General features: G+C 70.9%; 48 protein-coding genes and 2 pseudogenes (2 of these 50 running past the window's edge). 16 read left to right on the forward strand and 34 right to left on the reverse strand.

Going from position 1 to position 57,347, the window contains the following annotated elements; genetic code table 11:
- Positions 1-838, forward strand: partial view of an acetate--CoA ligase family protein gene (locus OG878_RS07140; protein WP_328885981.1) — the end only. It extends 1,310 nt beyond the left edge of the window; only the last 838 of its 2,148 coding nucleotides appear in the window; the start codon falls outside the window, past its left edge; it ends in the stop codon at positions 836-838.
- Between the two features lie 128 nt (positions 839-966).
- Positions 967-2,355, forward strand: a complete 1,389-nt coding sequence (locus OG878_RS07145) for an OFA family MFS transporter (RefSeq protein ID WP_328885982.1) — start codon at positions 967-969, stop codon at positions 2,353-2,355.
- Positions 2,356-2,640: 285 nt separating this feature from the next.
- Here the strand turns inward: OG878_RS07145 and OG878_RS07150 are convergent, their stop codons facing one another.
- The 17 genes from OG878_RS07150 to OG878_RS07230 form a co-directional block, all read right to left on the reverse strand.
- A complete protein-coding gene (locus OG878_RS07150; protein ID WP_328885983.1) occupies positions 2,641-3,798 on the reverse strand; it encodes a sugar phosphate isomerase/epimerase family protein in 1,158 nt (385 codons plus the stop codon).
- Positions 3,799-3,847: 49 nt separating this feature from the next.
- Positions 3,848-5,257 (reverse strand): nucleotide pyrophosphatase/phosphodiesterase family protein, encoded by a 1,410-nt coding sequence (locus OG878_RS07155; RefSeq protein ID WP_328885984.1) that lies wholly within the window; start codon positions 5,255-5,257, stop codon positions 3,848-3,850.
- Positions 5,254-6,429: a metabolite traffic protein EboE gene (gene eboE, locus OG878_RS07160; protein WP_328885985.1), complete on the reverse strand. Its 1,176-nt coding sequence runs from the start codon at positions 6,427-6,429 to the stop codon at positions 5,254-5,256. The genes OG878_RS07155 and eboE overlap by 4 nt, the downstream gene beginning before the upstream one ends.
- 4 nt (positions 6,430-6,433) lie before the next feature.
- A complete protein-coding gene (locus OG878_RS07165; protein WP_328885986.1) occupies positions 6,434-7,282 on the reverse strand; it encodes a TatD family hydrolase in 849 nt (282 codons plus the stop codon).
- Complete coding sequence (locus tag OG878_RS07170; RefSeq protein ID WP_328885987.1) at positions 7,282-7,968, reverse strand: EboA domain-containing protein; 687 nt, start codon at positions 7,966-7,968, stop codon at positions 7,282-7,284. The genes OG878_RS07165 and OG878_RS07170 overlap by 1 nt, the downstream gene beginning before the upstream one ends.
- Positions 7,959-8,840: a sugar phosphate isomerase/epimerase family protein gene (locus OG878_RS07175; RefSeq protein ID WP_328885988.1), complete on the reverse strand. Its 882-nt coding sequence runs from the start codon at positions 8,838-8,840 to the stop codon at positions 7,959-7,961. Before OG878_RS07175 ends, OG878_RS07170 begins: the two co-directional genes overlap by 10 nt.
- The gene (locus OG878_RS07180; RefSeq protein ID WP_328885989.1) at positions 8,837-10,138 is read right to left on the reverse strand and encodes a UbiA family prenyltransferase; all 1,302 of its coding nucleotides are present in this window, start codon (positions 10,136-10,138) and stop codon (positions 8,837-8,839) included. The genes OG878_RS07175 and OG878_RS07180 overlap by 4 nt, the downstream gene beginning before the upstream one ends.
- Entirely contained in the window at positions 10,135-11,253 is a 1,119-nt protein-coding gene (locus OG878_RS07185) for an inositol-3-phosphate synthase (RefSeq protein WP_328885990.1), read from the reverse strand. Before OG878_RS07185 ends, OG878_RS07180 begins: the two co-directional genes overlap by 4 nt.
- A 141-nt stretch (positions 11,254-11,394) precedes the next feature.
- Positions 11,395-15,114 carry a ThuA domain-containing protein gene (locus OG878_RS07190; RefSeq protein ID WP_328885991.1) on the reverse strand — a complete coding sequence of 1,240 codons (3,720 nt, stop codon included), beginning with the start codon at positions 15,112-15,114 and terminating at the stop codon, positions 11,395-11,397.
- A 456-nt stretch (positions 15,115-15,570) separates the two neighbouring features.
- Positions 15,571-16,575, reverse strand: a complete 1,005-nt coding sequence (locus tag OG878_RS07195) for a sugar phosphate isomerase/epimerase family protein (RefSeq protein WP_328885992.1) — start codon at positions 16,573-16,575, stop codon at positions 15,571-15,573.
- 12 nt (positions 16,576-16,587) lie between these two features.
- On the reverse strand, positions 16,588-17,820 hold the full coding sequence (locus OG878_RS07200) for a Gfo/Idh/MocA family protein (protein ID WP_328885993.1): 1,233 nt from the start codon (positions 17,818-17,820) through the stop codon (positions 16,588-16,590).
- Between the two features lie 68 nt (positions 17,821-17,888).
- Positions 17,889-18,926: a substrate-binding domain-containing protein gene (locus OG878_RS07205; RefSeq protein ID WP_328885994.1), complete on the reverse strand. Its 1,038-nt coding sequence runs from the start codon at positions 18,924-18,926 to the stop codon at positions 17,889-17,891.
- A gap of 98 nt (positions 18,927-19,024) precedes the next feature.
- Positions 19,025-20,074 (reverse strand): ABC transporter permease, encoded by a 1,050-nt coding sequence (locus tag OG878_RS07210; protein ID WP_328885995.1) that lies wholly within the window; start codon positions 20,072-20,074, stop codon positions 19,025-19,027.
- Positions 20,071-21,606 (reverse strand): sugar ABC transporter ATP-binding protein, encoded by a 1,536-nt coding sequence (locus OG878_RS07215; protein WP_328885996.1) that lies wholly within the window; start codon positions 21,604-21,606, stop codon positions 20,071-20,073. Before OG878_RS07215 ends, OG878_RS07210 begins: the two co-directional genes overlap by 4 nt.
- Positions 21,607-21,751: 145 nt before the next feature.
- Positions 21,752-22,933 (reverse strand): ROK family transcriptional regulator, encoded by a 1,182-nt coding sequence (locus tag OG878_RS07220; RefSeq protein WP_328891160.1) that lies wholly within the window; start codon positions 22,931-22,933, stop codon positions 21,752-21,754.
- A 243-nt stretch (positions 22,934-23,176) separates the two neighbouring features.
- Positions 23,177-23,854, reverse strand: coding sequence for a GntR family transcriptional regulator (locus tag OG878_RS07225; protein WP_328885997.1), 678 nt, complete (start codon positions 23,852-23,854; stop codon positions 23,177-23,179).
- Positions 23,855-23,918: 64 nt separating this feature from the next.
- Positions 23,919-24,872 carry a beta-ketoacyl-ACP synthase III gene (locus OG878_RS07230; RefSeq protein ID WP_328885998.1) on the reverse strand — a complete coding sequence of 318 codons (954 nt, stop codon included), beginning with the start codon at positions 24,870-24,872 and terminating at the stop codon, positions 23,919-23,921.
- 212 nt (positions 24,873-25,084) lie between these two features.
- Here OG878_RS07230 and OG878_RS07235 point away from each other — a divergent pair.
- The 3 genes and pseudogenes from OG878_RS07235 to fdhD all read left to right on the forward strand — a co-directional run.
- Positions 25,085-25,247: pseudogene (locus tag OG878_RS07235) on the forward strand (ketopantoate reductase family protein); the annotation flags it as partial.
- Between the two features lie 14 nt (positions 25,248-25,261).
- Positions 25,262-25,516: pseudogene (locus OG878_RS07240) on the forward strand (2Fe-2S iron-sulfur cluster-binding protein); the annotation flags it as partial.
- A 5-nt stretch (positions 25,517-25,521) separates the two neighbouring features.
- Entirely contained in the window at positions 25,522-26,370 is an 849-nt protein-coding gene (gene fdhD / locus OG878_RS07245; RefSeq protein ID WP_328885999.1) for a formate dehydrogenase accessory sulfurtransferase FdhD, read from the forward strand.
- 100 nt (positions 26,371-26,470) lie between these two features.
- On the opposite strand, the gene OG878_RS07250 is transcribed toward fdhD, so the two are convergent.
- Positions 26,471-27,517 carry a bile acid:sodium symporter family protein gene (locus OG878_RS07250; protein WP_328886000.1) on the reverse strand — a complete coding sequence of 349 codons (1,047 nt, stop codon included), beginning with the start codon at positions 27,515-27,517 and terminating at the stop codon, positions 26,471-26,473.
- 118 nt (positions 27,518-27,635) lie between these two features.
- On the opposite strand from OG878_RS07250, the gene OG878_RS07255 reads away from it, so the two are divergent.
- The 4 genes from OG878_RS07255 to OG878_RS07270 all read left to right on the forward strand — a co-directional run bounded on the left by OG878_RS07255 (position 27,636) and on the right by OG878_RS07270 (position 32,079).
- Positions 27,636-28,538: a LysR family transcriptional regulator gene (locus OG878_RS07255; RefSeq protein ID WP_443049068.1), complete on the forward strand. Its 903-nt coding sequence runs from the start codon at positions 27,636-27,638 to the stop codon at positions 28,536-28,538.
- 228 nt (positions 28,539-28,766) lie between these two features.
- Complete coding sequence (locus OG878_RS07260; RefSeq protein WP_328891162.1) at positions 28,767-30,566, forward strand: AMP-dependent synthetase/ligase; 1,800 nt, start codon at positions 28,767-28,769, stop codon at positions 30,564-30,566.
- 110 nt (positions 30,567-30,676) lie between these two features.
- A complete protein-coding gene (locus tag OG878_RS07265) occupies positions 30,677-31,513 on the forward strand; it encodes an aldo/keto reductase (RefSeq protein WP_328886001.1) in 837 nt (278 codons plus the stop codon).
- Positions 31,514-31,602: 89 nt separating this feature from the next.
- Positions 31,603-32,079, forward strand: a complete 477-nt coding sequence (locus OG878_RS07270) for an RICIN domain-containing protein (protein WP_328886002.1) — start codon at positions 31,603-31,605, stop codon at positions 32,077-32,079.
- A 1,091-nt stretch (positions 32,080-33,170) separates the two neighbouring features.
- On the opposite strand, the gene OG878_RS07275 is transcribed toward OG878_RS07270, so the two are convergent.
- The 3 genes from OG878_RS07275 to OG878_RS07285 form a co-directional block, all read right to left on the reverse strand.
- Entirely contained in the window at positions 33,171-34,100 is a 930-nt protein-coding gene (locus OG878_RS07275; protein ID WP_328886003.1) for a class I SAM-dependent methyltransferase, read from the reverse strand.
- A gap of 457 nt (positions 34,101-34,557) precedes the next feature.
- Positions 34,558-35,301 carry a class I SAM-dependent methyltransferase gene (locus OG878_RS07280; protein WP_328886004.1) on the reverse strand — a complete coding sequence of 248 codons (744 nt, stop codon included), beginning with the start codon at positions 35,299-35,301 and terminating at the stop codon, positions 34,558-34,560.
- A 76-nt stretch (positions 35,302-35,377) separates the two neighbouring features.
- Positions 35,378-36,151, reverse strand: coding sequence for a LysR family substrate-binding domain-containing protein (locus tag OG878_RS07285; RefSeq protein ID WP_328886005.1), 774 nt, complete (start codon positions 36,149-36,151; stop codon positions 35,378-35,380).
- A 58-nt stretch (positions 36,152-36,209) separates the two neighbouring features.
- Between OG878_RS07285 and OG878_RS07290 the strand changes: the two genes are divergently transcribed.
- Positions 36,210-36,614, forward strand: a complete 405-nt coding sequence (locus tag OG878_RS07290) for a DUF5997 family protein (protein WP_277324480.1) — start codon at positions 36,210-36,212, stop codon at positions 36,612-36,614.
- A 162-nt stretch (positions 36,615-36,776) separates the two neighbouring features.
- Here the strand turns inward: OG878_RS07290 and OG878_RS07295 are convergent, their stop codons facing one another.
- Both OG878_RS07295 and OG878_RS07300 read right to left on the reverse strand, forming a co-directional pair.
- Positions 36,777-37,373 carry an MBL fold metallo-hydrolase gene (locus OG878_RS07295; RefSeq protein WP_328886006.1) on the reverse strand — a complete coding sequence of 199 codons (597 nt, stop codon included), beginning with the start codon at positions 37,371-37,373 and terminating at the stop codon, positions 36,777-36,779.
- A gap of 151 nt (positions 37,374-37,524) precedes the next feature.
- Positions 37,525-37,830 carry a 4a-hydroxytetrahydrobiopterin dehydratase gene (locus tag OG878_RS07300; protein ID WP_328886007.1) on the reverse strand — a complete coding sequence of 102 codons (306 nt, stop codon included), beginning with the start codon at positions 37,828-37,830 and terminating at the stop codon, positions 37,525-37,527.
- A 62-nt stretch (positions 37,831-37,892) separates the two neighbouring features.
- Here OG878_RS07300 and OG878_RS07305 point away from each other — a divergent pair, with 62 nt between their 5' ends.
- A complete protein-coding gene (locus OG878_RS07305; RefSeq protein WP_328886008.1) occupies positions 37,893-38,705 on the forward strand; it encodes a helix-turn-helix domain-containing protein in 813 nt (270 codons plus the stop codon).
- A gap of 42 nt (positions 38,706-38,747) precedes the next feature.
- Here the strand turns inward: OG878_RS07305 and OG878_RS07310 are convergent, their stop codons facing one another.
- The 7 genes from OG878_RS07310 to OG878_RS07340 form a co-directional block, all read right to left on the reverse strand.
- Positions 38,748-39,488 (reverse strand): YoaK family protein, encoded by a 741-nt coding sequence (locus OG878_RS07310; RefSeq protein ID WP_328886009.1) that lies wholly within the window; start codon positions 39,486-39,488, stop codon positions 38,748-38,750.
- Positions 39,489-39,654: 166 nt separating this feature from the next.
- On the reverse strand, positions 39,655-41,763 hold the full coding sequence (ligA, locus tag OG878_RS07315) for an NAD-dependent DNA ligase LigA (protein ID WP_328886010.1): 2,109 nt from the start codon (positions 41,761-41,763) through the stop codon (positions 39,655-39,657).
- Positions 41,764-41,798: 35 nt separating this feature from the next.
- Positions 41,799-43,928, reverse strand: a complete 2,130-nt coding sequence (locus tag OG878_RS07320; protein ID WP_328886011.1) for a phage holin family protein — start codon at positions 43,926-43,928, stop codon at positions 41,799-41,801.
- A 98-nt stretch (positions 43,929-44,026) separates the two neighbouring features.
- Positions 44,027-44,440, reverse strand: coding sequence for a hypothetical protein (locus OG878_RS07325; protein ID WP_328886012.1), 414 nt, complete (start codon positions 44,438-44,440; stop codon positions 44,027-44,029).
- A gap of 156 nt (positions 44,441-44,596) precedes the next feature.
- Complete coding sequence (locus OG878_RS07330; protein ID WP_328886013.1) at positions 44,597-46,036, reverse strand: gamma-aminobutyraldehyde dehydrogenase; 1,440 nt, start codon at positions 46,034-46,036, stop codon at positions 44,597-44,599.
- A gap of 78 nt (positions 46,037-46,114) precedes the next feature.
- A complete protein-coding gene (locus OG878_RS07335; protein ID WP_328886014.1) occupies positions 46,115-46,525 on the reverse strand; it encodes a YybH family protein in 411 nt (136 codons plus the stop codon).
- Positions 46,526-46,557: 32 nt separating this feature from the next.
- Entirely contained in the window at positions 46,558-48,096 is a 1,539-nt protein-coding gene (locus OG878_RS07340) for a purine-cytosine permease family protein (protein WP_328886015.1), read from the reverse strand.
- Positions 48,097-48,193: 97 nt separating this feature from the next.
- Here OG878_RS07340 and OG878_RS07345 point away from each other — a divergent pair, with 97 nt between their 5' ends.
- From OG878_RS07345 to OG878_RS07355, 3 genes are all read left to right on the forward strand, one after another.
- Positions 48,194-49,651, forward strand: coding sequence for a PucR family transcriptional regulator (locus tag OG878_RS07345; protein WP_328886016.1), 1,458 nt, complete (start codon positions 48,194-48,196; stop codon positions 49,649-49,651).
- A 115-nt stretch (positions 49,652-49,766) separates the two neighbouring features.
- On the forward strand, positions 49,767-50,549 hold the full coding sequence (locus tag OG878_RS07350) for an MBL fold metallo-hydrolase (RefSeq protein ID WP_328886017.1): 783 nt from the start codon (positions 49,767-49,769) through the stop codon (positions 50,547-50,549).
- The gene (locus OG878_RS07355; RefSeq protein WP_328886018.1) at positions 50,546-51,166 is read left to right on the forward strand and encodes a DedA family protein; all 621 of its coding nucleotides are present in this window, start codon (positions 50,546-50,548) and stop codon (positions 51,164-51,166) included. The genes OG878_RS07350 and OG878_RS07355 overlap by 4 nt, the downstream gene beginning before the upstream one ends.
- On the opposite strand, the gene OG878_RS07360 is transcribed toward OG878_RS07355, so the two are convergent.
- From OG878_RS07360 to OG878_RS07375, 4 genes are all read right to left on the reverse strand, one after another.
- Positions 51,156-52,244 carry an MBL fold metallo-hydrolase gene (locus tag OG878_RS07360; RefSeq protein WP_328886019.1) on the reverse strand — a complete coding sequence of 363 codons (1,089 nt, stop codon included), beginning with the start codon at positions 52,242-52,244 and terminating at the stop codon, positions 51,156-51,158. The two genes, OG878_RS07355 and OG878_RS07360, sit on opposite strands and share 11 nt — an antisense overlap.
- A gap of 90 nt (positions 52,245-52,334) precedes the next feature.
- Positions 52,335-53,612: an aminotransferase class I/II-fold pyridoxal phosphate-dependent enzyme gene (locus tag OG878_RS07365; protein WP_328886020.1), complete on the reverse strand. Its 1,278-nt coding sequence runs from the start codon at positions 53,610-53,612 to the stop codon at positions 52,335-52,337.
- Between the two features lie 252 nt (positions 53,613-53,864).
- Positions 53,865-54,470, reverse strand: coding sequence for a GOLPH3/VPS74 family protein (locus tag OG878_RS07370; RefSeq protein ID WP_328886021.1), 606 nt, complete (start codon positions 54,468-54,470; stop codon positions 53,865-53,867).
- 308 nt (positions 54,471-54,778) lie between these two features.
- Positions 54,779-55,366, reverse strand: a complete 588-nt coding sequence (locus OG878_RS07375) for a TIGR03086 family metal-binding protein (RefSeq protein ID WP_328886022.1) — start codon at positions 55,364-55,366, stop codon at positions 54,779-54,781.
- An 81-nt stretch (positions 55,367-55,447) separates the two neighbouring features.
- On the opposite strand from OG878_RS07375, the gene OG878_RS07380 reads away from it, so the two are divergent.
- Together OG878_RS07380 and OG878_RS07385 are read left to right on the forward strand one after the other, a co-directional pair.
- The gene (locus OG878_RS07380; protein WP_328886023.1) at positions 55,448-56,953 is read left to right on the forward strand and encodes a bifunctional phosphatase PAP2/diacylglycerol kinase family protein; all 1,506 of its coding nucleotides are present in this window, start codon (positions 55,448-55,450) and stop codon (positions 56,951-56,953) included.
- A gap of 105 nt (positions 56,954-57,058) precedes the next feature.
- Positions 57,059-57,347, forward strand: partial view of a class I SAM-dependent methyltransferase gene (locus OG878_RS07385; protein ID WP_328886024.1) — the 5' end (the start) only. The gene runs 521 nt beyond the window's last position; 289 of the gene's 810 nt are visible here — the first part of the coding sequence; the start codon lies at positions 57,059-57,061; the stop codon falls past the right edge of the window.

The raw sequence follows: 57,347 nt of genomic DNA on the forward strand, positions 1-57,347 counted from the left end.
CAACAAGTCCGACATCGACGAGGACGATCTGCTGACCTGGTTCGGTGAGGATCCGAACACCCAGTGCATCGCGATGCACCTGGAGGACCTCAAGGACGGGCGCGCGTTCGTCGAGGCGGCACGGGCGACCGTACCGAAGAAGCCGATCGTGGTGCTGAAGGCCGGCCGTACCAGTGCCGGTGCGAAGGCGGCGGGTTCGCACACCGGTGCGCTGGCGGGCGACGACGCCGTGTACGACGACATTCTCCGCCAGGCCGGGGTGATCAGGGCCCCGGGGCTGAACGACATGCTGGAGTACGCGCGGGCGCTGCCGGTGCTGCCGACGCCGAAGGGCGACAACGTCGTGATCATCACAGGGGCCGGCGGCTCGGGCGTGCTGCTCTCGGACGCCATCGTCGACAACGGTCTGACACTGATGGAGATCCCGGAGGACCTGGACGCCGCATTCCGGAGGTTCATTCCGCCGTTCGGTGCTGCGGGAAACCCCGTGGACATAACGGGCGGCGAGCCGCCGTCGACGTACGAGGCAACGATCCGGCTCGGCCTGGAGGACCCGCGGATCCACTCGCTGGTCCTGGGCTACTGGCACACGATCGTCACTCCCCCGATGGTCTTCGCGGAGCTGACGGCCCGTGTGGTCGCGGAGTTCCGCGAGCGCGGGATCGAGAAGCCGGTCGTTGCCTCGCTGGCCGGCGACACCGAGGTGGAGGAGGCGTGCCAGTACCTCTTCGAGCACGGCGTCGTCGCCTATCCGTACACCACGGAAAAGCCGGTCGCCGCTCTGGGCGCCAAGTACCGATGGGCCCGTGCGGCAGGACTGCTGGACGGTGATCGATGAGCTGAGTGCGAGAGCTCGAACCACGGGGTCTGCGGCGAACCGCTCGGCCGCAGACCCCGGGCGACGCGAAGTGGGAACGGACAGGGGGCGCTGGCCAGACTTCTTCCACGCAAGGGGTTCGATCGATCATGACAACGACAGACATCTCCACATCCGTCCCCTTCAGGGAGGCGACGGACCGCAACGGCCGCGTGTACCGGATGGGTGAGTCCGACCGGGACATCATGGGCCGCCCGCGCTGGACCATGGTGCTCTTCCCCTGGATGGGCATGCTGGGGATCAGCTCGTCGGAGTACGCGTTCACGTCCGCGGAGGACACGCTGCATGAGGCCCACTTGTGGGCCAGTGGCCATATCTTCTGGCTGATGGGTGTCTGGATCTTCTTCCAGGCGGCCGTGGCCTTTCCGGCGGGGCAGCTGCGTGAGAGCGGTCGGCTGCCGGCCAGGAGCGCGATGCTTCTCGGAGCGCTGGGCACCCTGCTCGGCTATCTCTCGCTGGCGTACGCACCGCATGTCGTGGTCGCCTACTTCGGCTTCGGCATGTTCAGCGGTATCGGCGCCGGTCTCGTCTACGCGACCTGCGTGAACATGGTCGGTAAGTGGTACCCGGAGCGCAAGGGCGGCAAGACCGGCATGGTCAACGGCGGTTTCGCCTATGGCTCGGTGCCGTTCGTGTTCCTCTTCACCTCGTACATGGACCTGTCCAACTACCAGGGTGTACTGGTCTCGGTCGGGGTCATCTGCTGTGCGGTCGTCGCGGTCGCCGGCTGGTTCTTCAAGGACCCGCCGAAGAACTGGTGGCCGTCGCACGTCGATCCGCTGAAGGTCTCCGACGACCCGCGGATCGTGCGGTCGCTGGCCAAGAACCCGCCGGCGGTCAAGCAGTACACCCCGCGCGAGGCGGCCCGGACCCCGGTGCTGTGGATGATGTGGTTCTGTCTGCTGTGCACGGCAGGCATCAACATCTTCGGTATCGCCATGCAGGTGCCGTTCGGCAAGGAAATGGGATTCGCCGGCGGCATCGTGGCCACGGCCATGTCACTCAAGGCGATCGTGAACGGGACCGGCCGGGGAGTCATCGGCTGGATCTCCGACCGGTACGGACGCCGCAACACACTGATCATCGTCTGTCTGGTCCTGGGATCCGCACAGTTCGGGGTGTTCTTCTCCGGCGACATCGGGTCGATGCCGTTCTTCCTGTTCTGCTCGATGGTCTCCGGCTTCGGTGGCGGCGCCATCTTCCCGCTGTTCGCGGCGATGACCGCGGACTACTTCGGTGAGAACAACAACGCCTCCAACTACGGAATGGTCTACAGCTCCAAGCTGATCTCCGGCCTGGTCGGCTCCGGTGTCGGCGCGGTCGTGGTCGGCGCCTGGGGCTACGGCGGTGCCTTCGCCCTGGCAGGCAGCATCGGACTCGCCTCCGCGGTACTCGCGGTGTTCCTGCGGGCACCGGGCCGGCCGAGCACCAAGCACATCGAACCCAATCCGTATCCGATCAGCCGGGAGATCTCCTGACATGACCGCGGACCACACCTGACCCGCTCCGCGCCGGCCACCCGGGCCGGCGCGGACATCCGCGAAATCACGAACCCGCGCCACCGCGTCCACCACACCGGCAACACCGACCAGCAGGTCCCCGGCCGCCCGCGCGGTTCCGGAAGCTGGTCAGGCACCGTGTGCTCCTGGTGACAACCATGGAGCGCACGGTGCCTGACGTCACCGGGCGGGCGTTCGCGCTGTTCCCCGGATGTCAGGAATCCGGGGTGAGGCGCGGACCGCCCCTCCGGTGCCGCCTTGGTCCTACTTGCGCAGCGCCGCCAGGTTGTCGTAGCCGATCCGCGCATGCTTCAGGGACTGCGCGAGGTCGGTGGAGCTCGGTGCGTTGTCCTGCTCGACCATCGGGTTGCGGTAGTTCTTCTCCCCGACCCGGCTGAAGAACGTCCGGTAGTCGATGACCCCGGTACCGAAGGGGACCATGTCGTAGCCCTGTCCGCTGGTCGTGTTGACGACGCCGTCCTTGGCGTGGAACAGCGGGTAGCGCTTGTTGTTGCGGCGGACCAGTGCCGCGGGGTCGAATATGTTCTCCTGCTGCGATCCGTCGTGGGCGGTGTAGGTGTGGAACTTGTACTGGGCGACGTGCGCCCAGAAGATGTCCATCTCCAGCCATACGGTCTTCGGGTCGGTGACCTTGAGGAAGTACTCGAGCTTGCGGATGCCGGAGCTGCGGGTGGGCCGGCCCTGTGCGTCCAGCGGACCTCCGTCGAGCAGGAAGCCGTAGGCCGCGTCGTGGTTGTGGGTGTACAGCTTGATGCCCGCACGATGAGCGATCTGCCCCAGGGCGTTCCACTTGTCGGCGGCCACGTCCCAGTCGGCACGGTAGGCGCTGCCGGTGGGGTCGCCACCGGTGCCCATGTGGTCCATGCCGAGGATGTTCGCTATTTCGAGGGTCCGCTTGAACTGGTCCAGGTCGCTCTGGTTCAGCGGCCAGGACGACGGGATGAAGCCGTGGTTGCCCTGGGCGCGCAGACCGTAGTCGTCCAGCCACGAGCGCAGCAGCTTCGCACCCTCCACCGTTTCGAGGTTGCTTCCGCCGGGTGCGTTGGCGTGCTGGCCGTACCCGGCGAACTCGACCTGCTTGTAGCCGTAGCGGGCCAGCTCCTTGAAGACCTCGCGGAAGCCCGAGGGAAGGTCGGTGCTGAGCGGATCCCGGCCCGTGGCGTCGCGCACGGTGTACAAGATGATTCCGCGCTTCGACGCCGGGACCAGATCCTGGCCGTGGCCCTGGCCGTTCCCCTTGTGGGAAGCGGGCTGGGCGAAGGCCGGCGACGCGCCGAAGGCGGGCGCGGCGATCGCCGTGGCCGCAGCGGCGGTGCAGGTGCTGAGAAAGCGGCGGCGACTGACGCCGAGGCTGCGGCGCAGGGCGCCGTCCGTTCCGGATTCGTCGTTGTACACGGTCACGGTCTCTCTCTTTCTCGAAGATGCTCGCAACGCTGTGCACGGACCGATCTCATGCGAGGCCGGCAAGCGCGAGGAGCAGGGACTTCACTTCGGTGGCCCGGACAGGTCCGGTGAACGCGTGGGGGGTGGAGCAGAGGATGAGCGGACCTTCTTCGTCGCTCATGGGGAGGCGGCCGTGGCTGCCACGGATAGGTGACGGGTCGAGGGGCACGACCGCCATGCGGTAGCGCATGCCGAGCTTCTTGCGGGCCACGGCGGTGGCCGCCTTGACCCGTACGTACGGGTCCTGGGGGTCCAGGAAGAGTTCGACCGGGTCGTAGCCGGGTTTGCGGTGGATCTCGACGAGCTGCGCGAAGTCGGGGGCGCGCGCGTCGTCGAGCCAGTAGTAGTACGTGAACCAGGCGTCCGGGTCGGCGACGGCCACGAGTTCGCCGGAGCGCGGGTGGTCGAGGCCGTGTGCCTTCTTGCCCTCGTCGTCGAGGAGCTGCTCGATGCCCTGGACGTCCTGGAGAGCTTCACGAGTGGCATCGAGGTCCTCGGGGCGGCGTACGTAGATGTGGGCGAGCTGGTGGTCGGCGACGGCGAAGGCCCGGGACGCCATCGGGTCCAGGTACTCCATGCCGTCCTGGGTGTGGACCTCCAGCAGTCCGGCGCGGCGCAGGGCCCGGTTGATGTCGACCGGACGGTCGACGCGGGTGATGCCGTATTCGGAGAGCGCCACGACGGTGCGGCCCTCGCGGCGGGCGTCCTCCAGGAGCGGGGCCATGGCCCGGTCGAGGTCGGCGGCGGCGCGGTAGGAGCGGGGGTCGTCGGGGCCGTAGCGCTGGAGGTCGTAGTCGAGGTGCGGGAGGTAGCACAGGGCCAGGTCGGGGTGGCGGGTGTCGAGGATGTGCCGGGTCGCGTCGATGATCCACTGCGAGGAGACCAGGTCGGCGCCGGGGCCCCAGAAGTGGAAGAGGGGGAACGTGCCGAGCTTCTCGGTGAGTTCGTCGTGGAGGGCGGGCGGCCGGGTGTAGCAGTCGGGTTCCTTGCGCCCGTCGGCGTAGTAGACGGGGCGCGGGGTGACGGTGATGTCGGTGTCGGCGCCCATGGCGTACCACCAGCAGATGTTGGCGACGGTGTAGCCGGGGTGGACGCGGCGGGCGGCGTCCCAGAGCTTGTCGCCGGCGACCAGGCCGTTGTGCTGACGCCACAGGAGGACGTCGCCGAGCTCGCGGAAGTACCAGCCGTTGGCGACGATGCCGTGCTCGGCGGGGGTGGTGCCGGTGAGGAAGGTGGACTGGGCGGCGCAGGTGACGGCGGGCAGCACGGTGCCCAGAGGGGCGTGGGTGCCGGACCGCCCGAGGTTCTTGAGGTGCGGCATGTGGTCGAGGAGCCGGGGGGTGAGCCCGACGACGTCGAGGACGAGCAGCGGGGTGGGGGCGGAGCCCGGGGACGTACCCGTTTCGGCTGCGGTCATGGGAGCTCCTTGAGGCCGAGGTCGACCAGGAGGTCGCGGGCGAGGGTGAGTTCGGCGGCGATGCCGTCGGCGAGCTGGGCGCGGGTACGGGGGCGCAGCTCGGCGGGGAGCGCCTGCCAGGTGTAGGTCTCGACCTCCAGGTGACGGGTCACCGGGCGGGCGCCGCCGACCAGGCGGGTGAGCGCGGCCCCGAGCACCGGGAGGGTGGAGGTGAGCGGTGGGGCGGGCGGGGCGTGCAGCGGTACGTGGAAGTGGGCTCGCCACGGGGTGCCGTCGGGCAGAGCCCGGCCGCTGACGGCTTCCTCGAGGTCGTCGGTGCCGCGCAGTCCGTGGGTGGTGAGCGTGCGGGTCTGGTGGAGGAAGCGCGGTTCGGCGAAGGCGGCGAGTGCGGTGCGCACCTCGGGCAGGTGCGGGTGTTCGGCGTGGAGCGCAGCGGAGAGCTGGGTCTTGGCGACGGGGATGCCCGCTGCGGCGAGTGCGTCGAGGGCGGGGCCGGGGTCCTCGAAGGAGGTGGCGAGGTGACAGGTGTCGACGCAGATGCCGATGCGGTGGTGACCGACGGCGGCGAGCGGGGCGATCGCGTCGGCGGTCGTCTCGATCGTGCAGCCCGGTTCGGGTTCGAGGCCGATCCGGATGGACTTGCCGGTCAGCTCGGCCAGGGCGTCGAGGCGTTCGGCGAGGGTGACGAGGGCGGTGCGCGCGGTGCGGGCGGCCTCGGGGTCGTCGGCGTACGGGGTGCGCCAGGCGATCGGGAGGGTGGAGACGGTGCCTTCGGTGACGTCCTCGGGGAGCAGGGTGGCGAGCAGCCGGGCGAGATCGGTGGTGTGGGCGAGCCGTTCGGGGTCCGTCCAGTCCGGCTTGTACACCCGGTACTTGACCTCCTCGGCCCCGAAGCCCTCGTACGGGAAGCCGTTGAGGGTGACGACCTCCAGACCGCGCCGGTCGAGTTCCCCACGCAGGGAACGCAGCTGGGCAGGGTCGTTGATCAGGGTGTTCGCGGCGTCCTTGGCGAGCCAGAGGCCGATGCCGAGGCGGTCGCGGCCAAGGCGCTTGCGGACGGGCTCGCAGTGGTCGCGCAGCTGGGCGCGGATACCGTCCAGCGTCTCGGCGGGGTGCACGTTGGTGCAGTACGCGAGGTGGACGGTCGATCCGTCGGGGTGGCGGAAGCGCATCGGATCACTCCCCGCCGCGGAGGATGGAGTTCCCCTCGTGGAGCGGGTCGGGGGTGGTGAGGTCGAGTCGGAGCCGGCCGCTCTGGCCGTAGAAGGCGACGGGGTTGCGCCAGAGCACCTGGTCGACGTCGTCGTCGCCGAACCCGGCGGCGAGCATGGCGTCGCCGACCCTGCGGGTCTTGAGGGGATCGCTCCTGCCCCAGTCCGCGGCCGAGTTGACCAGGATCTTCTCGGTACCGTAGGTCCTCAGGATCGCGACCATGCGGTCCTCGTCCATCTTGGTGTCGGGATAGATGGAGAAGCCGGCCCAGCAGCCGCTGTCCATGGCGTCCTTGACGGTCGTCTCGTTGAGGTGATCGAGCACGACACGTTCCGGGGGGAGCTGGGACTCGCGGATGACGTCGATGGTGCGGTGCAGGCCGGCGAGCTTGTCGCGGTGCGGGGTGTGGACGAGGGCGGGCAGCCCGTGCTCTGCGGCGAGCTGGAGCTGGGCGGCCAGGGCTGTGTCCTCGGCGGGGGTCATGGAGTCGTAGCCGATCTCGCCGACGGCGACGACCGAGTCCTTGACGAGATAGCGGGGCAGGGCGTCCAGCACGGGCGTGCAGCGGGGGTCGTTCGCCTCCTTGGGATTGAGGGCGAGCGTGCAGTGGTGGGCGATGCCGTACTGGGCGGCGCGGAAGGGTTCCCAGCCGAGCAGGGCGTCGAAGTAGTCGATGAAGCTGGCGGGCGAGGTGCGGGGCTGGCCGAGCCAGAAGGAGGGTTCGACGAGGGCGCGGACACCTGCGTCGTACATCGCCTGGTAGTCGTCCGTGGTGCGGGAGGTCATATGGATGTGGGGGTCGAAGATGCGCATCAGGACTCCTCCGTGGGGGGTTGGGCTCTCCCCTGCTCGACTGCGTTCGAGGGTTCGGGGGGTGCGGGGGCCGTGAGGGCGAGGGCGCGGCGCAGGTCGTCGGGGACGGTGCGGCCTGCAGCGATGCGCTCGGCCGCGAAGTCACCGAGCATGCGGGCGAGTTCAGCGTCGCCTCGCGCGCGCCGGTCCAGTCCGTCGACGGCATCCACGGGGACACCGGTGAAGAGGCACTTGAGGATGGCGTGCCGCCATTGGTGCGCGTCGAGGTGGGCGGCGGCGTACGGGCCGACGGCGGCGGCGACCAGCCGGGTGTCGTTGGTGCGCAGGGCGTCCTCGACGAGCGGGAGAGCGGCGGGGCCGAGATCCAGCCGGTGCAGGGTGAGAAGGACGGCGCGGCGTTCGGCGGCGGTGCCGTGTTCGTAGAGGCGGGTCACGACGGGCAGACCGGCGCAGGCTTCGAGGAGCAGCAGAACACGTACGGAATCGGCGTGCTCGAGTCCGCAGTGCCGGCCCGCGGCGGCGAATCTGAGCTCCCACGGGGGTACGGCGTAGCGGCTGCCGGGCGCGGTGTCCGCGTGGAGGGCGGTGTGGGCGGCCTCGGCGAGGGACTCGTCGAGCCAGGCGCGCGCGGCACCACCCAGTTGTGCGTCGAGTTGTTCGCGGGTCACCGGCGGGGTCATCGGCATGGTGTCGCTCCCTTCGAGGACATCGACGGGATCCGGGACCGCAGGAACTCGACGGATGTCCTGGCCAGTTCGGGTCCCGCGTGGGAATGGCGGGGCAGTTCGACGACGGTGAGGCCGTGGTATCCGGTGTCGCCCAGGGCGTCGAGCGCCTCGAGCACGGGTGGGAAGTCGATCTCTCCGTCACCGAACGGAAGGTGTTCGTGGACGCCCCGGCGCATGTCCTCGATCTGCACGTGCCGCAGCCAGGGAGCGGCGGCCCGGACGCAGTCGGCGGGCTCGGCCGGTTCCAGGCACTGGCAGTGACCGATGTCGAGGGTGAGCCCGAGCGGTTCGGGGTCGCCGCTGAGGACGCGGAGACGGTGGAAGTCCGAGAGGGTGGCGAGGAGATGGCCGGGTTCGGGCTCGATGGCGAGCGGGACGCCGGTGCCGGCGGCGGCGTCGAGCACGGGGGCGAGCGCGTCCGTCAGCCGCTCCCAGGCCGTCTCGGGTGAGGTGCCGGGTGGGGTGATGCCGCTGAAGCAGTGCACGGCGTGGGCGCCGAGGTCGGCGGCGACGTCGACGGCACGCAGCAGCAGCCGGGTGCGGACGGCGCGGGCCTCCGGGTCCGCATCGAGGAGGGACGGTCCGTGCTTGCGGCGTGGGTCGAGGACATAGCGGGCCCCCGTCTCGATGGTCACGCCGAGCCCCGACCGGTCGAGCGCGGCCGCCACGTGACGGGTGCGTGCGGCGAGGTCCGGGGCGAGGGGGTCGAGGTGCATGTGGTCGAGGGTGAGGCCGACGCCGTCGTAGCCGAGGTCCGCGAGGAGTTCGAGCGCGTCGTCCAGGCGGAGGTCGGTGAGCCCGTTGGTGCCGTAGCCGAGGCGGATCGTCATGTGAGGCTCACCTTCCGGGCGAGGGTCCGGGCGAGGGGGACGAGCCCCATGACGGCGAGCCCGGTGGCGGCCCCTCCGGCGCGGGCGGCGAGCGCGGCCTGGAGCGGGATCATCGCCCGGATGCCGCTGCCGACGGCGCGCTGGGTGAGGGGCGCGGACGGGTTGAGGGCGGCGTGGAGGAGGGGCTCGGCGGCGGTACGGAAGTAGGTCGCGGTGAGTGCCGTAAGGAGGACGCCGGGTGAGGTGGGGGTTCCGGGTCGGGGGTGGTGGTCCCCCGGTCCGTCCCTTCCCGGTATCCGGGGCAGGCCACCGGAGCCCTGCTGCCCGCGCACCGCGACGGCGCCCAGCGCGGCGACCGCCGCGAGCGCGCCGAGGGGCACGGCGGTGGAACCTCCCTGCGCCTCGTGGCGCGAGACCGCGGTGACGGCGTAGGTGTGCGCGCCGAGCAGGGCGGCCACGGGCACGGCAGCAAGCACCGCGGGGTGGACGGCGCCCATGGTGCGGGTGGCGCCCCCGGGGAAAGCGGTGCGCCCGGGAAGGGCATGGCCGGCACTGCGTACGACGCCCGGCGTGCCGGTCGCGCCTGCTGTGCGGGCGGTGCCGACCGGGCGGGCAGGGACAGGTACGTGCCGGGACGGCTCCGCGCGGCGGGGTTCGCGATCCGTGGTCGCCGTCGCCACCGCACGGCCGATCCGGCCGAGCAGCCGGGCGACCGGGCCGCCTCGCCGCTTCCCCGCCACGGACCGGAAGGGTGCGGATGCCCCGACGAAGCCTGTGGTTGTCGCGGACGGAGTGACCGCGCCTGCAGCGGGCAGGGCCGCGATGCGGGAGCTGGTCGTACCCGCCCCCGCCGTCGCCGTCGCTCCCAGCAGGAGGTCCAGTGCGCGGGCCGCCGCCATCGCTGCCGGGCCCGCCTGGGTGTGCTTCAGGCGGAGGTCGTACGCCCAGACCGTTGCCGCCAGACCCGTGGCCACCGTCAGGGCCGGACGGCCCGCGCGGGCGGCCAGCATCAGACCTGCGGCCGTCAGGGCGCCGGCTGCCGCCAGGGCGGCGCCGGGGGTGATCCGGCCCGAGGGGATCGGGCGGTGCGGGCGGTCGACGGCGTCCTCGTCGCGGTCCGCCCAGTCGTTGAGGGCCATGCCCGCCTCGTAGAGACAGAGGGAGGCACCGACAGCCAGTGCAGTGCCCCCGTTGGGGCGCCGGCCGATGACCGCCGCCCCGGCCAGCGCATCACCGGGGACGGTGAACAGCGCCGATACCCGGAGCAGTTCGGCCCAGGCCCGTACCGCGGCCGTCATTTCTGCCCCCGCAGCCGTTCGGCGAAGGCCATCAGCTGCAGATACTGGTCGGAGAGTGCGGCGGGCCCGCCGTCCGGGTCCTTGAAGTAGAAGCCGAGTTCGGGCAATGGGCCCGTCAGCCCCGCCTCGTGGGCGCGGGCGAGCAGGCGCGCCAGGTCCAGGACCAGCGGGGCGGCCAGCGCCGAGTCGCACCCCTGCCATGTCGTCTGGAGGACCATGCGCGCCCCGAGGAATCCGTCGAACGCGATGTGGTCCCAGGCCGTCTTCCAGTCGCCGAGGGCCGGCACGTCGTCGATGTGCACCTCGCCCTCGGGAGCGACGCCCAGGGTGTCGGCGAGAACCCGTTCCTTGCCCGCGTTCTTCGCCGCCGCCGCGGCCGGGTCGGCCAGCGCCGCCCCGTCCCCGCCGCCCAGCAGATTCGTGCCGGACCAGGCCCGTACGGGCAGGGCGCGCTGCACGAACATCGGGGCGAGTACGGAGCGGAGCAGCGTCTGGCCCGTCTTGCCGTCGCGGCCTGCGTGAGGAAGTCCGCATTCCGCGACGGCGTCCTGGAGCGCGGGGGTGCGCAGCCCGGTCGAGGGGGTGAAGTTGACGTAGGGGCAGCCGGCCCGGAGCGCCGCCGCGGCGTAGAGCGAGCTGGCGGGCAACCGGTGCTGCCCGGGTTCCGGAACCGGTTCGGTCGACGCGACGTTGACCACGACGGTGCGGGCCAGGCCGTTGCGGCGGCGGAAGTCGGTGAGGTCGGCGGCGAATGCGGCGATGAGCTCTTCGTCGGTGCGGGTGTCGCCGGGCAGCGGCCCACCGGGGCGTATCTCCGCGTCGGCCGCGGCGAGTTCGGACCGGACCGCCGAGGGAAGTCCGTGTGGGAGCACTCCCCCGGCGGCCAGGGCCTCGGCCCGCTTGGGCAGGGGGCAGTCGACGGTGTCGTGTCCGCCGAAGACCAGGGAGGTCAGCGCCGGCAGCCCGCTGCCGGCGAAGGGCGCGGTCTCGGTGACCATGCCCGCCGCCGGGTGGAGCCCCGCCGCGACGGCTGCGCAGCCCGCTGTGGCGGTGGTGGCGACGGAGCCGCGTGCTCCGATGAACCAGACTCCGGTACGAACGGCATGTGCTGACACGGGGCTGCCTCCCTGGCTGGGATCCTGGCTGGGCAGTGCGAAGAGAGCGGCGCTGTTCGATCGGTGGCGGGCAGGGAAGTGGTGGTGACGGCGGGCGGGGTAGGGCCGTCGCCCCGCCCGCCGTCGGACTGTGGCTGTCGCCTATGCGGCGGGCAGCTCCTTCAACTCGATGTTGCGGAAGGACACCTGGTCGTCGGCCCCGTGGTTCTGCAGGCCGATGTAGCCGTCCTTCAGGCTGCGTACGGGATCGGTGTTGGTGAAGTCGTTGATCTTGACTCCGTTGAGGAAGACCTGGAGCCGTTCACCCTGGACCTTGATCTCGTAGCTGTTCCACTGGCCCGGAGGCCGCAGGACCTGGTCGCGGGCCTTGATGTTCGCCGCCTTGAAGGTGTAGACGGAGCCCGTGGTGCGGTCGGGTGCGTCGGTGGCGTCGATCTGGACCTCGTAGCCGTTGTTCACCGCGGACCAGGGGTCGTCGGACTGCGGGAAGCCGACGAAGACACCGGAGTTGTCGTCGCCCTCCAGCTTCCAGTCGAGCTTCAGCGAGTAGGACCCGAGCTCCTTGGGCTGGTAGGTGAGGAGGCCCATGCCGCCCTCGGAGCGGAGTTCACCGTCGACGACGTTGAACTTCCCCGGGCCGGCCTGCTTCCAGCCTTCGAGCGTCTTGCCGTTGAAGATCGGCCGGTAGCCGGTGTCCGGCTTGCAGTCGGCATTGACCTGTCCGGCCGCGTAGCGGACGCCGCCCAGGAGGAGCTGGCGGAAGGCCGGTTCGGCGTACGACTCCTTGGTGTGGCCGAGGCCGGTGTAGAAGGAGCGGCCGCCCCCGTAGGACTGGCACCAGGTGATCGGGTGATCGCCCTTCATGGTGCCGCCGGTGTAGGTCGTCTCGTCGAGCGTGGCGAGGACCTTCACCTTGTCGCGCGGGTTGGTGCGGTAGTTGTACAGCTCGTCGGTGCGGACCCAGGCGTCGTCGAGGTGGGCGGTCGCCGGGTTCTTGTGGTCCTCGACGCGGACGGTGACGGGCTGGATCGCGGGGTGCCCGGCGAAGTACGAGCCGACCAGTCCGCCGTAGAACGACCAGTCGTACTCGGTGTCCGCGGCGGCGTGCACGCCCATGTAGCCACCGCCGCCGGCGATGTAGTTCTCGAACGCCTTCTGCTGGTCGGCGTTGAGGACGTCACCGGTCGTGGAGAGGAAGACGACGGCATCGTAGCGGGCCAGGTTGCTGGTGGTGAACTGGCCTGCCTCCTCGGTGGCGTCGACGGTGATGTTGCTGCTCGCGCCGAGTTCCTTCAGTGCGGCGATGCCCTCGGGAATCGCGTCGTGGCGGAAGCCGGCCGTCTTCGAGAAGACCAGGACCCGCTTGGCGGTCCGGTCGGGGGCGCTGTTGGAGAGCTCGAAGTCGTCGATGTCGAAGAGCGCGCCGTCGCCGCCCTTGAAGACCAGGAAGAGCTCCGTGGCCTGCTTCGGGACGCCGCGCAGCGGCACGTCGATGTCCTGGAAGGTCTCCCAGCTGCCGGTCACCGGCACCGGGGCGGAGCCGAGGATCTTGCCGGTCGCGGAGCCGGTCCGTACTTCGAGGAAGCCACCGGCGCCACCGGACGAGATCCGGGCGGTGAGCTTGGTGGAGTCACCGAGGATGTACGGCTTGAAGGCGATCCAGTCGTCGTTGTTGATGTCGCCGACCGTCTTGCCGCCCTCCGCGTTCGCCTTGTCGAACGTCTGGATGCCGGACGACGAGGTGAAGTGCTCGGCCTGGCGGTGGCGGGGCTGGAGCTGCGCCTGGTCGTGGCCGGAGAGTGCGGCCTGGCCGCCGCCCCCGCCATCGGTGTACGAGGCGTCGATGACTCCGAAGATGTTGGCGTTCGGGTCGTGCCCGCCGTCCATCTCGGTCTTGATGGTGCCGGAGCAGCCGTGCTCCGTGGTGATCGGGTGGCCGTGGTTGTCATGGCCGAGTACGAAGCTGACCTGGACCTTCGAGCAGTCGATCGTGCCGTCCTCGGGGTCGGTGACGGTCACCTTGAACGGGATCTCGTCGCCGAAGGTGAACAGCTGCCCGTCACCCGGGAGTTCCAGGTTCACCTTGGGTGCGGTGTTGCCGACGGTCACATGGACACTCGCCGAACCGGTGCGGCCGGTGGGGTCCTTGGCGGTGACGGTCGCGGTGTAGGTGCCGTTCTTCTTGTACGTGTACGTGGGGTTCGCGGCGGTCGACGTACCGCCGTCGCCGAAGTCCCAGGCGTAGGTGAGCGTGTCGTTGTCGGAGTCCGTGGTGCCCGCGGAGGAGAACTGCACCTTCAGCGGTGCGGTACCGGACGTCTTGTTGGACGTGGCCTCGGCGATCGGCGAGTGTCCGCCCGTGGCGTTCTCGATGCGGTAGAGCGCGGAGTGCTCGTCGCCGCCGAACCAGGAGAGGCCGTAGTCCAGGACGTACAGCGCCCCGTCCGGGCCGAAGGCCATGTCCATCACCTGGGTCCCGGACCACGGGATGTCGTTGATGGACTGGACGGCGCCGTTTCCGTCCTGCTCGATGCGCTTGATCCACTGCCGGCCGAACTCACCGGCGAAGAAGTCCCCGTCGTACGCCTCGGGGAACTTCACGGGCGAGTCGAGGTTCGGGTCGTAGTGGTAGACGGGGCCGCCCATCGGCGACTCGGAGCCGGTGCCGAACTCGGGCACGGATGCGCCGTCGTACGGGATCCAGGCGGGCTGCGCCGGGGGAAGGTCGACCAGGCCGGTGTTGTGCGGCGAGGTGTTCTTCGGTGCGGCGCAGTCGAAGGTCGCGCCGGACGTCTGCGTCGCGAAGTCGTAGTCGACGAAGGGGTCGTTGTTCCCGGTGCAGAACGGCCAGCCGAAGTTGCCCGCCTTGGTCACCCGGGCGAACTCGACCTGTCCGCCCGGTCCGCGCTTCGGGTCGGCCGCGCCCGCGTCGGGACCGTAGTCACCGACGTACGCGATGCCGGTGGCCTTGTCGACGCTGAAGCGGAACGGGTTGCGGAAGCCCATCGCGTAGATCTCGGGCCGCGTCTTGTCCGTGCCCGGGGCGAAGAGGTTGCCCTCGGGGATGGTGTACGAGCCGTCCTCCGCGACCTTGATCCGGAGGAGCTTGCCGCGCAGGTCATTGGTGTTGCCCGCGGAGCGCCGGGCGTCGAATGCCGGGTTGCGGTCCGGGCGTTCGTCGATCGGCGCGTAGCCGTCGGAGGCGAAGGGGTTGGAGTCGTCGCCGGTCGACAGGTACAGGTTGCCCTGCGCGTCGAAGTCGATGTCGCCGCCGACGTGGCAGCAGATGCCGCGCGACGTCTTGACGTCGAGGACCTTTTTCTCGCTGCTCAGGTCGAGGGTGCCGTCCGCCTTGAGGACGAAGCGGGAGAGCCGGTTGACGCCGTCGAACTTGGCGAAGTCGGCGGCGGTGCCTGTCTCCGGGGCGTCGCCGGACGGGGTGTCCAGCGGGGGGGCATAGTAGAGGTAGATCGCCCGGTTCGTGTCGAAGTCGGGGTCGACGCCGACGCCCTGGAGGCCCTCCTCGTCGTGCGAGTAGACGGGCACGACGCCGGAGATCCTGGTGTTGCCGGCGCTGTCGGTGATCCGCAGCTCGCCGCTGCGCGAGGTGTGCAGGACGCTGCGGTCCGGGAGGACCGCGAGCGACATGGGTTCGCCGGTTTCGGCGGCACCCTTGGCGAGGGTGACCTGCTGGAAGTCCTCGGCCGCTGCGGCATCGGTGGTGGCCTGCGAGGCCTGGCCCGCCGCGGAGGCGCCGGGGGCGGCGCCGAGGGCGAGGGCGGCGGCGGTGAGGAGGCCGCCGGTGAACAGGGCGAGGGACTTGCGGAGTCGGGTCCTGGGTTTGGTTCTGCTTCTGTGCACGAGTGTCCTCCGGAAAGTGCCGGTTGTACGGGCGGGTAGTGCCGAGCCGTTCCGCGCGGGGACTGCCGCGCAGGTCACACGAGGGCCTGATGGGGCCCCGGTGACGAGGGTTATGTCGTGTACACCCCATGGACCGTAGACCCGTTCGTCCAGCACGGAAAGCCCTTGCGCAGCAGTTCGGTTGAACTTTTTCCTTCATCAGGACAAAGGCGAGTGAGGGCATGCGGAACCGCCCCGGGGGTGCACGAGAGGCGCCGGGGTGCGCGGAGAGACGCCGGGCGGGGACTGTTCCCCCTGCCTGCCCTTCAACCGGGGCACTGCCCCGGTCCCGCTCCTCGGACGCCGGGCAGGCATGGTCGTGCCGGGCCCGCACGCGAGATGCCGCCCAGGCGGAGAGTCAGGCTTCCCCGGCGTCCGAGGAGCGGGGTTCCGGGGGCCGGGCCCCCGGGAACACCGTCAGTCGCCGCCCCCGAACGCCGCGTCGAACGACGCCGCCGGCGGGTCGAAGTCGTACCGCTTCAGCGTGGCAAGCGCTTCGGGCGCGCCCGCCAGCCGGTCCATGCCCGCGTCCTCCCACTCCACCGAGATGGGCCCCTCGTAATGGATCGACCGGAGCATGCGGAACACGTCCTCCCACGGCACGTCACCGTGCCCGCCCGAGACGAAATCCCAGCCGCGCCGCGGATCGCCCCAGGGCAGGTGCGAACCGAGGCGGCCGTTGCGCCCGTCGAGGCGCTTGCGGGCCTCCTTGCAGTCGACGTGGTAGATCCGGTCCCGGAAGTCGTAGAGGAAGCCGACCGGATCGAGGTCCTGCCAGACGAAGTGGCTCGGGTCGAAGTTCAGCCCGAACGCGGCGCGGTGGTCGACGGCCTCGAGGGCACGGTGCGTGGTCCAGTAGTCGTACGCGATCTCACTGGGGTGCACCTCGTGGGCGAACCGCACGCCCTCCGCGTCGAACACGTCGAGGATCGGGTTCCAGCGCTCGGCGAAGTCCTCGTACCCCCGCTCGATCATCCGCGGCGGCACCGGCGGGAACATCGCCACCAGGTGCCAGATCGACGAACCGGTGAAGCCGATGACGGTGTCGACCCCGAAGGCCGCGGCGGCGCGCGCGGTGTTCTTGATCTCCTCGGCGGCCCGCTGCCGTACGCCCTCGGGCTCGCCGTCGCCCCAGATCCTGCCGGGCAGGATCCCCTGGTGCCGCTCGTCGATCGGGTTGTCGCAGACCGCCTGGCCGACGAGGTGGTTGGAGATCGCCCAGCACTTGAGCCCGTACTTGTCGAGCAGCTGGTGCCGCCCGGGCAGGTAGCCGGGGTCGGCGAGGGCCTTGTCGACCTCGAAGTGGTCGCCCCAGCAGGCGAGTTCGAGACCGTCGTAGCCGAAGTCCCGGGCCAGCCGGCAGACCTCCTCCAGCGGCAGGTCGGCCCACTGACCGGTGAAGAGAGTGAAGGGACGGGGCATGCGCGGAACCTCCTACGGGGTGTGTACCGGGGTGAGTACGGAGTTCTTCTCGGCGCTCTCCTCCACCGCCGCGAGCACCCGCTGCACCTGGAGTCCGTCGGCGAACGACGGTACGGGGTCCGCACCTTCGGCGATCGTCCGGACGAGGTCGCGGGCCTGGTGGATGAAGGTGTGCTCGTAGCCGAGGGCGTGACCCGGCGGCCACCACGCCTCCAGGTACGGGTGCTCGGGTTCGGTGACGAGGATGCGGCGGAACCCTGCGGTGGTGGCAGGTTCGGTGTGGTCGTGGAAGGACAGTTCGTTCAGCCGCTCCAGGTCGAAGGCGAGCGAGCCGCGCTCCCCGTTGAGCTCCAGCCGCAGCGCGTTCTTGCGGCCCGCCGCCATGCGTGTCGCCTCGAACGAGGCCAGCGCTCCGGAAGCGAGCCTGCCGGTGAACAGAGCCGCGTCGTCGACGGTGACCGCCCCGCGTGCCTCGCTGTCGGCCGAGCCCGAGAGCCCCGCCGACGCTCCTGCGAGCAGGGGCCTGTCCCGTACGAAGGTCTCGGACATCGCAGACACCCCCACCAGCAGCTCCCCCGCCAGATACTGCGCGAGGTCGACGATGTGGGCCCCGAGGTCGCCCAGCGCACCGGATCCGGCGCGGTCGCGGTCCAGCCGCCAGGTGAGCGGCGACTCGGGATCGACCAGCCAGTCCTGGAGGTAGGTGGCCCGCACGTGCCGCAGGGTGCCGAGCCTGCCATCGGTGATCATCTTCCGTGCGTAGGCGATCGCCGGCGCCTTGCGGTAGTTGAAGCCGACCATCGCCACCTGGCCACGGGCCCTGGCCCGTTCCGCGGCCTCGGTCATGGCCTCCGCCTCGGCAACCGTGTTGGCGAGCGGCTTCTCGCACAGCACGTGTTTGCCGGCCTCCAGGGCGGCGATGGCGATTTCCGCATGGCTGTCGCCGGGGGTGCAGATGTCGACGAGCTGGACGTCGTCCCGGGCGATCAGGGCGCGCCAGTCGGTCTCCGCCGCCGCCCAGCCATGACGCTCGGCGGCAGTGGTGACCGCCGCACGGTCACGTCCGCAGATCGCGGCGAGAGCCGGCCGCATCGGCAGGTCGAAGACGTGCCCCGCGGTGCGCCACCCCTGGGAGTGGGCGGCGCCCATGAACGCGTATCCGACCATGCCGATCCCGAGCGGTCGCTCCGGCTTCCTCGTCGGCGGCGCAGCGGCCTCCTGCTCCGTCTCTTCCCTACGGGCCATACGGGCTTCCTCCTCATCGGTGGTTCGGTGGGGGCTGCAGGAGGGTCAGCACCCTCCTGGACGGCGGATCAGCTGAAGCCCGTCGGCAGGTACTGGTCGATGTTGTCCTTGGTGACGACGGCGGAGTACAGAGTGAGGCTGGTCGGGATCTCCAGTTCGGAGAGGCCGCCGATGCCCTTGCCCTGGCCGAGCGCACGCGCCAGGTCGATGGCGGACGCAGCCATCGTCGGCGGGTAGAGGACGGTGGCCTTCAGGACGCTGTTGTCGGCCTTGATGGCGTCCATGGCGGACTTCGCCCCGGCTCCGCCGACCATCAGGAACTCGTCCCGGCCGGCCTGCTGAATGGCGCGCAGCGCACCGACGCCCTGGTCGTCGTCGTGGTTCCACAGGGCGTCGAACTGCTTCTGCGCCTGCAGGAGCTGGGCCATCTTCGCCTGGCCGGACTCGACGGTGAAGTCGGCGGCCTGACGGGCGACCAGCTCGATGTTGGAGTAGTTCTTGAGCGCGTCCTTGAAACCCTGGCTGCGCTGCTTGGTGAGCTCCAGGTTGTCGATGCCGGCGAGCTCGACGACCTTGGCGTTCGGCTTGTCCTTGAGCTGTTCGCCGATGAACGTCCCCGCGTTGAGGCCCATTCCGTAGTTGTCGCCGCCGACCCAGCAGCGGTAGGCCTGCGGTGAGGCGAAGATGCGGTCCAGGTTGATGACGGGGATGCCCGCCTTCATCGCTTCCAGGCCCACCTGGGTGAGCGCCTTGCCGTCGGCGGGAAGGATGACGAGGACGTCGACCTTCTTGTTGATGAGGGTCTTGACCTGGCCGATCTGGACAGCGGTGTCGTTTGAGCCCTCGGTGATCTCCAGGGTCACCTCGGAGTACTTCTCCGCCCGCGACTTGGCGTTCTCGTTGATGGCGTTGAGCCACCCGTGGTCGGCCTGCGGGCCGGCGAACCCGATGGTGACCGCCTTGCCGGGCTTGTCGTCGGCGGCGGGCTGATTGCTCTGCGCGGTCTGCGACTTCTTGGGCTCATTGCTGGTGCATGCGGTGAGGAGAGCGCCCGCGGAGACGGCCGCGGTGCCGAAGAGCAGTCCTCTGCGGCTGGTTTCTGGCATGGCTGTCGAACCCTTCATCCGGTACGTGGGTGGTATGCGGAACTACGGGTGGGACGGGGTGATGTGCGGTGAGGGGATGGGGATGGGAGGACCGGGGCTCAGGTCTCCCCGTGGGCCGAGGTACGGCGCTGGACCAGGACGGCGGCGACGATGATCGCGCCCTTGGCGATCTGCTGGACATCGCTCTGCAGATTGTTGAGCGCGAAGATATTGGTGATGGTGGTAAAGACGAGGACGCCGAGGACGGAGCCGACGATCGTGCCGCGTCCGCCGCTGAGCAGGGTGCCGCCGATGATCGCGGCGGCGATGGCGTCGAGCTCGTACAGGTTGCCGTTGGTGTTCTGTCCAGAGCCGGACAGGATGATCAGCATGAAGGCGGCAATACCGCAGCAGAGCCCGGAGAGCAGATACAGATAGAGCCGCTGGCGCCGTACGTCGATCCCGGCGAGCCGGGCCGCTTCCGCATTGCCGCCGACCGCCACCGTGCGGCGTCCGAAGGTCGTCCGGTTCAGCACCAGCCAGCCGATGACGGTGACCGCGGCGAACGCCAGCACCAGGGGCGGGATGCCGAGGACGTACGAGTCGGGCAGGCCCAGGTCGAGGACCGACTGGACGGTCACGATCTGCGTCTTGCCGTCGGTGATCTGCAGGGCGAGGCCGCGGGCCGAGGCGAGCATGGCCAGCGTCGCGATGAACGGCACCATCCTCCCGTACGCGATCAGCAGCCCGTTGACGAGTCCGGCACCGACACCGACGAGCACCGCGGTGAAGAGGATGCCCGCGAAGCCGTACTCCTGGGTGGCGAGCGTGGTCGCCCAGACCGAGGCGAGCGCGACCATCGCGCCGACCGACAGGTCGATGCCGCCACTGGTGATGACGAAGGTCATGCCGACGGTGACGACGCCGATGACGGACGACTGGGTCAGGATCAGCTGCAGATTCCCGGTGTCCAGGAAGGCGTCGGGTTCGGTGAACCCGCCGACGGCGATCAGTACGGCGAGGACGCCGAGCAGCGACAGGTTGCGCACGTCCATGCGCACCCCGAAGGCGCGCAGTCCACCGCCCTTCGAGGGCGGCAGCGAGGCGGATGCCGGCGGGGCCGCCTTGTCCGGCCCACCGTGCTGCGCCGAGGAGACGGGCTGTGTCATGACGTCGGGCTCCCTTCCATCACGAGATCGAGTACGCGGTGCTCGTCGAGCTCCCGGGCGTCCGCCGTATGCACGACGTGACCCTCGCGGAGCACCAGCACCCGGTCGGCGAGGCCCAGTACTTCGGGCACTTCGCTGGAGACCAGCAGGACGGCGAGGCCTTCGTCGGCCAGCCGGCGGATCACGGCGTAGAGCTCGGCGCGGGCGCCGACATCGACGCCGCGGGTCGGTTCGTCGAGCAGCAGCACCCGGCAGCCGCGCAGCAGCCAGCGGGCCAGGACGGCCTTCTGCTGATTGCCGCCGGAGAGGGTGCGGACCGGGGTGTCCGGGTTGTCGGGCCGCAGCGACAGTTCGCGGGTGGCGGCGCGGGCCGCTCGGCGCTCGGCCCCGCGGTCGAGCCAACCCACCCTGGAGAAGCGGGACATGGAGGAGACGGACACGTTGCGGGTGACCGATTCGAGCATCAGCAGGGCCTGCGCCTTGCGTTCCTCGGGGGCAAGTCCGATGCCTGCGGCGACGGCGGCGCGGACACTTCCGGGGCGCAGCGGCCGTCCGTCGACGAGGACCCGGCCCGAGCTCGGCCTGCGTGCTCCGTAGACCGTCTCCAGGATCTCGGAGCGCCCGGAGCCGACCAGACCGGCGAGGCCGACGATCTCGCCGGGCCGCACCTCCAGGTCGAACGGGGCGAACTCGCCCTCCCTGGACAGCCCTTCGACGGCGAGCACGGGCTCCCGGCGGGCGGTCTCCCCGGCATCCGTGGCCGCGTCGGGGCGCGGCGGGAAGACGTACTCGACATTGCGGCCGGTCATCAGGGCGACGATGTCCCGTGTCGGGGTGGACTTCGCGGGCAGACCGACCGCGACGGCCCGGCCGTCCTTCAGCACGGTCACCCGGTCGCCGATCCGGCGGATCTCCTCCAGCCGGTGGGAGATGTAGACCACGGCGACACCGTCGGCGGTGAGTGCGGCGACGATACGGAAGAGGTTGTCGACCTCGTCGGGGTCGAGGGCCGCTGACGGCTCGTCCATGACGATGAGCCGCACCTCGTGGGAGAGGGCCCGGGCCATGGAGACGATCTGCTGCTGGGCTGCGGAGAGCGCACCGACCGGGCGGGCGGGATCGATCTCGGGGTGACCGAGTCGCTTCAGGAGTGCGGCGGCCGCCGTACGGCCCTCGCGGGTACGGACGACGAAGCGGGCGGTGGTGGGTTCGTGCCCGAGGAAGATGTTCTCGGCGACCGAGAGACCCTCGACCAGGTCGAGTTCCTGGTAGATGGTGGCGACGCCGAGGCGCATGGCGGCGATCGGCGACTTCAGTGCGACGGGTGCGCCGCGCCAGGTGATCTCGCCGTCGTCGGGCTGGTGGGCGCCCGCAAGCACCTTGATGAGCGTGGACTTGCCGGCGCCGTTCTGCCCGAGCAGGCAGTGGACTTCGCCGGCCTGGACCTCCAGGTCCACGCCGTCGAGGGCGCGCACGCCGGGGAACGACTTGGTGATGCCGGACATCGTGAGCAGGGGTGGTTCTGGTGCCATGACAAATCCCCTCGGCGAAATGGGGTCTCCCCTGCTCGAGCGAAGCCGAGAGCCGGGGAAGGGCCGGTGAGCGGGCAAGGCTGTGCCAGGTGCGGGTGGTGCTCGGTTGCCGATATCTCGCTGGTGACGTACTGCCGGCCGGTGATCAGGCCGGTGAGAACAGGTGGTCGCTGATGAGCCGGGCGGCGCCGATCACTCCGGCGGCCGGTCCCAACTCGCCCAGCACGATGGGGAGATTGCCGGTGGCCAGCGGCAGGGACTGCCGGTAGACCTGGGTCCGGACGCTGGCGAGAAGCGTGTGGCCGAGGCCGGTCACACCACCGCCGATCACCACCAGTCCGGGGTTGAAGAAGCTGACGAGTCCGGCGATGACCTGGCCGACCCGGTTGCCGCCTTCGCGGATCAGGTCGAGCGAGGTCTCGTCTCCGGCGGCGGCCGCCGCGGCGACGTCGGCGGCGGTGAGCCGTCCGGCCGCCTCCAGCCGGGCCGCGAGCTCCTGCGACTGTCCGGAGCGTGCCGCCTCCTCGGCGTCGTGGGCGAGCGCGGCGCCGCTGAAGTGGGCTTCCAGGCAGCCCCGGTTGCCGCAGGCGCAGGCACGCCCGTCGGACTCGACCTGAATATGGCCGATGTCGCCCGCGCTGCCCGTCGTACCGCGGTAGACGTCACCGCCGACGACGATTCCGCAGCCGATGCCGGTACCGATCTTGACGCAGAGGAAGTCGCCCACGGAGCGTGCGACGCCCGCGTGCTGCTCCCCCATCGCCATCAGGTTCACGTCGTTGTCGACCATGACGGGGCAGCCCAGTTCCTGGCTGAGCGCCTCGCGGACCGGGAAGCCGTCCCAGCCGGGCATGATCGGGGGTGCGACCGGTACGCCTTCGGGGAAGCGGACCGGTCCGGGTACGCCGATGCCCGCGCCGTCGAAACCCTCCGCGAGCCCGGAGGCCCGGAGCTTGGCGGCCAGGGACAGCACCTGCTCGAAGACGGCGACGGGCCCTTCGCGTACGTCCATCGGGTGGTTGAGGTGACCGAGGACCTCCAGCTCCGCGTTGGTGACCGCCACATCGATCGATGTGGCACCGATGTCGACGCCGAGGAAGCGCAGTGCGGGAGCGAGCCGGATGTTGTGCGAACGGCGCCCGCCACGGGAGGCGGCGAGTCCGTCGGCCACGACAAGTCCGGTCTCCAGCAGCCGGTCCACTTCGACGGCGAGCTTGGAGCGGGAGAGGTCGACCTGATCCCCCAGCTGTGCACGCGAGTTGGGCCCGCCGTCGCGCAACAGCCGGAGCAGCCGCGCCTGATGCGCATTCGCGGGTCGTGCCGTCATACGTCTCACGCGCCCCTCCCCGCCGCGCCGGCCTAGTCCGTCGGGCTTTCGAGTGGAACGTAGCAGCGCTTGCCCGGAGTGGGAAGAAGTTGAGCAGGAATCCGCTCCAACTTTCTCCACCCACAGGACAAAGACGTACGCCTCTGTGGGTGCAAGGACCCCGCGACGCGCGGACGGTCTCGCGGCGGGCAACGCAGAAAGGGCCGGGGCGCCATACCCCGGCCCTGATCCGAAAGTAAGACGTCAGCCCTCTTCGCGCTGGTGGTACATCCTGCGGGTGTGCTCCGTGTGAGCCCGCATGACCTCCGTGGCGCGCTGTTCGTCGCGCGAGGAGATCGCCGAGATCAGGGCGCGGTGCTCGATCCAGGACTGGGTGCCACGCTGGCGGGCCACCGGCGTGTAGTACCAACGGACCCGGCGGTCGACCTGCCCGGCGAGTTCGGCGAGGACGACATTGCCCGCCAGCTCCATGACCTTGGCATGGAACTCCGCGTTGGTGGCAACGGCGAGATCCACATCGTCGTCGGCGACGGCCTGCTCCCCCTTGGCGCAGAGCTCCTCGAGCGCGGCGATGCCGGCCGTGCCCGAATTGGCCGCGGCCAGCCGGGCCGCCTCCGCCTCCAGGAGCGTACGGACCGAGAGCAGCTGGTCCGCCTCCTCCTCGGTGGGTTCATGGACGAACGCACCCTGAGCGGGCCGCAGATCGACCCAGCCCTCGGTGTTCAGCCGCTGCAACGCCTCGCGCACTGGCTGCCGGGACACGCCGAGGTGCCCCGCGAGCTCGCTCTCGACCAGATGCTGGCCGGGGCGGAGCGCACGCGTGGTGATCAGTTCGAGCAGCGCCTCATAGACGCGCTCGCGCAGCGGACCGGGCCGTTCCAGCTTCGGCACAGCCCCTTGCGGCAGTCCTGTGGACAACATCGCGGTCCCCCTCCGGGCGACGAGCAATTGCTTATCGTCTACAGTCTACCGAGCGCAAGGGGGCTCAGGGACAGAGGATCACCTGACCCGCATACGAGAGATTCCCGCCGAACCCGAAAAGGAGCGCCGGGGCGCCGCTCTCGACCTCGCCGCGTTCGATCAGCTTGGACAGGGCCATCGGGATCGAGGCCGCGGACGTATTGCCCGAATCCACGACATCCCGGGCGATGACCGCGTTGACCGCACCGATCTTCTTGGCGACCGGTTCGATGATCCGCAGGTTGGCCTGATGCAGGACCACCGCACCGAGGTCCTCGGGGGCGACACCCGCCTTTTCACACACCTCGCGCGCGATGGGCGGCAGCTGGGTGGTGGCCCAGCGGTAGACGGACTGCCCCTCCTGGGCGAAGCGCGGCGGCGTCCCCTCGATCCGTACCGCACGGCCCATCTCCGGCACCGAGCCCCACAGCACGGGCCCGATGCCGGGCGCGGCGTCGTCGCCCTGCGGGTCCGCGACCACGACCGCGGCGCCCGCGCCGTCGCCGAGCAGGACACAGCTGGAGCGGTCGGTCCAGTCGGCGACATCGCCCATCTTGTCGGCACCGATCACCAGCGCCCGGGTGGTGGCGCCCGCCCGGATGGCATGGTCGGCGGTGGCCAGGGCGTGGGTGAAGCCGGAGCAGACGACGTTGATGTCCATCACGGCCGGCGAACCCATGCCGAGACGGGCGGCGACCCGCGCCGACATGCTCGGCGAACGGTCGATCGCGGTGGAGGTCGCAACGAGGACCAGGTCGATGTCCGTGGGGAGCAGACCGGCCGTGGCCAGCGCCTTGGCCGCCGCGTGCGCGGCCAGCTCGTCCACCGGCTCGTCAGGACCTCCCACGTGACGGGTCCTGATCCCGACGCGGCTGGTGATCCACTCGTCGCTGGTGTCGACCATGGCGGCCAGATCGTCGTTGGTGAGCACCCTGGCGGGCTGATAGTGGCCGAGTGCCACTACACGTGAGCCGGTCATGTACGGGTCCCCTCGCTACGTATGGCAGGAACTATCCAGTCTTGGTGGCTACCGCCCGGTACGGGGGCACGTGATCCCACAGGATTACCGGCCGGGGGTTGGAGGCTTGACGACAGCCTTGACCGCCCTTTCCGCATACTGTAGACAATATTCTGTCGACTTGGCATCGTCTTCTGTTCCCTCGCTCGGTCCCTTACCGAACGGAGAGCCCCGTGAAAGTCGCAGTTGTCGGCGCCGGTGCGATCGGCGCCCATGTCGGGGCCGCGCTGCACCGCGCCGGCGCCGAGGTCCATCTCATCGCCCGCGGGCCGCATCCGGCCGCGATGCGGCGTGACGGCGTCCGTGTCCTCGGTGCGCGCGGTGGCTTCACCGCGCATCCGGCCGCCACCATCGAGGCGTGCCCCACCGGGGCGCTCTCCTTCGGGACCGGATTCGACATGCGGGCGGCCGGGACCTGGGACGAGCCGGCCCGGACGGAGACCACCGCGGTCTGCACCTCCTGCGGTGTCGGATGCAACGTCACCCTCCATGTGCAGGACAATGAGATCGTCAAGGTCGCCTCACCGCACGACAACCCGGTGACCCACGGCAACCTCTGCATCAAGGGCCGATTCGGCTTCCAACACGTACAGAATCGGGTTTAACCGCCATGGGACGGGTCACCGAGCGCCGCCGCACCATCCGCATCCGGGACGGAGTGGTCTCCACCCGCCCCGACACCCTCGTCGCCGAGGAGCCCCTGGAGATCCGGCTGAACGGCCGGCCGCTGGCCATCACGATGCGCACGCCCGGCGACGACTTCGCGCTGGCCGCGGGGTTCCTCGTCAGCGAGGGCGTGATCGGCGACGGGTCCGAGGTGCAGTCGATCGTGTACTGCGCGGGGGCGACGGCGGACGGTGTGAACACGTACAACGTGGTGGATGTGAAGCTCGCGCCCGGCGTCGAGGTCCCCGACATCACGCTCGAGCGCAATGTCTACACGACGTCGTCCTGCGGGCTGTGCGGCAAGGCGAGCCTCGACGCGGTCCGCACCACCACCCGGCACCCCATCGCCGACACTCCCCCGGTCCGGGTCGAGCCCGCGCTGCTCTCGGCCCTCCCCGACCGGCTGCGCGAGTCGCAGCGGGTCTTCGACCGGACCGGGGGTCTGCACGCGGCGGCACTGTTCTCCGAGACGGGGGAACTGCTCGACATCCGGGAGGACGTCGGCCGGCACAACGCGGTCGACAAGCTCGTGGGCCGGGCGCTGACCGACGGCCGCCTGCCGCTGTCCCGGGCGATCCTGCTGGTGTCGGGACGGGCCTCGTTCGAATTGGCCCAGAAGGCGGTGATGGCCGGGATCCCGGTGCTCGCCGCCGTCTCGGCGCCGTCGTCGCTCGCCGTCGATCTGGCGGCCGAGACCGGACTGACCCTGGTCGGCTTTCTGCGGGGTCCGTCAATGAACGTGTACGCGGGTGACCACCGCATCGCCCTGGAGGCGACGGTCGGCCGGGGCTGAGCCGCCCGGCCCGCGACACGGGTCAGGGGTCCGGCCGGCGGGGAGCGCCCCCTGCGCCGGCCGGTCCCTCCCGTTGCACGCACCCCCGCGGACGGGCGCATCAGCCCACCGCGACCGGCTCCTCCGCCATCGCGCTGCCGGCCGGAGCCGTCGGCCTCTCCGCGAACTCCTCCTCCGGATCGCGCGAGCGACGCTTCGCGATCACCGCGCACACCATCAGCTGCATCTGGTGGAAGAGCATCAGCGGCAGCACGGCCAGGCTCGCCTGCGCCCCGAAGAGCACGCTCGCCATCGGCAGGCCCGAGGCCAGGCTCTTCTTCGAACCGGCGAACTGAATGGCGATCCGGTCCTTCCGGTCGAAGCCGAGCCGCTTCGCCCCGTACCAGGTCATGGCCAGCATCAGCGCGAGCAGCGCCGCTTCGGCGGCGAGCAGCGCGCCGAGCCGGACCGGGGTGACCTGGTGCCAGATACCGGCGACCATGCCCTCGCTGAACGCGGTGTAGACGACCAGCAGGATCGATCCCCGGTCGACGTAGCCGAGCACCTTCTTGTGACGGGTGAGGAAACCGCCGATCCAGCGGCGCAGCAGCTGCCCGGCGGCGAACGGCAGCAGCAGCTGGACCCCGATCTTCAGCAGCGCGTCCGCGGAGAATCCGCCGCCGTCGTTGCCGAGCAGTGCGGCGGCGAGCAGCGGCGTGAGGAAGATGCCGGCGAGCGAGGAGAACGAGCCCGCGCAGATCGCCGCGGGCACGTTGCCGCGGGCGATCGAGGTGAAGGCGATCGACGACTGGATCGTCGACGGAACGAGGCAGAGGAAGAGGAAGCCGCTGTAGAGCTGGGGCGTCAGGACGTACGGAACGAGGCCCTTGCCCGCCAGACCCAGCAGCGGGAACGCGACGAACGTGCAGACCAGGACCGTCAGATGGAGCCGCCAGTGCTTGAGGCCGTCGAGCGCCTCGGCGGTCGAGAGGCGGGCGCCGTACAGGAAGAAGAGGAGGGCGACCGCTCCTGTGGAGACACCGCCCGCCGCATCGGCGGCGGCGCCCGACGCGGGCAGCAGCGCCGCAAGCACGACGGTGCCGATCAACGCGAGGATGTACGGGTCGATCGGCAGCCAGGACGGCAGCTTCGGTGTGCGGCGGCTCATGTGCTCCACGTGCTCTCTCGTTCAGGTCGTGCCCTCCCCATCCTGCTCTTGATCACCGCAATCGGGAATCCCATATACCGCTCTCACTGTCATCACGCTTCGCGATAGCCTGGGCGCTATGTACGACCCTGCACAGCTGCGTACCTTTCTCGCCGTCGCCCAGACGCTGAGTTTCACCCAGGCCGCCCGCCGGCTGGGGGTGCGGCAGTCGACGGTCAGCCAGCATGTGCGGCGACTGGAGGATGCGACGGGACGGCAGCTGTTCACCCGGGACACGCACCGGGTCGATCTCACCGTGGACGGTGAGGCGATGCTCGGCTTCGCGCGGACGATCCTGCAGGCCCACGAGCGGGCCGTGGCGTTCTTCACCGGGACGCGGCTGCGCGGCCGGCTGCGGTTCGGGGCCTCCGAGGATTTCGTGCTGACCCGGCTGCCGGAGATCCTGGAGGCGTTCCGCCGCGACCACCCGGACGTCGAGCTGGAGCTGACGGTGGAACTGTCCGGCACGCTGCACCAGCAGCTGGCGGCGGGCCGGCTCGATCTGGTGCTCGCCAAGCGGCGGGCCGGCGACACGCACGGCGAACTGGTCTGGCAGGACGCACTGACCTGGATCGGTGCACCGCATGTGCGGGTCGATCCGGACCGCCCGGTTCCGTTGGTCCTCTTCCCGCCGCCGGGCATCACCCGGGCCCGCGCTCTGGAGGTGCTCGAGGAGCACGGCCGGTCCTGGCGGGTCGCCTGCACGAGCACGAGTCTCAGCGGACTGATCGCGGCCGCCCACGCCGGGCTGGGCGTCATGGCGCACACCCGCGGCCTCATCCCGCCGGGGCTGGCCCCGGTGCCGGCCAGGGCGGGTCTGCCGGAGCTCGGCGATGTGGACTTCGTCCTGCTGCACGGCCGCCGCCGGGACGCGGCGCAGGAGGCCGCGGATGCTCTTGCGGCGGCGATCCTGGCAGGGGGCGACCGGCTCATCCGTTCCGTCGGGGGGATCAACGCGATCGGCGGACGCGACGGCACGTGACCGTGGCGTACAGATTCGGTGGAGATTCCCGCGCGAGCTGCTTACTCCTCCGGCAGAAGCGCGCCCGAGCCTTGCCCATCTGGCCGGATATCTGTGGCTGACCTGTGCATATCCCACACTGTCCGCCGCTTCAGGGCTCTCCCGCTGCGCCGCCCGATCGGGTAGCGTCACGGCGCTGTGCGGAGCGCCACAAGGAGCAGTTCATTGCGCGAGTTCACGGTCCCACCCATGGCGGCCGCGCCCCATGTCGGCGGGCTGGCTGATGCAGTCTTCGACTATGCGGAGGAGGATCCGCACCGTGTCGCGCTCGGCCGGAAGGACGCATCCGGACAGTGGCGCGATGTCACCGCGGCCACCTTCCGCGACGAGGTGCTCGCGCTCGCCAAGGGGCTGATCGCCCATGGTGTCCGGTTCGGTGACCGGGTCGCCCTGATGTCCCGCACCCGCTACGAATGGACCCTCTTCGACTTCGCACTGTGGACGGTCGGCGCGCAGTCCGTCCCCGTCTATCCGACGTCCTCGGCGGAGCAGGTCTTCTGGATGCTGCACGACGCCGAGGTGTCCGCCGTCATGGTCGAGCACGAGGACCATGCGATGACGATCGCCTCGGTGATCGACCGGCTGCCTCTGCTGAGACGGCTGTGGCAGCTGGACTCCGATGCGGTGGCCGAGCTCGTCGACGCGGGCACCCATGTCGAGGACGAGGTGGTGCACCGGCACCGCCGGGCGGTGACGCCCGAGTCGGTGGCGACCGTGATCTACACCTCGGGGACGACGGGCCGCCCCAAGGGCTGCGTGATCACCCACGCCAACTTCATGTTCGAGACGGACACCATGGCCGCGCGCTGGGAGCCGGTCTTCCACTCCAAGCCGGGCGACGAGGCCGCGACACTCCTCTTCCTGCCGCTGGCGCACGTCTTCGGCCGGATGGTGGAGATCACGGCGATCCGCGGCCGGGTGAAGCTGGGCCATCAGCCGGAGCTGTCGGCGAAGGCACTGATGCCGGACCTGGTGACATTCCGGCCGACCTTCATCCTGGCGGTGCCGTACATCTTCGAGAAGGTCTTCAACGGCGCCCGGCGCAAGGCCGAGGCCGAGGGCAAGCTCGGGCCGTTCGACAAGGCCTTCGACGTCGCGGTGAAGTACGCCGAGGCGATGGAGCACAAGGCGTTCGGCACCGGCCCCGGCCCGTCACCGGGACTGCGGATGCAGCACCAGTTCTTCGACAAGGTCGTGTACAAGAAGGTCCGCGAGGCGATGGGCGGGCGGGTGCGGCACGCCATGTCGGGCGGCTCCGGCATGGAGCGGCAGCTCGGCCTGTTCTTCGAGGGCGCGGGCATCACGGTCTACGAGGGGTACGGGCTGACCGAGTCGACGGCGGCAGCGACCGCCAATCCGCCGGAGCGCACCCGGTACGGCACGGTCGGGCAGCCGATCCCCGGCACCACCGTGCACATCGCCGACGACGGCGAGGTGTGGGTGTACGGCGGCAATGTCTTCGGCGGCTATCTGGGCGACCCGAAGTCCACCGACGCGGTGCTGCACGACGGCTGGCTGGCCACCGGCGACCTGGGCGCGCTCGACGAGGACGGCTATCTGACCATCACCGGGCGGAAGAAGGAGATCCTGGTGACGTCGGGCGGCAAGAGTGTGTCGCCGGCCGGCCTGGAGGAGCGGGTCCGGGCACATCCGCTGGTCGCGCAGTGCATCGTGGTGGGCAACGACCGGCCGTACATCGCGGCGCTGGTGACTGTGGACCAGGAGTCCGTCGACCACTGGCTCTCCATGCAGGGCCGGCCGCCGATGAACGCGGCGAACCTGGTGCGCGACCCGGATCTGGAGATGGAGGTCCGGCGGGCGGTGGTGGCCGCCAATACGGCGGTGTCGCAGGCCGAGTCGATCCGTACGTTCCGGATTCTGGCGCATCAGTTCACCGAGGAGCACGGCATGCTGACCCCGTCGCTCAAACTGAAGCGGAAGGCGATCGAGACGGCGTACGCGACCGAGGTCGACGCGCTGTACGGCTGAGGTGCCGCCCGCGAGGAGCAATCCGGAAATGCCTCTCGCGGGGAATGCATCACGGCCCTTGATCGTTGAGCATGGGAGTACGAAACCGACGACGTAAGGATCGACCGCTCGTGAGCAAGGTCCCCTCCCTCACCCTCAACAATGGCATCGAGATGCCGCAGCTCGGGTTCGGTGTCTGGCAGGTGCCGGACAGCGAAGCCGCAGAGGCGGTCACGACGGCCATCGAGTCCGGGTACCGGAGCATCGACACCGCCGCGATCTACGAGAACGAGAAGGGCACCGGCAAGGCCGTTGCCGCCTCCGGCGTCGCCCGCGAAGAACTGTTCATCACCACGAAGCTGTGGAACAGCGAACAGGGCTACGACTCCACGCTGCGCGCCTTCGACGCCTCGCTCGAGAAGCTGGGTCTCGACTATGTCGACCTGTACCTGATCCACTGGCCGGTGCCGGCCAAGGACGCGTACATCGACACGTACAAGGCCTTCGAGAGGATCTACGCGGACGGGCGCGCGAAGGCCATCGGTGTCTCGAACTTCCTGCCCGAGCACCTGGAGCGCCTGCTCGGCGAGACCTCCGTGGTCCCCGTGATCAACCAGATCGAGCTGCACCCGCAGCTCCAGCAGGCCGAGTCGCGCGCCTTCCACGCCAAGCACGGCATCGCGACCGAGGCCTGGTCGCCGCTGGGTTCGGGCCGGGGCCTCCTGGAGGTTCCGACGGTCGTCGCGATCGCCCGGAAGCACGACCGCACGCCCGCGCAGGTGGTACTCCGCTGGCACCTCCAGACGGGCAACGTGGTGATCCCGAAGTCCGTGACACCGTCGCGGATCGCGGAGAACATCGATCTGTTCGACTTCGAGCTGGACGCCGACGACCTCGCCGCGTTCGCCGCACTGGACGAGGACCGGCGTCTCGGCCCCAACCCGGGCGAGTTCAACGCAGGCGCCTGAGCCCTGCCGCTCCACGACTGCATCGCGCACGACCGCCGCCCGGCCTCCCGCCGGGCGGCGGTCGCATGCCTGACCCTGGAGGACCGCACATGAGCGGCGAGACCGCGCCCGTCGTCGCAGCCGGTCCGTACCGGCTGCGCAATGTCGGCAGCGGGCTGCTGCTGGAGGTCCACGGCTCCGCCAGGGGCAGTGGCGCGAATGTGCAGCAGGGCAGCGAGAAGGAGGACGGCGCGGCGGGCGCCCAGCACTGGCAGCTCTCCCCCGTGCACGAGGGCGCCGCCCTCTACCACCTGACCAACACCCACAGCGGCAAACGACTGGACGTCGCCAACGCCTCCACGGAGAACGGCGCCAACGTCCAGCAGTGGAAAGCCAACAACTACGGCGCCCAGGAATGGCTGATCGAACAGCACCTGGAGGCACCGGGCACCGTGACCCTGGTCAGTTTCATCAGCGGCCTCGTCCTCGAAGTGGCCGACGGCAGCACGGCGGACGGCGCCAACGTCCAGCAGGGGGAGGACACCGACTCCCCCGGCCAGTGGTGGCAGTTGGAACCGGTCGTCTGAGGGCTGCCCCGTCGTCCCTGGTGGATCGGCGCGCGGCGTCGGGTGCGGCGTGCCGCACGGCGGAGGGGCGGCCTCGTACGGGGCGTCATCCGGGTTCCGGCAACACGGCAAGGTGCGGTGGATGTCGTCGTGTGCCCGCCGCCGAGGGAACCGCACCTCGGCGGCAGCTCAGGCGCTCCTTCCCTTTCCTGGCGAGTGCGCCCCCTCAATCTGTGCGTCGGCGTGCCGGGACGCTGCATTCCGCCACCGGGCCGTCACGCAGACATGCTCACGGCGTCGGCGGCAGGCCGTTCGGGCACACGCACGGAGCCGTGACGCACCTGCAGTTGCCCAGCCCCGTCGAAGGCGTCAGAACGGGAGGCGGGTTCGTGGGACGGATCCGGATCCCGCCCTCCGTGTTCTGCCCCCGGCCCAGCTCCAGCAGCAGGGTGCTTGACGTGCCCGGCCCCTGTGGCTGCTCCAGCCGGCTGTTCGGCCTGCCCTGCCCCTGTGACGTATTCCCCTGCTCCGCATTTCCTGGCTGCATACCCGAGGGATGCTCGGGACAGATCGGTGGCTCCGTCTGGAAGCAGATGTGCGTGCCCGGCGCCGCGGTCGTGGCCATGCCCTGCGGCGCTGCCGCGGCGCTCACCGCGCCTGCCCCGCCGACGAGCACCGTGACCAGGCACGACGCGCCGATCAGAGGAGCTGTTCGTTGCCGGATTCTTCTCACCATGGCGGTTCCCTTGCTTGCGAGGGTGGGATGCGCTTGCCCTGTACCGGCCATCGTGGAATGGCGGGCATTGCCGCGGTGTGACGCCGGCGTGACCGGGCTCGAGATCTCCCTGTGCGGGACCCGTGGCTGAGCCGGGGTGGCACAGACGGACGCGGAGCTGTGGATCCCCGTCCGTTGATCCCCGTGGAGTGGACTGCAGCCCGGGCCGTGACGTGCGGAGCCCCGGTGATCAGCGCAACCCTGCCTGCCGAACGTCCGCGGACAGGGCTCTGTGCCCCCTTCGAACGATCCATGGTGTGCAGCCACGGTTCTCGGCTGCCGGAACACCCTTGGGGCCTCGCGGCCGCCACCTGCACGAGAGACCGCCTTTGCCTGGTCAGGCGCGCCGGCCCAGGTGGACCGTGCGCGCCGTGAGCAGGAATACGTCCGGGCGCCGGCGCAGCCCCGCCGGGTCGTCGGGGTCGAGCAGCCGGTCGAGTACGGCAAGGTCGTCGTCCGCGAGCACGTCGGAGTACGTCTCGCGCCGCCGGGCGAATTCGGCGATCACCGGGTCGCGGGCCCGGTCGGGGAGCGGCGCGGGAAGGTCGAGGAGGAAACTGCGGGTGCCCTGCGGCGACAGCCCCACTGCGGCGAAGAGGGCGCTCCAGTCCTCGATCTCCCGCTTGGCCTCCGGCAGGGCCGCCCGCATCTCCTCGAACCAGTCAGCGGTCAACGCATCGAGCCTGGCCTCCAGGCCCGGCCGGCCGATCCCGATGTCGCGCGGCAGCTGACGGGGCTGCAACCCGCCCTCGACGAGGGCTACGGTGCCTCCGGGGCGCAGCAGCCCGGCGAACCCGGCGAGGGCGGCGCGCTGGTCCCCCATATGGTGCAGCGCGTTGCCCGCCCAGACGATGTCCGCGGCCCCCAGCTCTGCCAGCTCGTCAGGGAGTTCGGCGTGCAGGGTGCGGACGCGGTCGCCGAGCCCCAGCCGTTCGGCGCGGGCCCGGGTGCGCTCCAGGAGCGCCGGGGTACCGTCGACGGCGACGACTTCGGCCTCGGGGAACGTCTCGGCGAGCAGGCACGTGACCACGCCGGGACCGCTGCCGATGTCGAGGACCCGGCGTACCCGCGGGGCGTTCGGCAGACCCGCGATCCATTGGGCGGCCTCTCGGTACTGGGGGCTGCTGAGCTCGGCGTTCTGCTCCAGCACCGGGGCCATGACGTCCCAGTCCAAGTCGACGGTGTCGTGGTGGTGACGGTGCGCGGCGCGGTCGTGCGGGCCGCGGGCGGTGTCGTGGTGAGGTCCGTGATCGGCGTCGCTGTTCATGCGCACAAGATTCCCTGCGCATCGGACGTCCGGCAAACTTTGTTGCGGATTCGGCAACCAGCCATCGCTCCGGTGGTTCTGAACGGACCCGGCCGGCGCTGCGGGGTGGGCCGAACCGGCAGGTACCGACCCGGCTTTCCCCGCTGTCGGCGCGTCCGGCCGGATGACGCCGGTCGTACGGTTCGGCCCGCGGCACACCGGTTGAGGGCCGACCGTGCCCACAGGTGGCCGACCAGGCCAGGTCCGGAGACCGGGTCGCGGGTGACCGACGTGTCTGCGCCGGTCCGGCGCCATCGGCGTCACGAGCGGACCGTGCGTGCACTACGGAAGCCCTACGGGTGCCGTTGCCGTGGCACCGCGGAGCCCCCAGGGCGCCACGAGACGCCACGGGGCACCGCACACACACGTTGGCGCCATGTGACGCCGGGCGGCTCCCCTCGTGCATCACCGGCCCGGCTCATCCCCGGCGCCGGAACACCACCAGCCGGTACTCGGGATCGCGGCGCGGCCGGTCCTGGTCGGGCAGGCCCAGCAGCGCCCCCGCCAGTTGTTCGGCCGCCTCTCCCGGCAGCTCCAGGCGCGAGACGAAGTCTCCCTTGCGCACCCCGCGCGCCGCCGACTGCGGTGTCCGCCCCTGGCCGTGGCCGAGGAAGCGGGCCTCTCCCATGACGTCGAGCCCTGCCTCCGCCCCGTAGGCGACGACCAACTCCTCGCCGTCGGACGGCCTCGGCCTCAGATACGGGGCGAACGCCTCGTCGATGTCGCTGCCCACGTCGTGCGCGGCGTCCTTGTCGACCGTGGTGACGAACACCCCGCCGGGCCGCAGTACCCGGGCTGCTTCGGACACCACCGCCCGGACGTCCCCCGCTCCTCGCAGCAGATGCAGCAGCCAGATCGCCGCGACCGCATCGACCGCCCCGTCACCCAGCGGCAGCCGCCGCGCGTCGGCGAGCGCCACAGCGCCGATCCGCTGCCGGGCGAACCTCGCCATGCCGTACGAGGCGTCGGTACCGAACACCTTCAGTCCGGGCCGGGCGAGCACGATCCGCTCACCGACGAGCCCCGTACCGCAACCGATGTCCAGCAGCGTGCGGGCGGATTCCGGGACCAGGTCCAGGACGGCGCGGGCTGCGGATTCGGCCCTGGGCACGCCGCCGCGGGTCGCGTCGTAGACAGCCGCTTCCGTGTTGTAGTCCAACATGCGTGCGACTGTAGGTCACCGGCCGAATCCCGGACGGGCAAAGCCGGGGAAGACTGGATGCGGGCGAGGCCCGGGCCTACGACCGACGGCGGGGCTTGCCGCGCTTGGCGCCCTTGGAGCCGCCGGATCCGGCGGACCCGCCCCGCGGACTCCTGCCGGTCGACTTGCCGGCTGCGGGCTTGCGCCGCGCGTCGCCCCCGTCGGGGCGCTTGCGCTGCTTCGGCTGTGCCGCGGTGGCGGTGCGCCCCCGGGAACTGTTCACGGTGCGGCCGCGGACGATCCCGATGAAGTCCTCCACCATGTCGGTGGTCGCGTCCTCCGGCCACGACAGCGCGACGCGCGACTCGGGGACACCGGTGACCGGCCGGTACGTGAGGTCCTTGCGATGGTGCAGACGGGCCAGGGACTGCGGGACGACGAGAAGACCCACTCCGGCCGCCACCAGCTCGATGGCATCCGCCGTCGTGGCGGGGCGCTCGTTCGCGGGCTGTCCCGGCGGACGCTCCCAGTCGAGGGTGTCGTCGAGGGGATGCAGCACGATGTCGTCGCCCAGATCGTCCACGGACACCTCCTCGACCGCCGCGATCACGTGGTCCTTCGGGACCACGACCACCGTCGTCTCGGTGTAGAGAGGGATCGCGCTGAGGTCCGTCCGGTCCATCGGCAACCGCACGAAACCCGCGTCGGCGCCACCGGCCCGCAACACGTCCGCGGCCTCGGCAGGAGTCACCGCGACGAGGGCCAGCGGGATGTCCGGCAGCCGCTCGTTCCAGATACGCACCCACTTCGTCGGCGTCACGCCCGGTACATAAGCGAGCCGGAAAGAACGGGGTACCTGGGAGCCTGTCACCCCGCCAGGTTACCGGTCGTGGTCGGAGGTATCGCACACGCTCGCTACTCTTGACACCATGACGTCGCACCAGACCACCCAGACGATGAAGCCCGCGACCGCGGCAAAGAAGCTGGGTGTGTACCTCGAGGCCACCCCCGCCGAGTTCCAGGAGGGTGTCGTCTCGCGCAGCGAGCTGAACGCGCTGCAGGCCGATCCGCCCGAGTGGCTGCAGGAGCTGCGCCGCAACGGCCCGCACCCGCGCCCCGTGGTCGCGGCGAAGCTCGGCATCTCCATCTCGGGTCTGGCCCGGGGCGGAATCACGGACGCCCTCACCACGGAGCAGATCGACGCGCTGAAGAAGGACCTTCCCGAGTGGCTGCAGAAGGAACGCGCCACCCAGGCCGAGGTCCGGAAGGAAGCAGTGCGCATCAAGGAGAAGAACGCGGAGCGGAGCGAGCAGGCCGACCGTCCTCGTTCCTGACCGCCGCACACACAACGCCTCCGGCTCCGTACGCAGAGCTGGAGGCGTCGGCGTAGGCCCACCCGATGCGCTGCGCCCGGCCACGGCACGCGGAAGTGCTGAGGCGCTGCACCGCCGCACCGCCGCAAGATCGTCCCGTGGTGGGTCTTCCGGCGTATCTCCTCAGACCGATTCGCCGGGCCTCAGATATCGGTAGCCGTTGTCGGTCTCCTCGGCGAGCCAGCCGTTGAGGCTGCTGAGACCGCGCTCGTTGATCTGGGCATCGTGGATTGCGAACGCCCGCTGCGGTCCGATCGCCCTGACGAAGTCGATCGCCTCCGCCGTCTTCATCCACGAGCCGTGGGCCGGGACCAGGAGCGTCTCGATCGGCTGCTCGGGCACGTACAGCGAGTCACCGGGGTGGTAGATCGCCTCGTCGACGATGTAACCGAGGTTCGCACAGTCCGGTTGGTCACCGTAGATGAACGCGTGACGGCCACCGACCGCCCGTACGCGGAAGCTGGCGGCGGTGAACGTATCACCGGTGGACACCCCGGTGACCTCCAGCCGTGGAATGTCCGCTTCGGCGGGGGCGTAGACCGGCACACCGAGTGCTGCCACGCGAAGGACGTCGATGTGGTCGGCGTGTTCGTGAGTCACCAGCACCGCGTCGGCACCGGTCAGGGCGGCAGGCTCGCTCCACGTCCCGGGATCGATGACGAGCACCCGGCCATCGTGTTCAAGCCGTACACAGGCGTGGGTGTATTTCGTGATCCGCATGGCGCACACACCTACCCGGGCCGCGGCACCCCGAACCGCTGGGACGGGGACTCGGGCCGTGCCGGGCGACGTTCCTGCCGAGGCCGGTGTCATGGCCCGCGCCCTGACGAGCGCGGGCACCCGTTCCTCCTGTGCGCGGCGTCCCCCTCCGTCAGTGCGCCCCGTGCCCCGGAGCGATCGCCTCCAGCCGCGCCGCCAGCGTCATGTCCTTCTCGGTGACCACGCCCCCCGCGTCGTGCGTGTGCACCGCCAGGGCAACGGTGTTGTAGCCGAGTGTCAGATCGGAGTGATGGTTCAGCTCGTCCTGGATCTGGGCGACATGGACGGTCAGCGCGGCGGCGGCGAAGTGCGAGGCGAGCCGGTACGTGCGGGTGATCCGGTCTCCCTCCAGCGCCCAGCCGGGCAGCTCGCGCAGCCGGTCCTCGATCTCTTTCTGCGACAGCGGTTCGGTGGGCACGGGGCGGCTCCCTCACGAGGTCGGTCGGTGATGGGCGGTGGCGGTGACGTTACGGTCTCCGTATGACAACTGTCGCGCCTGACACGGGGGTAGGGCCACTACTGCGCAGCTGGCGGGAGCAGCGCAGGATCAGTCAGCTGGAGCTCGCCCTGCGCGCCGACTCCTCGGCCCGCCACATCTCGTTCATCGAGACAGGACGTTCCCGCCCCAGCGAGGAGATGATCCTCCGGCTGGCCGAGCACCTCGACATCCCGGTCCGGGAACGCAACGCCCTTCTGGTGGTGGGCGGTTACGCGCCCCGCTACGCCGAGACCGCGTTCGACGACCCGGCGATGGGCGCGCTGCGCGACGGCATGGAGCAGCTGTTGCAGGGGTACGACCCGTATCCGGCGCTCGTCGTGGACGGCACGTACACCGTGGTGGCCGCCAATCGGGGTATCGCGATGCTGCTGGACGGGGTGGCGGAGCATCTGCTCGCGCCGCCGCTGAACGCCATGCGGCTCACCCTCCATCCGCAGGGTCTGGCACCGCGCATCCGCAATCTGCGCGAGTGGCGGGCCGATCTGCTGGCACAGATGGAGCGTCAGATCGCGTTGGTCCGGTCGGCGGAGCTGCGCGAACTGTACGAGGAGGTCGCCGCCTATCCGCTGCCCAGGGAGCGCGCCCGCGGTCGGGACGAGCCGGCGCGGCCGCCTTCGGCGCTGTCGTTCGCGCTGCCGCTGGTGATCGAGCACGACGGTCGGGTGCTGTCCTTCGTCTCCTCCATCGGGACGTTCAACACGCCGATGGATGTGACGGTGTCCGAGCTGGCGATCGAGACGTTCCTGCCCGCCGATCAGGAAACCGCCGGGTATCTGCGGTCACTCGCACCCTGATCGCCGGGCGTCAGGTCCTGCCCCGTCGGGCCCGACGCCGTGTCAGTTCTTGGCGAGCGGGCGGATCCACGGGGCATCGGCGCGCGCCAGTACGGTTGCGGCCGCAGTCACCCCGGCCAGGATGATCAGAGCGAAGAGCAGCGGCAGCGCCGGGTGTCCGTGCAGGAAGGCGAAGGTGCCGGCGACGGCGCCGAGCAGCATGGCGCAGGCGGAGAGCACCCGTCGCCCGGCCTTGCTGCCCGTCCCTCCGACGAGGCGGCTGTCGGCGGCGATACCGGTGATGGTGAGGGTCAGCACGGTGGTCATGAGGTCGGGGACCGCGAGCGCACGCGCGGCTGCGTTCTGCACGCCGAGGCCCAGGGCGAGCAGCACGATGAGGGTGAAGCGGACCTCGCCGACGTACGGGCTGCCGGACGTCTGGGTGACGATCACGGCGGCCGCGAAGCACAGGGTTTCGGCCAGGAGCGCGTACTGGAGCATCTTGCCCCGGTGGGCGTGGCGGTGCACGAGCAGGCCGCTGAGCACCGCACCGGCGATGAACGAGACGAGCGCCACGAGCGAGGCGGTGACCGAGAAGCCCGGGGCTCCGGCCACCGCGAAGCCGGAGAAGACCACATTGCCGGTCATGTTGGCGACGAAGACCCGGCCGAGCTGCAGAAAGCTCACCGCGTCGACCAGTCCGGTGACGACGGTCAGGGCGAGCATCATGGGCGGCAACGGCCCGTGCCGGTCGGTCATGTCCGGTACGAGGGTGGCCCATGCCTCACGCAGCACGACAGGCATGGGCACGCTCCGATCACTGGGGGTGTGGTCAGGATTCTGCCGCGACCGGGGCTCGGAACACATGACCACCACCATGCGCGTCGCCGACCGGAGGCGCTCCGGCCCTTGCCGCCATCCTCCGCTCCCCGGTCGGTCGGCCCGCGCCCAACCGTCGGCGGCCCCCCTGTCACACCTCCGACGGCAGGAAGTCGGCGATCAGTTCGGCGAACTCGTCCGGTGCGGCGATCCGTACCCCGAGATCCTCCGCCTTGGCCCGCTTGGACCCGGCCTTCTCCCCCGCGACCAGCAGCGCGGTGCGCTTGGAGACGCTCGACGAGGACTTCCCGCCCGCCCGCTCGATCAGCTCGTTCATCTGGTTCCGCGAAAGCTTCTCCAGTGCTCCGGTCATGGCTCCGGTGACCACCACCGTCATCCCCTCCAGCGGTTGTCCGGCCGTCACCCCACTGTCCGCGGCGGCAGCGGCATCGGCATCCGTACCCTCCTCGCCGGGCTCCGGCGGCGGCGTCGCACCGGGCTCGGCCATGTTGACCCGGGCGGCGACCAGCTTCTCGATCAGCGGCGCGAGTTCCTCCAGCTCCGCGACCACTGCGGCGGCCTTCTCCTTGCCGATGCCGTCCACCTGCTGGAGCGCGTCTGCGTCGGCGGCCCGGATCCGGTCCATGGTCGCGAAGTAGCGGGCGATCCGCCGTGACATGGAGCGCCCGGTGCCTCGTACCCCCAGCGCGCAGAAGACCCGGGAGAGCGGCTGGGCGCGTGCCGTCTCGATGGCGGCCAGCAGATTGTCGGTGCTGGTCTCGCCCATCCGCTCCAGGCCGAGCAGTTGCTCGCGTTCGAGCGTGAAGAGGTCGGCGAAGTCGGCGACCAGTCCGGCATCGACCAGCTGGACGACCCGGGTCGCGCCGAGCCCTTCGATGTCGAGCTGGTCGCGGCCCGCCGCGTACGAGATGGAGGCCACCAGCCGGCAGTTACGACCCCGGACACAACGCCAGCGCTGCTCACTCGTGTCGATCTCGGAACCGCACTGCGGGCAGGCCTCGGGGAAGACGATGGGCTTCTCGTCGCCGGTGCGCAGATGGGCGACGGGCGCTTCGATGCGGGGGATGATGTCGCCCGCCTTGTAGACCATCACCCGGTCGCCGAGCCGGAGATCGCGGCGGGTGATGTCCGCCGGGTTGTGCAGCGTGGCGTAGCTGACGGTCGATCCGTCGATCTCGACCGGCTCCAGCACGGCGCGCGGCGCGATGATGCCCGTCCTGCCGACATTCCACTCGACGCCCAGCAGCCGGGTGACCTTCTCGACGGCCGGGAGCTTGTACGCGATGGCCCAGCGGGGCGCCCGGGTGCCCGAACCGGCCTCGCGCTGGTCGGCGGCGAGATCCGCCTTGATCACGATGCCGTCGATGCCGAACGGCAACGAGGCGCGCAGCGCGGCGACATCCTCGACCCGGGCCTGCACCTCCTCGACGGTGGTGACCGTGCGCGGGGCGACGTCCGTGTCCGCCGCCGTGTGCACGCCGATCCCGGCGACGTACTCCAGGACCTCGCTGTGCGGGAGTTCGGCCAGGGTGGCGGTCAGCGCGCCGGAGTCGGGCAGCGGCAGGGCACCGTAGGCGAAGAACGTCATCTCGACCGTGTACGGACGGTCCTTGGCGCGGAGGGTGCCCGCCGCGCCGTTCCTCGGATTGGCGAAGGGGGCGCCGCCGTGCTCGGTGCGCACCGTGTTGGCCTGTTCGAACTGCTCGTTCGTCATCAGGATCTCGCCGCGTATCTCGATCGTCACCGGCTCGCCGAGCTGCTCCGGGAGCCCCGCGACGGTGCCGATGGCATGCGACACGTCCTCTCCCGCGGTGCCGTCGCCCCGGGTGATCAGTCGCTCCAGCCGGCCCGACCGGTAGCGTGCGGCGACCGCGAGCCCGTCGAGCTTCGGCTCCACGCTCCAGGCGGCCACGGGTCTGCCGATCCGGCGCTCCAGGGAGGCCGTCCAGGTGGCGAACTGCTCGGCGGAGAACACATTGTCCAGCGAGAGCATCGGCACCGTGTGCGGCACGTCCCCGACCGCTGCGCCGCCGGCGACCTTGCCGGTGGGTGAGGCGGCCAGCACGTCCTGCGGATGCGTCTCCTCGTACGCAGCGATCCCGCGCACCAGCCGGTCGTACGCGTCGTCGTCGAGCGTGCTCTCGCCGGTGGCGTAGTACGCGGCGGCGGCCGCCGAGGCTTCTTCGACCGCGGCGGCGTAGGCGGCGGCATCGGCGAGCACAACAGCTGAGTTCGTCATGCCCCCATCCTGCCGCCCACCACTGACAACGCCCCTCAGCCGGCTGCCTGGACGGTCCCGTCCTCCTCGCCTGTGCTGTCCGCCCCGCTGATGGCGGTCAGTGGCACCTGTGGTCCGGAGCACTCCCGCAGCCACCTGCGCAGCACCTCGTGCACCTGCTCGGCACCCACCAGCTCCGCGTCCGGTTCCGCCGATGCGTGGGAGGCCACCGGATCCGACATGGAGCGGGGCCAGAGCAGGAACGGCCGCGACTGCCGGCCGCCGAGTCCGCCGTGCGAGCCGATCTGTTCCTCGAACGCATGCACACAGCCCGTCTCCGGGTCGTACATCGAGTTCACCATCACATCGGCGACATGCGGGAACGTGTCGGTGCGGCGCACCGCGGCCGCCGCGCCCGGGCCGAACGGGGCCAGCGGGCCCTCCCCGTCCTTCAGTTCCGCCACCGGTATCTCGGCGCCGCCGCGCCCCAGCACGACCGATCCGTGCCGCTCGCTGCGGACCAGCAGAAAGCCGATGCCGGGGTGGTCGGCGAGGGTGCCGAGCAGTGCGGGATGGCGGCGGTCGAGCTGTTCGCGCGCCGCGCGTCCTTCGATGTCGGGGAAGGAGATCAGGCCGAGGTTGCCGGAGGCCAGGACTATCGGGTCGGACGGTGTCCCGGCCGCTTCCGTCCCGCCCGCCCCGACGGGCCGGTGCAGAGCGATCCGAACCGCGTCACGCGCCTCCGAGGCGCTCTTCGTACGCTGCGCCCGGCGCGGCACGGGCAGCCCGCAGCCCGCTCGCACCAGGTCCTTGAGCGTCAGCCCGTACGCTCCCGCGAAGGTCTCCCCGGGGCTCTGTCCGTGGTCGGAGAGCAGCACGATCCGGTAGGGGCGCGGGGTGTGTTCGGCGATCTTGACGATCAGGGCGAGCGAGCGGTCCAGACGGGCGAGGACCTTGGCCGCGTCACGGCTGTGCGGCCCGGAGTGGTGCGCCACCTCGTCGTAGGCGACCAGATCGGCGTAGACCGCGGTGCGTCCGGCGAACATGTCGCCGATGACCGCGGACACCACCACATCGCGTTCGACGACGGTCGCGAAGGCCCGGATGAAGGGGTAGAGCCCGCCGCGCTTGATCCGGGGCGTGTCCTTGCGCAGCCGCGCCCGGGTCGACTGGACGATCTCCCGGACGACCTCGGCGACGAACGACAGGGCGGTACGGACGGAGTTGGCCGGGTCGGAGAAGTACGCGAAGTATCCGGCCCGGGAGCGGCGTCCCTTGCCACGCCGGGCGGCCATCGACAGCACGAGGGCGAGCTGGTCGGCACCGCCGCTGAAGAGGTTGCCGCGGCTGGCGCCGTCGAGGGTCAGCAGCCCCCCGTCACGCGTGCGGACGATGGCGCGCCGCTGCAGTTCGAGGGCGCTCGCGGGTCTGTTGGACACCATGACGTCCCCGGTCTCCTTCTCGTACCAGCGGAAGGCGGGGACGTCGAAGGTGCTCCCGTGCAGGATGCCGAGCTGGCTGGCACCGGTCTGGCTGGACCAGTCGGTGCGCCAGGGCATGAGCCGGTGACCCGGCCCGTCCTCGAGCCAGTGGGCGACCGTGGGCATCACACCGTCGGCGGCGGCCTGGGCGAGGACGTCGTGGCCGACGCCGTCGAGCTGGATGAAGACCGTTCCGGGCGGTCCGCTGCCGCCGCCGTCCGCGCCCCGGACGGTGCCGCTGCGGCGGCGGCGCCGGTCGGCAAGGCGCGAGAGTCTGCGGCGGTAGGCGTTGTCGTCGCGGACGGCGAGAGCGGTGGAGGTCGCGGAGGCCACGGCGGACATCACGGCGGCGACGACGACCGCGGTCTCGGGGTTGGCGTCGCCGCGCCCGTCCGGAATGAGCCGCAGGGCGACGAGCAGCAGCGAGCCGTTGAGGAAGAAGACCAGCATCCCGAGGACGAGGGCGGGCACGATGAGCAGGGCCCGTACGAGAACGGGCCAGACCAGTGCGGAGAGCAGACCGAACGCTCCGGCGCCCCAGGCCGCCGTGAACGCGATCTTGGTGATGCTGTCGCCGTTGTCCGACTGGAGCTGGAAGTCGGGCAGAATCCCGGCGAGCGCCAGCAGGGTGAGGGTCGAGACGGCCCACACCGCGATCACTCGCATCAGAGCGCTGCCGGCCGTTCGCCATCGCCCGTCACTCACGCCGTTCCCACCTCATCCGTCCGGGCCCTGCCGCTGTCGGCCCCGGTTCCAGCGTTTCACAGGCGTCTCGTACGGGGTGGAGGCGAGGGTGGCAACGGTCAGCAGCCGTCGTATCCGGCGGTCGGCATGGAGAGCCTGCGGTGCACGCTCGCCTTTGTGCGGGCGCTGTACGTGGGTTCGTCGAGGCCGGCGAGCTCCAGCCGTACGCCGCGCCGCTCGCACTCCGCGGCGAACTGCGGTACCGAGGTCAGCGCCCGGGCCAGCACGCGGTCGTTGGGGGCCACGAACAGCTCGACGTCGCCGCCGTCGACATCCGCCCACAGAGCGTGGTGATCCGGTCGCAGTCCGTAGAGCCGCAGCTGCCGTGTCACGACGTAGCCCTTGTCGGCGGCCCACTGGGCGCACATGGCCTGCTGGCTGCGGGTGTCCACGAGGAACGGGTCGACGTCGAGTTCCTCGAGCGGTGTGAGACTGGCGATGGCCGCCACCCGTACGTCCCGTACGTCCCCCATGGGCGTTCCCCCCGTGCTAGGCGTACGGGCGACCCTACCCCTCCGACTCCCGCACAAAAAGGCGCATGTCAGGACGGGAGGTGTACGGGCGGGAGTGCGCGCCCGCCCCCGCGCCGGGGGGTGAGGCCGGGGCGGGGGCGGCAGAGCGGCGCGGGATCAGAGCGACGTCATGACGTGCTTGATGCGCGTGTAGTCCTCGAAGCCGTACGCGGAGAGGTCCTTGCCGTAGCCGGACTTCTTGAATCCGCCGTGGGGCATCTCTGCGACGAGCGCCATGTGGGTGTTGATCCACACGCAGCCGAAGTCGAGGTTCTTGGACATCCGCATCGCGCGGGCGTGGTCCTTGGTCCACACCGAGGAGGCCAGGGCGTAGTCGACGCCGTTGGCGTACGCGACCGCCTGTGTCTCGTCCGTGAACGACTGGACGGTCATGACAGGGCCGAAGACCTCGTTCTGGATGATCTCGTCGTCCTGGCGCAGGCCGGAGACGACGGTCGGGGCGTAGAAGTAGCCCTTGTCGCCGACCCGGTGGCCGCCCGCCTCGACCCTGGCGTGCTCCGGGAGCCTGTCGATGAAGCCGCTGACCTGCGCGAGCTGACCCGCGTTGTTGAGCGGGCCGTACAGCACGTCCTCGTCGTCCGGCTGTCCGGTCTTCGTGCCGGCGGCCGCCTTGGCGAGCGCCGCGACGAACTCGTCGTGGACCGACTCGTGGACGAGCACGCGGGTCGCGGCCGTGCAGTCCTGGCCGGCGTTGAAGAAGCCGCCGACGATCAGGTCCTCGACCGCCTTCTCCAGGTCCGCGTCCTCGAAGACGACGGCCGGGGCCTTGCCGCCGAGCTCCAGGTGGACCCGCTTGACGTCCTTGGCCGCGCTCTGCGCAACCTGGATGCCGGCGCGTACCGAACCGGTGATGGACGCCATCGCCGGGGTCGGGTGCTCGACCATCAGCCGGCCGGTCTCACGGTCGCCGCAGATGACGTTGAAGATGCCGCGGGGCAGCTCCAGGGACTCGAGTACGCCGCCGATGATCTCGGCGATGAGCACGGTGGAGGCCGGGGTGGTGTCCGAGGGCTTGAGGACCACCGCGTTGCCCGCGGCGAGCGCGGGTGCGAACTTCCAGACCGCCATCAGCAGGGGGTAGTTCCACGGCGCGACCTGCGCGCAGACGCCGACCGGCTCACGGCGGATGATCGAGGTCATCCCCTCCATGTACTCGCCGGCCGAGCGGCCTTCGAGCATTCGCGCCGCACCCGCGAAGAAGCGGACCTGGTCGATGGCCGGGGCCAGTTCCTCGCTGCGGGTGAGGTGGAGCGGCTTGCCGGTGTTCCGGCTCTCCGCGGCGACGAGCTCGTCGGCCCGCGCCTCCATCGCGTCGGCGATCTTCAGCAGGGCCAGTTGGCGTACGGAGGGGGTGGTGTCGCGCCATACGGGGAACGCGGCAGCGGCGGCCGCCATCGCCGCGTCGACGTCCGCGGCACCGGAGAGCGGGGAGGTGGCGTAGACGTCGCCGGTGCTGGGGTCCACGACATCGAGCGTGCGGCCGTCCGAGGCGTCGGCGAAGACGCCGTCGATGTAATTGCGGAACGTGGTGCTCATGGAACCGGTCTCTCTCGTGGTCGGTCGGCGTCGCGGGTGCGCCCCCGGTCGGGGCGGCCGCACCCGCGAAACGCCTCGTCAGGCGGTGGTGCGGGCGGACAGGTGCTCGTGGACGGCGGGCCAGCTGCCGTCCTCGGCGCGGGCGAAGACGATCGTCTCCCGCTCGTGAACGGTCTCCTCACCGCTGCGGGTGGCGATCCTGGTCTCGACGTCGTGACTGAAGACGGCGGTGGAGCCGAGGTGCTGGACCATCTGTCCGGTGGAGGTGCAGCCCAGGATCCGGAAGTCGTCCTCGGCCACCCACTGCTGCCACAGCGCGCGGTACTCGGCCGTGGAGGCGAGCCGCTGCGGAGTGGAGTGGAAGACGAAGGTGGCGTCCGGGGCGAAGGCACCGAAGTAGTCGTCGAGGCGCCCTTCGGCGAAGGCGGCGACGAGCGCGTCGGCGACGGCCTGGATCTCCTGGACGGGGGTGCTCTCGGGTGTGCTCATGGGGGGCTCCTGGTTACGGGCGGGGCGGGCGCTCAGTGAGCGGCGGCGGGTTCGGCGGCGCGGGGCTCCTCCGTACCGCCGGTGATCGGCGGGACCTCGGTGTCCGACGCCCGGACGAACCGGGGTCCGGCCGGCCCGTACACCCCGCGCGGCTCCGGGAACACGGTGAGCAGGGTGAGGTAGAGCACGGCTGCCAGGGCGAGGCCGACCGGCAGGGAGATGTCCGCGCCGTTCGCGAGATTGCCGAGCGGGCCGACGAACTGGCCGGGCAGGTTGGTGAAGAGGAGCGCCACGACGGCGGAGACGACCCAGGTGGACATTCCGCGCCAGTTCCAGCCGTGGTTGAACCAGTAGCGTCCACCGGTCTGGCGGCGGTTGAAGACCTGGAGGGCGTCCGCGTCGTACCAGCCGCGCCGGGTGAAGTAGCCGAGGGCCATGACGATCATCCACGGGGCCGTGCACGTGATGATCAGGGTGGCGAAGGTGGAGATGGACTGCGCGAGGTTGAGCGCGAAACGGCCGACGAAGATGAAGGCGATCGACAGGGCCCCGATGAAGAACGTCGACTGGACCCGGCTGAAGCGCGTGAACACGCTGGAGACGTCGAGCCCGGTGCCGTACAGCGCGGTCGTGCCGGTGGAGAGACCGCCGATGAGGGCGATCAGGCAGAGCGGCAGGAAGTACCAGCCGGGCGAGATGGCGAGCAGTCCGCCGACGTAGTTGGGGGCGGCCGGGTCGACGTACTTCGCGGCCTTGGCAGCGATGATCGAGGCGGTGGCCAGGCCGAAGAGGAACGGCAGCAAGGTGGCGACCTGGGCGAGGAACGCGGCGCCCATGACCCGGCGGCGCGGCGTCGCGGTCGGGATGTAACGGGACCAGTCGCCGAGGAAGGCGCCGAACGAGACCGGGTTGGACAGGACGATCAGCGCGGAGCCGATGAAGGCCGGCCAGAAGAGCGGGTCGGCGGTCGAGGCAAAGGCTCCCGCGTACCCCGGGTCGAAGTCTCCGGCGAAGGCGAAGGCGCCGAGGACGAAGAGCGCCGAGGCCGCGATGACCGCGATCTTGTTGACCAGCAGCATGAACCGGAAGCCGTAGACGCAGACGACGAGCACCAGTCCGGCGAAGATCGCGTAGGCGACGCCGTAGCTCGCATCGGACTCGGGGAGACCGGCGAGCCGGTGGGCTCCGCCGACCAGTGCGTCACCCGAGGACCACACGGAGATCGAGAAGAACGCGACCGCGGTGAGCAGCGAGAGGAACGAGCCGACGATCCTGCCGTGCACGCCCAGGTGGGCGGAGGAGGAGACGGCGTTGTTGGTGCCGTTGGTCGGGCCGAAGAGCGCCATCGGGGCGAGCAGCAGGGCGCCGACGAGCAGACCCAGCACGGTCGCGGCCAGGCCCTGCCAGAAGGAGAGCCCGAACAGGATCGGGAACGCACCGAGCACACAGGTGGCGAAGGTGTTGGCGCCGCCGAAGGCGAGCCGGAAGAGGTCGAGGGGACGGGCGGTGCGGTCCGCTTCCGGTATCCGCTCGACCCCGTTGGTCTCGACTTCGGTGATCGAGGAGGTCACGGGCGCTCCACCTACTGTTCATGCGCGGGGACTGGCCCCTCAGTCTGTGGTCCCGGATCGTCTCCGGCAATTGTGAATGTCACAAAGAGATACCCTGATGTCTGTGGCCAGCGACAAACTCACCGTTGAGGATCTTCTCTCCTACCCCGCGCTCCAGCTCACCGTGAGGGCGGGCAGCCGCGGTCTGGGCCGCTCGGTCTCCTGGGCTCACGCGAGCGAACTGGCCGATCCGACGCCCTGGTTGCTGGGCGCCGAGGTGATCATGACGACGGGCCTGGCGATCCCGCGGAACGCCGCCGGGCAGCGGGCGTACCTGGAGCGGCTCGACGACGCCGGGGTGTCCGCGCTGGCCCTATCGGCGCAGCTGCACATGCCCCCGTTGCACGACGCCTTCTTCCGGGCCGCCGAGGAGCGGGGCTTCCCGGTCCTCGAGGTGCCGCTCGCCGTCCCGTTCATCGCGGTGTCGCAGGAGGTCGCCGCTTCGGTCCAGGAGGATGCGCGGCACCGGCTCGGCGCCCAGCTGCAGGTCTTCGGTTCGCTGCGCTGGCTGGTCGCCGAGGATCTCGACACGCCTGCGCTGCTGCGCCGCCTCGAACGCCTCTCCGGTTACGACGTCTACCTCTGCACGCCGCAGGGGCGCCCCCTCCTGCCCGGCGTGCCCGTGCCCGATCCGGGCGTCCTGCCCGCGTCCGTCGACGCCCCGCCGACCGTGCCCGGCGGGTTCGTGCTGCCCGTGCCGGCACCCGGCGGACCGGCGGGGTTCCTCGTCGCGTACGAACGGGAGGGCGCCCAGCCGGCCGGGCTCGCGGTCGTCCAGCACATCGCCACGGTGGCGGCGCTGCGGGTGGCGATGGTGCGCACCGAGCGCGAGACCCTGCGCCGTGAGGGTGCGGAGACCCTGGCCGAGCTGCTCCAGGAGGTCCTCGACCCGGAGGCGGCGCGGCGCAGGCTCGCCCGGCATGCGATCGAGGGCGACACCGTGCTGATCGTGGTCCGGCGGACCACGGACGAGGCGCTGCTGCGCTGTCTCCAGGACCATCCGCATCTGCTGCTCACCCGGGGCGAGGACCGCTATGTCCTGGGGGCGCCGCAGCTGGCCGCCGAGATCGGTGGACTGCCGGACGTGGCGGCGGGGATGAGCCGCCCGTTCCTGCCGGGTGCCGCACTGCGGGTGGCGCAGCGCGAGGCGCTCTGGGCGGTCTCGAAGGCCGTCGAGTCGGGCCGCCCGGTGATCCGTTACGGGGACGATTCGATGGGCCGCTGGATGCCCGACGACCCGGCGGTGCTGGCCGCCCTGGTCGAGCATGTCCTCGGCGAGGTGCTGCGCTACGACAAGGCGCACGACTCGCAGCTGCTGGTCTCCACCCGCACGTGGATGGAGCGCGACCGCCGCACGGAGACGGCGGCGACCGCGCTCCACATCCATCCGAACACCCTCGGGTACCGGCTCCGGCGGTTCGGCGAACTGACCGGTCGCGATCTCGCGTCGACGGGGGCGCTGGCCGAGGTCTGGCTGGCGATCCGGGCGGCGGGGGCGCTGGGGCTCACGGACTGAGATCTCCCGGCGCCGGGCACGGTGGCATCCGGACGCACCCGGCCCCGCGCCCCGCTCCGGCATTACGCTCATGGCCAGGAGCGGACAGCGGGAACCACGGTCGAGGAGGCAGACGGTGCCGGTGGAAGTCACCTGGTGGGGTCACGCCACCTGCACCATCGAGGACTCCGGGGTCCGCGTCCTGACCGACCCCCTCTTCGTACGCCGGCTCGCGCACCTGCGCCGCCGCCGCGGCGCGCTCCCGGGCCCCGAGGCCACCGTCGCCGATGTCGTCCTCGTCTCCCATCTGCACTCCGATCATCTGCATCTGCCGTCGCTGGCCCGCCTCGCACCCGGCAGCCGGCTGATCGTGCCGCTCGGCGCCGTCCGGTCCGTACCGGGGCTGCGGCTGCTGCGCCGGGTGCGCGGACTGCGCATCACCGAGGTGGCGGCCGGGGAGGAGGTGCGGATCGGTGACGTGCGGGTACGGGCCGTCCCCGCACAGCACGACGGACGGCGGCTGCCGGTGGGCCCGCACCGTTCGCCCGCCCTGGGTTACGTCATCGAGGGCGAGGCGCGCACGTACTTCGCCGGGGACACCGGGCTGTTCGACGAGATGGCGAAGTCGGTCGGCCCGGTGGACGTGGCGCTGCTGCCGGTGGGCGGCTGGGGCCCGTATCTCGGCCACAGCCATCTGGACGCGGGCCGCGCCGCCGAAGCCCTGGCCCGGCTGTCCCCGCGCTCGGCCGTGCCGGTGCACTACGGCACGTACTGGCCGATCGGGATGGACGGGATCCGGCCCCACGAATTCCACGCACCCGGTGACGAATTCGTGCGGAAGGCCGCGCTGCTGGCACCGGATGTGACGGTGCACCGGCTGGCCCACGGCGAGCATGTGCGACCGGAGGCCGCCAGGTGATCCAGGAGGTCGTGGGGCAGCTGCCCCCTGAGTCGACGCAGCAGGCCGTCGGCTATCCGTCCCTCTTCCTGCTGGTGGCGCTGGGCGCGCTGGTGCCGGTGGTGCCGACGGGGGCACTGGTGAGTTCGGCGGCCGTGGTGGCGTTCCATCAGACGGACCCGTTCGCGCTGCTGGTGGTGTTCGGGGTGGCGTCGTCGGCGGCGTTCCTCGGGGACATATGCCTGTACTGGCTGGGGCAGCGCGGGGTGCGGTCGAAGAACGGCTCGAAGTGGCTGCGGGCGATCAGCGACCGGGCGGCGCCGGAGCGGCTGGCGCAGGCGCAGGAGAAGCTCGACGAGCACGGTGCGGTGGTGCTCGTGCTGTCGAGGCTGGTGCCGGCCGGACGGATTCCGGTGATGCTGGCGTGCCTGCTGAGCCGGATGCCGATGCGCCGGTTCGCCCGTGGGGATGTGCCGGCCTGTCTGGCGTGGGCGGCGACGTATCAGCTGATCGGCATTCTGGGCGGTTCGCTGTTCCCCGAACCGTGGCAGGGCGTGGTCGCGGCGGTCGGCCTGACACTGCTGATCAGCGCGGCGCCCGCGGTGTGGCGCAGGGCGCGGGCCCGCTTCAGCCGCTGATGCCGTGGGGAGCCTGCGGGAAGGGAGGTGCCTCCCTGGTCCCGTCCAGCACCCGGGAGCCGCCGATGGGCAGGTCCCACAGGTGTTCGCGTGGATGGCCGGCCCGCTGCCAGGCACGGTGGAGCCGGGTGATCGGTTCGAGTACGGGCTCGGCGGAGAGCAGGAACGTCGCCCAGTGCATGGGCGCCATCGCGCGGGCGCCGAGATCCTCGTACGCCTGCACGGCCTCCTCCGGATCGGTGTGCACGTCGCCGAGCCACCAGCGCGGTTCGTACGCTCCGATCGGCAGCAGCGCCAGATCGATCCCGGGGTGGCGGCGGCCGATCTCCGTGAACCAGTGCCCGTAGCCGGTGTCCCCGGCGAAGTAGATCCGCTGACCACCGCCCGCCGCGCCGCCGATGCTCTGGATGACCCAGCCGCCCCACAGGGAGTGACAGGTGTCGGTGAGGGTCCGCTTGGACCAGTGGTGGGCGGGCACGAAGTCGAAGCGGACGCCGCGCAGGTCCGCCGACTCCCACCAGTCGAGCTCGGTGACGCAGGAGAAGCGGCGGCGACGGCACCACCGGCCGAGCCCCGCCGGGACGAACAGCGGGGTGTCCCGCGGCAGTCTGCTCAGGGTGGGGGCATCGAGATGGTCGTAGTGGTTGTGGCTGATGACCACGGCGTCGACGGCCGGCAGATCCTCCCAGCGGACACCGACCGGTGTGATCCTGGCGGGGGTGCCGAGGATACGGCGGGACCAGACGGGGTCGGTGAGGATGGTCAGTCCGCCGGTCCGGACGATCCAGCTGGCGTGTCCGGCCCAGGTGACGGTGGTCGTGTCCGCGTCGGTGACGGGCAGCGGTCCGGGGGCGTACGGCAGCTGGTGGATGCCTCGCAGCCCCTCGGCGTCGGGCCGCACGGCGCGCTCGCGGGCCAGTCGCGTCATGCCCCTGACACCGGGGAGCGGGGCGGTGAGCCGGTCGGCGAACGAGGCGGGCCAGACCCTCACCTCGCCGAGCGGGCGCGGGGACACGATCCGGCCGAGGAGCTCCGGCTGCGCGGGCCCGGCGAGGGTCCGCTCCGTCTGTTCCGTCATCGAGAGACTCCCGCCCCGGAGTGCTTCGTCGAGCAGTCCGTCAGGTTCGTCGTCCATACGTTGTCGGGCACGTCGTCGGGTAGGCCGCCGTCAGCGCAGCTCGCTGAGCGCCGTTGCGAAAATGCTCAGCGCCCGGGCGACATGCGGCAATTCAAGGGGCTCCACCGCAGTGAGGGACTCCGTCTGCTGCTCCGGGGTCGAACCGAGCAGCGGGCCGGTGCCCAGCCGCACCCGCAGTGCGCCCAGTTCGTCGCCGAAGCGGTGGCCTCCGGGGGCGGGCGCGCCGAGACGTTCGGTGAGGTACTCCTCCAGTTCCAGGGAGTCCGTGACTCCGCGGGTGGCGAGCCGGGACCGTAGAGGGCCGAGGTCGGCGTAGAGATGACGGCCGGCCTGCGGGGGCCGGGCCAGCGCCCCCGAGGCGAGCACCGCCCGGTGGGCCGCGGCGGCGACCTGCGCCTGCAGTTCGGCGGCCCTGCGGACGCGGACCACGACGGGCTCCGGTTCGCGCAGCGCATGGGCGGCCGCGGCGGCGACCGGACCCGCGACGAGGGCGCCGAGCGCGGTGAGGACGTCGAGGGTACGGGCATGTCGCACCGCCGCCCGTGCGGTGGCCGGGAACCTGGCCACCGCAACCGGCCAGGTGGCCGGGGTCAGCGCACCGGCCAGGTCGCAGACGACGGTGACGTCGTCGGGGCACATCTCGGCGGGGCTGAGCAGAACGTCGTGCGGCCGGTGCAGGGTGTCGCGCCAGGTCTCGTCGCTGACGATGTGCATTCCCTCGGCGACCGCGGCCTCGCACGCCTCGCGCACGAGTTCCGGCGGGGCGACGGTGGCGGTCGGGTCGTCGACGACGGAGATCAGCAGGAGCCGGGGCCGGCCGCCCTCGGCGCGCACTCTGCGTACGGTTTCGAGGAGGGCGTACGGATCGGGCACGCCGCCGCACTCGGCCGGGGTCGGCACATGGTAGGCGGGCCGGCCCAGCAGCCGGGCCTGCGGAATCCAGTTCGCGGGGCAGGGGCGCGGCATGAGGACGTCACCGCCGTGTGCGGCGATCAGGGCGAGCAGCAGCGGCGAGGCACCGGGGGCGGCGGCGATGTGCTCGGGACCGCCGCGCAGCCCGCGCCGGGTCCAGTAACCGGTGGCCGCCTCGCGCAGGGCATCACCGCCGCCGGTCGGTTCGGGCTCGCCGCGTCCGGCGGCGGCGGCGAGCACCTGGGCCAGCTCGGGCAGCACGGGCAGCCCGGGGTCGTGCGCGGGGGGCCCGTACCGAACGGGCCCGTGGTCCCCTCGCAGGGTACGTGCGGCGTCCCGCCCGCTGCCCCCGGCCGGTCCCGCGTCCCCGCCCTGCCCGGCCCGCTTCCGCGCCATCCCGGGTCTCCTTCGCTGCCGCTCCGTCACCCTGTCTCGCCCCCAGGGCCCTTTATACGGAGGTTTGAGTGTCACCGCCCGCCCTGCCCGGCGACCCACCGGCCGTCAGCCGGGATCCGCACCGAATGCCGCGACTCGTGCGGCGCATCGCCCGGTGCCCGCCACACGGTTGTCCCGGTGACCGGACCGGCGTGCGGGTCCTTCGCACGCCACGGCGCTGCACCTGGCAGCGTCCCTCCCCCACACCGGTCGTCAATCGCCGCGCCAGATGTTGTCGAAGGCCGCGTTCTCGATGGCGCGCCGTTGCCGTACCGCTTCCAGCTCCAGCAACGCGTCACGGACGGCCGCCAGCACCGTCACCACCGCCTCGTCGGCACCGCTGAGGAAGTCTCCGGTCTGCTCGTCACGGATCCCGAGGGCGGCCCCGAGTGCGGCGAGGACGGGCTCATCCGACGTCCAGCGCTCCGTCGCCTCGCGGCGAGCGGGTGAATCGGCCAGCACCGTCCGACTGCGCCGGAAGGGGATCCCCCGGCGGCCCTGCCGGCTGAGCTGCCCCTCCGCCTCGAACGCGGCCAGATAGGTGGCGGACAGGCCGCTACCCCTGCGCCACAGCCAGTCGCCGACCGACTCGTACGGGGTCTCCCGGAGCAACGACGTCGCGGCCTCGTCCAACAGGGGATCAGGCAGGGCCGGCCCGAGGCCCGGAACGATGTGATCACCGACCAGGCTGATCGCTTCGGCGCCGAGCAGGTCGATCGCCTCCGCCCCCGCGAGCGCGAGCGACAGGTCTCCCTGCTCCACAGTGCGTTCGGGCGCCAGGTCCATGGTGACGATCATCAGGTCCCGCGGTGTGGTCATCAAGGGCTCCCACGGCACAGGCATCGATGGCGATTGAGGCGGCCCGACATGGCGAGGGCACGTTCGGCCCGTCGCCGAATCCTCCCGCTTACGAGCTTACGGAGCGAGGACGTCACCTGCATCCCGGTTCGCCGCGGTGGTACGCCCACCTCGCGCGTTCGATACGCCGGCCAAGGGACGGAATCACGAAACATGGGCCGGTCACGACCCACTTGCCGCAGCAATGCCGGTGCGGCCACGCCGCACCCGTCGCGGCGGAGGCCCGCGCCCGCCCCGCACGCCGGTCCATGACGCCCGGACCGGATGCGTCAGGCCCGGCGGCCGAGCAGGGCGAGCAGTTCCGTCTGCGGGCCGGCATCCTTCGCGGTCTCGACCGCCGGGGCGAACAGGCCGGTCTGCGACAGATCCTTCGCGTACGGACCGACCTCGCGGCGCGTGAACTCGACCAGTTCCTCCGGCAGCCGTTCGTCGGCGCCGATCGCCCGGGAGAGGTCCCAGGCGTGAATCACCGCGTCGCTGACCATCTGCGCGCAATACGCGTCGGCGGCGGTGTCCCCGTACGAGAGATTCACCGTCCGCTCCAGCGCCCCGGGGGCCGCGAGCGCTGTGCGGGCGTCTGCCGCCGCCCGGTCCCACGCGGCGGCGGGATCGTCGCCGAGCACATCGCCGTCGAAGGCGTCACCGACCTCGGCGACGGTGCGGCCCTCCGTCACCAGCGGCGGGACCCAGAGCTGCTCGACCGTGAGATGGGTGACCAGATCACGGACGGACCACTCGGTGCACGGCGTTGCCGCGGACCATTGGTCGTCCCGGACGGCGTGCACCCGGTCGGTGAAGAGCCGCAGCGCCTCGGCGTGACGGTCGAGAAGTTCCGGACCGGGGGAAGAAGATGCCATGTGACCACTGTCTCCGTCCTGAGATCCGTCCGCGAGCGTGGCCTGTGCTTGGGCGCGACCGAGGAGGGTATCCGCAGTCCCATGTCCTCACCGAGCCACGCTTCGTCCGTCCCGTCGTCCACCGGTCTGCGGACCTGGCTGCACCAACGCGACCTCGCCGCCTTCCGGGGTGTGGCGGGCAGGCACTGGCCGGGCGCCGACCGCGTACTGCCACGGCTGAGCCGCGGCGCCGACCACGGGCTGCTGTGGTTCGGCGCCGCCGTGGGCATGGCAGCGCTCGGCGGCAGCGCCCGGGCCCGCCGGGCCGCGCTGCGAGGGGTCGCCTCACTGGCGGTTGCCTCGGCCGCCATCAACACCGTGGGAAAGGGCGCGGTGCACAGGGAGCGGCCGCTCCTGGACGTCGTCCCGGTGCTGCGGCAGCTCAAGCGCCAGCCCTTCACCACGTCCTTCCCGTCCGGACACGCCGCATCGGCCGCGGCCTTCGCGACAGGTGTCGCCCTCGAATCGAAGGGCTGGGGTGCGGCGGTCGCCCCGCTCGCCCTGGCCGTCGCCGCCTCCCGGGTGTACACCGGGGTCCACTATCCGAGTGATGTGGTGGCAGGTGCCGTGCTCGGCGCAGGTGCTGCGTTCGCTCTGCGCGGTGTCGTACCGACGCGCGGGCAGCTGCCCGCACCGGGCAGGCCGCCGGCCGATGCGCCCGCGCTGCCGCGCGGCCGGGACCTGGTGGTCGTCGCCAACCGGGAGTCCGGGACCGCGACGGCCACGGCCTCGCTGGTACGGAACGCGCTGCCGCTCGCCGAGGTGGTGGAGTGCGCACCCGGTGAACTCTCCGCCGAGCTGGAGCGGGCGGCCGGACGGGGCCGCGCCCTGGGCATCTGCGGGGGCGACGGCACGGTCAACAGTGCGGCGGCCGTCGCGGCCTCGCACGGTGTGCCGCTCGCGGTGTTCCCGGGCGGAACCCTCAACCACTTCGCGTACGACCTGGGCATCGAAACGGTGGACGACGTCTGTGCGGCGCTCACCGCGGGTGACGCGGTACGGGTGGATGTGGGCCGCTTCCGGCCGGGGCCGAAAGCGCGCGACGGTGCCCCCGGCTACTTCCTCAACGCGTTCAGTCTGGGCGTCTATCCAGAACTGGTCCGGTCCCGCGAGCACTGGGCACCGCGCATCGGCAGCTGGCCGGCGGGCCTGGTGGCGGCGTTCCATGTCCTGCGCGGGCAGCGCCCGCTGGAGGCCGAACTGCAGGGAAAGCGGCGGCCGCTGTGGCTGCTGTTCGTGGGCAACGGCATGTTCCAGCGGGTGGGACCTGCGCCGGGACGGCGGCACAACCTGGCGGACGGCCTGCTGGACCTGCGGGTGGTGCACGGCGGCCGCTCGCCCGGTCTGCGACTGCTCGCGGCGGCCGTCGCGGGCCCCCTGACCCGCTCCCCCGTCCACGCCGCGGAGCGCCGCCGTCAGGTGCGCATCTCCGGGCTGGCCCCTGGGACTCCTTACGCCTACGACGGAGAAGTCGCTGAAAGCGAAAGGGAGTTGCTGATCGACAAGCTCCCGGAGGCGCTGACCGTGTACTGCCCGCTGCCGATATAGGGCTGTCCACATGGCAATACTCCCATCTCACCATCCGGCATCTCGGCGTAGGGTCGACGCATCGCTCAGCGCTTCACCTCACATTCCGAGAGAGGACGCACAGCCATGCCGAAGGAGACCGCCGTCTACACCCACGGCCACCACGAGTCGGTGCTGCGCTCGCACCGCTGGCGCACCGCCGCCAACTCCGCGGCGTATCTGACCGGTGAACTCCGCCCCGGCCTGGCGGTGCTGGACGTCGGCTGCGGACCCGGCACGATCACCGCGGACCTGGCGGCGCTGGTCGCCCCCGGCCGGGTGACCGCGGTCGACACCGATCAGGGCGTCCTGGACCAGGCCGCCGAGGTTGCTGCCGAACGCGGCCTGGACAACGTCGAGTTCACCACCGCCGACG

This window comes from Streptomyces sp. NBC_00316, from assembly GCF_036158715.1.
Taxonomy (GTDB): domain Bacteria; phylum Actinomycetota; class Actinomycetes; order Streptomycetales; family Streptomycetaceae; genus Streptomyces.

Bases quoted from the DNA above. Each gene is read 5' to 3' on its own strand.
- OG878_RS07310 (WP_328886009.1), bottom strand. From the start codon at position 39,488: ATGCCTGTCGTGCTGCGTGAGGCATGGGCCACCCTCGTACCGGACATG.
- OG878_RS07255 (WP_443049068.1), top strand. From the start codon at position 27,636: ATGTACGACCCTGCACAGCTGCGTACCTTTCTCGCCGTCGCCCAGACG.
- OG878_RS07295 (WP_328886006.1), bottom strand. From the start codon at position 37,373: ATGCGGATCACGAAATACACCCACGCCTGTGTACGGCTTGAACACGAT.
- OG878_RS07145 (WP_328885982.1), top strand. From the start codon at position 967: ATGACAACGACAGACATCTCCACATCCGTCCCCTTCAGGGAGGCGACG.
- OG878_RS07210 (WP_328885995.1), bottom strand. From the start codon at position 20,074: ATGACACAGCCCGTCTCCTCGGCGCAGCACGGTGGGCCGGACAAGGCG.
- OG878_RS07270 (WP_328886002.1), top strand. From the start codon at position 31,603: ATGAGCGGCGAGACCGCGCCCGTCGTCGCAGCCGGTCCGTACCGGCTG.
- OG878_RS07250 (WP_328886000.1), bottom strand. From the start codon at position 27,517: ATGAGCCGCCGCACACCGAAGCTGCCGTCCTGGCTGCCGATCGACCCG.
- OG878_RS07175 (WP_328885988.1), bottom strand. From the start codon at position 8,840: ATGACGATCCGCCTCGGCTACGGCACCAACGGGCTCACCGACCTCCGC.
- OG878_RS07370 (WP_328886021.1), bottom strand. From the start codon at position 54,470: ATGACCACACCGCGGGACCTGATGATCGTCACCATGGACCTGGCGCCC.
- OG878_RS07305 (WP_328886008.1), top strand. From the start codon at position 37,893: ATGACAACTGTCGCGCCTGACACGGGGGTAGGGCCACTACTGCGCAGC.
- OG878_RS07225 (WP_328885997.1), bottom strand. From the start codon at position 23,854: ATGTTGTCCACAGGACTGCCGCAAGGGGCTGTGCCGAAGCTGGAACGG.
- OG878_RS07330 (WP_328886013.1), bottom strand. From the start codon at position 46,036: ATGAGCACCACGTTCCGCAATTACATCGACGGCGTCTTCGCCGACGCC.
- OG878_RS07200 (WP_328885993.1), bottom strand. From the start codon at position 17,820: ATGGCCCGTAGGGAAGAGACGGAGCAGGAGGCCGCTGCGCCGCCGACG.
- OG878_RS07215 (WP_328885996.1), bottom strand. From the start codon at position 21,606: ATGGCACCAGAACCACCCCTGCTCACGATGTCCGGCATCACCAAGTCG.
- OG878_RS07325 (WP_328886012.1), bottom strand. From the start codon at position 44,440: ATGGGGGACGTACGGGACGTACGGGTGGCGGCCATCGCCAGTCTCACA.
- OG878_RS07345 (WP_328886016.1), top strand. From the start codon at position 48,194: ATGTCTGTGGCCAGCGACAAACTCACCGTTGAGGATCTTCTCTCCTAC.
- OG878_RS07275 (WP_328886003.1), bottom strand. From the start codon at position 34,100: ATGAACAGCGACGCCGATCACGGACCTCACCACGACACCGCCCGCGGC.
- OG878_RS07360 (WP_328886019.1), bottom strand. From the start codon at position 52,244: ATGACGGAACAGACGGAGCGGACCCTCGCCGGGCCCGCGCAGCCGGAG.
- eboE (WP_328885985.1), bottom strand. From the start codon at position 6,429: ATGCGCTTCCGCCACCCCGACGGATCGACCGTCCACCTCGCGTACTGC.
- OG878_RS07195 (WP_328885992.1), bottom strand. From the start codon at position 16,575: ATGCCCCGTCCCTTCACTCTCTTCACCGGTCAGTGGGCCGACCTGCCG.
- OG878_RS07155 (WP_328885984.1), bottom strand. From the start codon at position 5,257: ATGACCGCAGCCGAAACGGGTACGTCCCCGGGCTCCGCCCCCACCCCG.
- ligA (WP_328886010.1), bottom strand. From the start codon at position 41,763: ATGACGAACTCAGCTGTTGTGCTCGCCGATGCCGCCGCCTACGCCGCC.
- OG878_RS07335 (WP_328886014.1), bottom strand. From the start codon at position 46,525: ATGAGCACACCCGAGAGCACCCCCGTCCAGGAGATCCAGGCCGTCGCC.
- OG878_RS07220 (WP_328891160.1), bottom strand. From the start codon at position 22,933: ATGACGGCACGACCCGCGAATGCGCATCAGGCGCGGCTGCTCCGGCTG.
- OG878_RS07380 (WP_328886023.1), top strand. From the start codon at position 55,448: ATGTCCTCACCGAGCCACGCTTCGTCCGTCCCGTCGTCCACCGGTCTG.
- OG878_RS07165 (WP_328885986.1), bottom strand. From the start codon at position 7,282: ATGCGCATCTTCGACCCCCACATCCATATGACCTCCCGCACCACGGAC.
- OG878_RS07205 (WP_328885994.1), bottom strand. From the start codon at position 18,926: ATGCCAGAAACCAGCCGCAGAGGACTGCTCTTCGGCACCGCGGCCGTC.
- OG878_RS07280 (WP_328886004.1), bottom strand. From the start codon at position 35,301: ATGTTGGACTACAACACGGAAGCGGCTGTCTACGACGCGACCCGCGGC.
- OG878_RS07290 (WP_277324480.1), top strand. From the start codon at position 36,210: ATGACGTCGCACCAGACCACCCAGACGATGAAGCCCGCGACCGCGGCA.
- OG878_RS07180 (WP_328885989.1), bottom strand. From the start codon at position 10,138: ATGACGGCCGCGGTACGGGCCTGGGCCGAACTGCTCCGGGTATCGGCG.
- OG878_RS07375 (WP_328886022.1), bottom strand. From the start codon at position 55,366: ATGGCATCTTCTTCCCCCGGTCCGGAACTTCTCGACCGTCACGCCGAG.
- OG878_RS07170 (WP_328885987.1), bottom strand. From the start codon at position 7,968: ATGCCGATGACCCCGCCGGTGACCCGCGAACAACTCGACGCACAACTG.
- OG878_RS07365 (WP_328886020.1), bottom strand. From the start codon at position 53,612: ATGGCGCGGAAGCGGGCCGGGCAGGGCGGGGACGCGGGACCGGCCGGG.
- OG878_RS07260 (WP_328891162.1), top strand. From the start codon at position 28,767: ATGGCGGCCGCGCCCCATGTCGGCGGGCTGGCTGATGCAGTCTTCGAC.
- OG878_RS07230 (WP_328885998.1), bottom strand. From the start codon at position 24,872: ATGACCGGCTCACGTGTAGTGGCACTCGGCCACTATCAGCCCGCCAGG.
- fdhD (WP_328885999.1), top strand. From the start codon at position 25,522: ATGGGACGGGTCACCGAGCGCCGCCGCACCATCCGCATCCGGGACGGA.